The following is a 57,239-nucleotide window of genomic DNA, read 5'->3' on the forward strand; positions in this document are numbered from 1 at the left end:
ATCGGCGGAGCGCCGTAGAACTGCACCATCACCGGGTGCCGGGCATAGGTGACAGCTCGGTCGCGGTGCCCGATCCAGTGCATCGCGAAGGCCGCACCGATCACGATGAGCGCCGTAGCTGCGCAGACCCAGACAGAGACCGCGAACACGTGCAGAGCCGCGAACTGCACCGGCAACGTGGCGGCCGCGGTGGCCACGATGCCGGTCCCCATCACCGCGGCGAACCAGTTGGGGGTGATGTGCTCGAAGGGCTGGCGGCGCACCACGCGGGTAGGAGCTGTCATGGTCATGTCTTCAGCCTGCGGGGTGCCGTGCCGGCTCGGTAGGCACCGGTTCAACACTCAGTCATAACCCAGGGCTATGGCTGCGTCTTCGCAGCCACGGTGAGCAACTCCGCGGCCGGTCCACTCGGCGCGCGGCCGGACGGCCAGATCGCCCGCAGTTCACGATGCAGGGTCAGTCCTGGAATCGGTACGCGGACCAGGGTCCCGGCAGCCAGCTCGGGAGCGACGGCCAGTGAGCTCAGCACGGCTCCGCCGATTCCTGCCCCGACCGCGGACTTGATCGCCGTCGTCGAGGAGACCTCGAGGAGCGGCGAGGCCGGATGCCCGAGACCCGCTGCCGCCAAGGCGCTTTCGTAGGCCGAGCGCGTCCCCGACCCGGCCTCCCGCGTCACCAGTGCAGTGCCGACGATCTCGGTGGCCGACGGCGTAGTGGCGGCCCACGAGTGGTCCGGCGCCACCACCAGCACCAGTTCGTCGGTGGCAACGGTACGGTGATCCAGAGCTGCAGGGACACTGGGGCTTTCGATGAAACCGAGGTCGGCGGTTCCCGCGAGCACCTTCTCGGCGACCACCGTCGAGTTACCCGAACTCAGCGTCGGAACGATGTGCGGGACAAGCGTGTGCAGCGTGACCAGCCAGCGCGGCAGAAGATACTCTGCGACAGTCTGACTCGCGGCAATCTGCACATGGCCGATGCGTTCGGCGTGCAACGTGGCGATGGCCGTCGCCAAGTCCTCGGCGGACCGAACGACCGGCGCAGCCCAACTGGCGACGAGCTCACCGAGTTCGGTCAGTACCGTTCCGCGCGCGCCCCGTGTCAGCAATGGCGCGCCGACGCGGCGTTCGAGGGCACGGATGCGCGCACTGGCCGCCGGCTGCGACATGCCGTGGGCTCTGCCCGCTCGCCCGATGCTGCCGAGCTCGGCCACCGACAGCAGCAGATCGATGCTGGTGAGATCGGCAACGTGAGGGGGAAGTGGCACGAGGCGAGCCTACGGCGGGGCGAGTCAGTACTCGCTGAACAGGTCCAACTCGCCGTCGGGCTCGGTGATGTCCGCGGACTCGATCGCATCTTCCGTGTCTTCGGGATCGTCAGGCTCACTGCGCTCGTGCAGCACCGATCCCACCAGGGCGGTGACGTCGATGGCGGCGGGGTCGGGGATGGGGTGTCCCTCGACGAAGGCGAGTCGCTCGGCCGAAAGGTAGGCCAGGCGCACGGCCTGGACCACGAGTACGCGTCGTAGACCCTCGGAGACCTCGCCGCGTTCGCGGGTGACCGCAGCCAATCGCGAAATCGTCTCGGCACGACGGGCGATGCGGATGTCGGGGTGCCCGCGCTCGCGGCGGGTCTGCAAAGAGATCAACGATCGACGCAGCGAGGCCGGGAGTGCGATGGGCTCCGAGACCGGTGGGATCTTCTCGTTCAGGATCGCCTTGTGCCGCGACTTGTCGATGGCCTCGAGGTACGCCGTGTACTCGTGAGCGTTCAGATCACGCTCGGCTGCGCGGAATCGTTCTGCACCGTCGGACTTCTTGAGATCCTCGTACTGCCACAGCGGCCAGATCTCGATTTCCGCGACCTCGAAGACGTCGAGCACCCGCATCGCGACGGCGTCGGTGCGCTGGTTGGTCAGGTGACGCTGCACCCGAACGCTGAGCTTTTCCTTGGTCTGCCCCACGTAGATCGGCTCGCCGTCGTAATCGTAGAACGCATACACGCCCCACTTGGCCGCCGACCACACCCGGCCCTGATCGTCCCTCTCGCTCAGCACTTCTCGCAGGGCCGCGCGAAAGGACTGCACATCGTCCGCGGGAAGAGTGCTCTTGCGCGGCGCAACGGCAGACGACCGCAGCGAGGACTTACCGTGACTGGACATGCGCCGCAGCTGTATTCGATGCATGCATCGTCCCGCTGACCAGTGGCATCAGGTAGTGCTCCGCGAGCCACGTGACCACGGGAACGCACACCGCATCACCGAAACCGAAGAGCGCCTGGTTGTTTCGCAGACCGTCGAGTGTGTACTCGCCGGCACCCATCAGGCGGGCGTATTCGAGCGGTGTCATCCAACGCACCTGCAACCGGCCGTTGCCCATCTTCACCACCGCCTGCTTCGACGAACCGCCGCGGGCGGTACGAAGGCAGCCGGAGATGTCGTCGGGCCGAGCCTCCCAGACCGCGACGCCGTTGCGGGTGCGACGGTAGGCGGTGCGGTAGCTGACCTTGCGGGACTTCTTCAGAATCTCTATGCGCTGCAACTGAATCGGCGACAACGACTGCACGAACGCCGCGGTACGGGCTGTGTCCCACCACCGCTCGTCTCGGTAGTCCATGCGCTCGACCACATCGCCGAGGCCACTGGTCAACGGAATCGGCGGACTCGGCAACGGAGCGCGGTGCGTCAGCAACGTCGAATCGCCGTACACCGCCTGCAACCAATCCGGCCGCAGCTCACTGTTGGGATCGCGGGCATCCTCGGGGGGATTCTGCGCGCCGATCAGGAACAGGCGTGGCCGCGACTGCGGAACGAAGCGTCGAGCATCGATGGTGAGGACATCGACCGAGTAGCCGAGTTCGTTGAGTTCTCGCACCGCTGCGGCCAGATCGTCGCCGCCGTGACTGGTGGCCAGCCCGACGACGTTCTCGAGCGCCACCACCTTCGGCCGAGCGGCACCGAGCTCGCTCAACACCCGCGTGAAATGCCGGAACGTCGAGGAGTTCTTGCCCGCCAGACCGGCGCGGCCCCCGGCCAACGACAGGTCGGTGCATGGAAACGACGCCCACGCCAACGACAAACCGTCGGGCAGGTCCTCTCCCCGGGTGTGGGCAACATCGCCGAGTTGAAAATGGCCTGCATCGTCACCGAAGTGCTGGCGATACATGTGGTGCTTGTCGCGCTCGATGTCGTTGGCCCACGAGACCTCGAAACCGGCCTGCTCCAAGCCCATTCGCACCAAGCCGATACCGGCGAAGAACTCCGCGACAGTGTGGATCCGGCCGAGCGCAGGTGCCGAGGAATCACTCGGCACCACAGTCAACTTCGGCATGCACTCAGGCTAGTACAGCGCACCGACACGGTTGTGCCTACCGCCGGCTCACGCGGTGGTCGCCAGCGCCGCGGCCAAGCCGAATGCCACCGCCAGCAGGCTCACATGCGCGGCCGCTCGCCCCACCGAGTGCTCCACCGTGGATCGGTGTGCGGCGACGGTCGGCAACCACGTCCCACGGATTCGATGAGCCAACGCGACCAGGATCACCGTGGCGAGAACCTTGGCGAGAACGATTCGGCCGTAACCGGTCTCGACCACGGCGCCGAGGCTGTCGAGCTTCAGAACCGCGTCCAGCACCCCGGTGGTGGCCACCCCGACGACGCACCAGAACGCGACCCGCGAATAGACCGGCAACAGAGTCGCCCACGCGGATTTGCTCCGTAGACTCAGCGCCATCGCACTCAGTAGGCCGAGCCACACCGACGCGCACAGCACATGCACGGCAACGGCGAAGGATCCGAACGCGAACTGCGACATGTGACCGGTGATCGGCCGCGCCACCAGGGCGAGTGACGCCAGCACGATCACCGGAGTCGGAGACCAGCTCGCCCCCGACCGATACCCGGCCACCCCGACGGCGCACAGAGTGAGCGCCAGGATCACCGTCGCCGAACCCAGACGGCCCACCGAGATCGAGGTGGCGAATGTGGTGAAAGCGATCGGCGACAACGTCAGTGGCGTACGCCCGGCCGAATCGGCTGCCGCAGCGGCCAGCAGAACGAACTCGGCCACCGCCCACAGCCCCGACAGATAGCCGATCGCGCGCCACATCACCAGCGGGTCGACGGCGGGGCGTCGGGACTCGGAACTGGCGTCCAGGACAGCGAGAACTCCGAACCCCAACACCACCGAGCCCGACGCCACCGCGATCACCCGTAGCCACGACGACCCACCGGGAAAGGTGGGGTACGCCAGCGCGAATGCCGCCGCGACCCCCAGCAACGCCGCAGCTGCGGCGGCGAGCACCAACCGAACGCTTCTCTCGCCCACCGCAGCCACGTCGGTACTACTTCTGGGTCTTCGGCTTGCGCAGGGCGAACCCCAACGCGCCCGCGAAGGCCAGAACCGCGACCACGATCAACACGATGTGTCCGTAGCCGCCGAGAAATCCGCCAGCCGACTCCTCCGAGGTGCCCGACGCGTCGGCCGGTGCCCCGGGAGTACCGGAACCTTCCTGCGTCAGCGTGAACGTCGCCGTGCCGCTCACGGGATGACCGTCGGCCGAGGTGATGCGGTACGCGAGGGTGTACTCGCCGATCGGTCCCAATTCACCGACGTCGACGACGACGCTCTGGCCCTCGATGCGTGCGTCGCCCTTCGACCAGATGTTGCCGTCGGGCCCGACGACGTTGAGCGTGGCGAACTGCGACTGCGGCACCTCGTTGAACGACACCGACGCCGTCGCCGGAGACGAGTCGAGGGAGGAGCCGTCGGCCGGGCTGTACCCGGTGACCTGCGAATGCGCCGATGCGATCGGTGCGGCGATCAACAGCACCAGCAGTGCTGCGGCCGAGACGAGCAGTGCCTTCGTGGAAACTACGAGCGATCTCACGAGCGCCGCGCCCTGATCGTCGCGCCGATGCCCAGACCTGCGCCGACGGCTCCGAGTACCAGTCCGACGCCGGCGAGCCAGCGAGCGGTGTTGTCGGAGGACGACGACTCCGCCGATGCCTCGGCTGTTGCGGTGGTCTCGGTGTGGGCGCTGCCGTGCGCATCACCGCCGGCCGCGGCCAGAGTCAGGGTGGGAGCGGGCAATTCGGGCTCGCTACCGTCCTCGGTCATCGGCTCGTTCCAGTTCACGACCTCACCGTCGGTGTAGGTCTGAGTGGCCGGGAACGAGACGGTCTCCTGCTCGGGCAGCGGTCCCGCGGAGAGCAGGAACTGCTGGAACTGGCCCGGGCCGACCTCGGAACCGGGGTTCGCCGTCCACGTCACCGACACGGCCAGATCGGCCGAGTCCTTCTCGACGGTGGACGTCCAGCCCGGGATGGGCTGCGTACGAGCAGAATTCAAGCCAGGCAGGGTCACCTTGACCGAACTGGTCGAGGCAGTATCGGACTCGGTGGGAACGCGGAACGTCAGCACCGAGTAGCCGCCCTGCGCGGCGTCGGGTGCCGAGACGACGACGTGTGCGGACGCTGCGCCTGCGCCGATCAGCAACGCGCCGACGGTGGCTCCTGAGACGAACAGGGCACGGGAAAGAGAGCTCTTCATGGATCGGGTCATTTCTGTGCAGAGATGTGCGGGAAAAGGGATGTCGGTCAGTAGATCGACACCGGGGGCCCGCGACGAGAGATGACCCAGTCGAGCGCAGTGCCGTCCACCGACGGAACCGCAACGGACATGGAGACGCGACCGACGGCGGAACCGTCGGGCAGGGGAGTGAGGAGGGCGAGAACCGCTCGGACGATGGAGGTGATCGGGCCGTAGAGGCGCTCGGCCGCGGCGATCGTGAATCCGGCGACGACCGAGGCGACCGCGTGGAAGGCGATCATGGCTGTGCTGGGAAGCAGGGAGTGTGCGTGCATCTGAGCTGCGCTGCCGAGGCTCAGCGCCATGTGGGCGACGAGTTGGCCGGTCAGCAGAGCCGGGAGCAGCAGAACGGTCGAACGCCTGGGCAGGGCTGTCATGGCACCGATACCGATGCCGACGACGATCAGCAGGGCCAGGGCAGAACCGTCGGGCCAGTCGCCGCCGGCCATGCCGTGTGCGGCCACCGCGAGCGCCGCGGTGACGATACCGACAGCTCCGCCGCGAAGCGGGGCGGCTGAGCTGTCGGTCATCGGTTCGTTCAGGGGTCAGCGCACGCCGAGACGGGCGAGCAGATCGGCCTCGATGCCGTCGAGCTCTGCGGAGATAGCGGCGTGTGCGGTCTTGCGGCGAGCGGGCGGCATCTGCTCGGATGCGCGGACAGCGGTGGTCAGATCGTCGAGACGCTCGCTGATCGCGGCACCGAAGCTCTTGGTCTCGGGATCGGAGTGGCGCGCACCGATGGTGCCGAGCGACTTCTCGGCACCGGCGATCCGTGCGCTGAGCTTGCCGCCGTGGCCGGTGTACTCGCTGAGCTGATCGGGTGCAACACCGAGCTGCTGCGCCTTGCGGCTGTCGAGCTGCGCACGAACGACGGTCGCACCGCGGTAGAGGATGGGGGCCAACACCGGGATCAGCAGCCGGGCAATACCGAGATACTTGCGGATCTGAGCCACGCTCAGTGTTCCCTGCATCGCAGCTTTCTGCTGAGCCTTGAGGGTAGAGACCTGCGCCTTCTCGACGTTCTTCTGCGACTTGGCCTCCACCGCGCTGAGCTTGCGCTGTGCCTTCGCGATCGCCTTCAACTGCTTGCGCTCGTTCTTCGCGCCCAGCTTCGCTTCGAGTGTTGCCTTGTGCTTGAGAGCTTTGGCCTCTGCCTTGCGAGTGGCACGACCCTTACGCTTGCGAAACAAACCCATCGACAAGGCTCCTGACATGTGCTGCTGGGCGGGAAAAGTGCGTTCCACACACCTTATCGGGCGGTGGTGTTCGCAGGCTGACGGGCGGTGATCTGCACCGGCTGTCGGAGGGCTGACCTAATGTCTTGAAGTGTGAACGGTCGACGAGCTCCTGCACCCGTGCTGCTCGATGCCGGATCGTTGACGCGGTGCAGGCACCGGCTCTATCTCGACACCGCGTACGGATCGTTGCTGCGCGGTGAACCCGAGAACCCAGGGGTGCGGCAGCGTCGAGAAGCAGCTCAGGCCCACCGGGAGAACATCCGCGCGCAGCTGGCCGTGGACGATCCGATGCTGTGGACCGAGATCGACGAGCCCACCGCCCGAGACGCTGCCGACGCCACCGTCGCCGCCTGTCGGGACGGAGTGGAACGCATCTGGAACGCGATACTGCCCCTCGAACGCGACACCGGTAGACGCGGGCGCAGCGAACTGCTCGTCCGCGACGCGTCCGGCGGCTACATCCCGGTGATCGTGGTCAACCACAAGGTCACCGACCCCGGCCGCGGCGCGCGCACCACCCCGCTCGATCGATGGTCTCCGGCGATCGACGAGACCCGCAAGGTGCGCAGCCAACTCCGCGACCAGCTCCGGCTCGCTCACCTGTATCGCATGCTGGCGCACGAGGGCCTGGCCACGGCCACGCCCGTCGGCGGCGCGGTGGGCTACAAGGGCGAATGCATGCTGGTGCACGATCTCACCTCGGTCCTCGACGAATACGACACCCGCTTCGCAGACCGGCTCTCGGTGGCACAGGGCACCGCGTTCACTGTTCCCTCCCAGGTCAGTGAGTGCCGATCCTGTTCGTGGTGGTTCGACTGCAAGCCGCAACTCGAGGCCGTTCGTGACGTTTCGCTGGTGGCCTCCGGTTCCCGCGCAGATGTGCTGCGCAGCGCGGGCGTGCGCACCATCGACGAGTTGGCGCAGTGGACCGGCCCGGCACCGGAGGAGTGGCCTTTCGGAAACTTCGACGACGCCGTGTCCGCGGCACTGGCCTGGCGAGCCGACGTGCCGTTGCTGCGGCGCTCGGAGACCGTGACGGTGCACCGCGCCGACGTCGAGGTGGACGTGGACATGGAGAGCTATCAGGAACACGGCGCGTACCTGTGGGGCACGCTGCTCACCGAAGCGGGTGGCCCGCCGCCGACCTATCGCGGCTTCGTCACCTGGGATCCGCTGCCGACCGTGGACGAGGGCCGCTCGTTCGCGGTGTTCTGGACGTGGCTGATGGACACCAGAGCCGACGCGGCCGCGCGCGGCAAAACCTTTGCCGCGTACTGCTATTCACGGCAGGCGGAGGACAAGTGGTTGCTCGATTCGGCCCGCCGCTTCGCCGACGTTCCCGGGGTGCCCACCGAGGCGCAGATCCACGAGTTCATCGACAGTGAGCAGTGGGTCGATATCTACCAGGCCGTGAGCGATCAGTTCATCTGCCCGAACGGCAAGGGACTGAAGAAGATTGCGCCGGTCGCAGGATTCGCGTGGCGTGACGACGAGGCCGGCGGCGAGGCGTCGATGGGCTGGTATCGGGAAGCCGTCGGATACGACGACGAGCCCGACCACACGCAGCGCGAGCGACTGCTCGTCTACAACGAGGACGACGTTCTGGCCACGAAAGTGTTGCGCGAGTGGATGTCCGACCGTGCGGAGAAGGAGATCCCGACGGTGGCGGACCTGCGCGCTCGCGCGTGACCCCGCGTCGATCGGCGGGGCCACGCGGAGTGGGCAGTGGTCAGCGCGGAGCCATACGGATCGCACCGTCCATGCGGATGGTCTCACCGTTGAGGTAGTCGTGCTCGGCGATCATCTGGACCAGCTGCGCGTACTCGGTGGGCTGAGCCAGGCGCGACGGGAACGGCACCGACGCCTCGAGGCCCTGACGGTATTCCTCGGTGACGCCTGCCAGCATCGGGGTGTCGACGATGCCGGGCGCGATGGTGTTGACGCGGATGCCGACCTGCGCGAGGTCGCGGGCAGCGGTGATGGTCATCGCGTGCACGCCGCCCTTGGAGGCGGTGTAGGCGATCTGGCCGATCTGGCCCTCGAAGGCGGCGACCGACGCGGTGTTGATGACGACGCCGCGCTGGCCCGCATCGTCGACGGTCGACTGCGACTGCATCCGGTTCGCGGCCAGCCGCATCACGTTGAACGTGCCCAGCAGGTTGATGGTGATGACCGTGCGGAACAGCTCGAGATCGTGCGGTCCCTTCTTGGACAGGATGCGGCCCGCCCAGCCCACGCCTGCGCAGTTGACGACGATGCGCAGCGGCACACCGGATGCGACGATCGTGTCCAGGGCGGCCTCGACCTCGGCCTCGCTGGTGACGTCGGCGGGCAGCAGAGTCACCCCGGCCGGGACGCTGTCTCCGGCGCGCTCGATGGACTGCGGCAGGTCGAGCCCGAACACGGTGACGCCTGCGGCGGCCAGACGAGCGGCCGTTGCGGCACCGAGGCCCGACGCTCCACCGGTGACAAGTGCTGCTGTTCCTGAAATCTCCACGTCGTACGATCCCCTTCGCTCACGGTGGCGGGCCGCGGCACAGGCAGCGACCTCGTAGTCGCTTGCACCATAACCGGCGGGACACCTCACCCACCTTCAGGCACCCTGCATGGGACCTACTTGATCCCGCTGCGCGCGAATCCGGCGATGAAGTACTTCTGGAAGAACAGGAACAGCAGTGCCATCGGCACGACGTTGATCAGCGCGAACGCCATCGTGGCACCGTAGTCGCTGTTCGCCTGGCCCTGCAGGTACAGCAGACCGATGGGCAAGGTGAACAACTCGTTCTCCCGCAGCGCGATCAGTGGCCACGCGAAATCGTTCCACGATTGCAGCAGGCTCATGAAGGTGAGGACAGCGATCAGCGGTCCCGACAGGGGCAGCACGACGCGCCGGAAGATCTGCCAATGCCCGGCACCGTCGAGACGCGCCGCCTCGAGCAGCTCACGCGGAATGCCGAGCATGAACTGGCGTGCGAGGAACAGCCCGAACGCCGACGCCGAACTCGGCAGGATCACCGCCCAGTACGTGCCGTACAGGCCGAGACCGACGACGATGCGGAACAGCGCCACCATGATCACCTGCACGGGCAGCACCAACGTGGCCAGCGCGATGAAGAACAATGGCGTCGAGAACCGAAACCTCAAGTGCGCGAACGCATATCCAGCGAGCAGGCTCGTGACCACGGTGATGATCGTGACCACGACGGCGATGGCGATCGAGTTGCCGAGCCACGTCGCGACCGGGAACGAGTCGAACACGCGAGTGACGTTCTCCCACGTCACCTGGCGCGGCCACAGGCGCAGTTCGCCGCCGCCCAGCAACTCGCCGCGAGTCGAGAACGCCACGGCGAGCATCCAATACAGCGGAGCGACGGTGATCAGGCCGATGACGGCGATGACCACCGTGCGCAGTACCAGTGCCCGGCGAGCGGACGCTTTCCTCGGCCCACTCATTCGACCAGATCCTTCGTTCGGCTCGCGCGCCACTGTGCGGCGGCGAAGACGAGGGCGAACAGGAACAGCACCATGCCGATCGACGCGGCGTAACCCTGATCGCGGGTGACGAACCCCGTCTCGTAGGCGTAGGTGACCAACACCGATGTCGCCCCGCCCGGTCCGCCGCCGGTGAGAACGAAGACCAGATCGAACACCTGTAACGAGTAGATGACGTTGAGCACCAGCAGGAAGAACGACGTCGGACCGAGCAGCGGCACCGTCACGTTCCGGAAGCGTTGGAACGCGTTGGCACCGTCCAACCGGGCCGCCTCGTACAGATCGGGACCGAGACCTTGAAGACCGGCCAGGTAGATCAGCATGTTCAGCCCGGTGCGCCACCACACGGTGGCGATGACGATCGATGCGAACGCCGGCCCTGGAGACGATTGCCAGTCGATGGCGGGCAGACCGAGGAATCCGATCAGATTGTTGAGCACACCCGAGTTCTGGTCGAACACCAGAATGCCGATCAGGCCGGTCGCCACACCGGAGACGGCCATCGGCAGGATCACCAGCGAGCGCCACAGCGGCCGGGCGGGCAGCGCGGAATTGAGCAGTACGGCCGCGATCAGACCGAACAGCATCGACAGCGGAGTCACCAACGCGGTGAACAGCAGAGTATTGATCAGTGCTCGCCAGAACAGCGGATCCTCCACCAGGCGTGTGTAATTCGCTGCGCCGACGAACTCGCCTGCACCGAATCCGTCCGTCTGCTGCAGGCTGACGACGAACGCGGCGACGAGGGGAACGAGCACGAACACGGCCAACAGTGCGTAGCTGGGGGCGAGAAACCCGGCGGCTGCGAACGCCTCCTTCCTGGCCCCGGCGCGCTTGGTCTCGGCTTCGGGCCCTGGCCCGGTTTTCTGCCCGGCCCCGGTGATCGGTTCGGCCGTCATGCGCCGGTGACCTCGGCTATTCCGCTCTGCAGCGCGGAGACGGTGGCGGCGGCGTCCTGCGACCCCGCGAAGGCGAGATCGAGCTGCTCCTTCAGAACCGGAATGATCGCGGACATCGACGGCGATGCCACCTGCGCTGCATCCTGCGGCTGCACGGTGGTCGCCTGTGCCGCGAAGATCGGAGCCAGTTCCGAGCGAACATCGAACTCGAGGTCGGAGTTGAGCAGGTCGTTGCGCGTCGGCAGCAGTGAGGCGGCCCGGCAGAAGTTCCGCATCTGCTCCTGCTGGGTGACGAACTCCAGGAACGACGCCGCCAGCTCCGGCTGAGAGGTCTGCGACGTCGCCACGAGTGCATTGCCGCCGAAGTCGCCGCCGCCCCGGCGATCTCGCGGCGCGTAGGTGGCCGTCCAATCGAAACTGGCCGTGGCATCGGCGTCGGGCAATTGGAACGCACCCGACCAGACCATGGCCACCGACTGCGAGAACCAGGCCTCGCTGGCGTAACTCGACGACGCGATGGTGTTGTTGGCCGGCACGTAGCTCTTCGAGAAGAAGGACGACGAGAATTCGACGGCCCGTCGAGCCTCGTCGGAGTCGATCAGTGGCGTCTTCTGGTCCTCGGCCAGGAAGGATCCGCCGGCCTGGAACAGCAGGCTGAGCCAGCGGGTGACACCGTTGCCCTGCCAGTTGTAGGCCCACGGGTACTGGTCCGCCGGCAGCGAGGAACGCAGTCGGTCACCGATCGACGCCAACTCGTCCCACGTCCAGGCGTCGTCCAGAGTGGTCGGAACCGAGTCGATACCGGCCTGCGACAACAGGTTTCGGTTCACCAGAATTGCCGAGGTATCGGTGTGGTGCGGCAGGCCGTAGGGAATTCCGCCGTTCTGCACCGCAGCCCACGCCGTCGGCGTGAACTGATCACGTGTGTCCGACGCCAACAGCGGCGAGAGATCCAGCAGTTGGCCGCGGCCTGCATACGCGCCGAACGTGTAGTACGGCACGCGGAAGATGTCGGGCGGATTGCCCGCCTGGAGCTGGGCGTCGATGTTGGTGAACATCTGCTCGTACGGCACCGCGTTGAGGGTGATCGTCGACCCGGGATTGGCCGCCTCGAACGCGTCGATCGAGGCTCGGAAGCCGGCCAACTCTGCGTCGGTTCCCCACGTGGTGAACGTCAGCGTGCCCTCGGCCTGTTGCGACGGGCTGGACTTGACGAAACCGCACCCCGCCAGCAGCAACGGCACTGCGGCGGCACCGGATCCGATCAGGAAGGATCGACGATCGAGAGGCATTTCTGGGCTCCATTCATCGGCTGCCGGTGCGGCAGACCAACTGGTCCGCCGCAGGGTAACCACGACGGTCTGCGCCCAAACCCGGCCGTCAGCTTCGGTTGCGCCCGGTGTGGTCGTACTCGACTCGGTGTGCACCGTCGCCCAGGTCGTCGAGCAGAATCGTCGCCGCCACGGGGCGGCCAGGAGGTAGGAGCCGGACCGTCACCGCGCCTGCTTCGGCGGCATCGAGTGCGCTCGACGCGGCGGCCACGATGCGTTCTCGGGCGTCGTCGTCGAGAGCGTTCGGAGATCGGTCGTCGAGCAGCATCACCTCAACCCCGCGGGCCCGCGCAGACCTGGCCGCGCGAGCGAGGTCGGGCCGAACCAGACCCCGGGCGCGCAGGGTGTCGCGAAGTTCGGCTTCGAGCAGCCGACACGCGAGGATCTCCTCGTCGGTGGGATCGGGACCGTCGGCGATGCGCTGCAGCAGCGGACGGGCCAACGCGTCGAGACTGGCCAGCCGAGCGTCGCGTTCCTCGAGAACTGCCGCCGCGGCAGCCTGGGACGCGATGCGCACCGTCGACTGCCTGCGCAGCTCGAAAATTGCCGCGGCCAGCGGACGGATGGTGAACGCGAAGAACGTCGCCATCAACAGCGGCGCGATGTTGATGGCGCTGAACGAAAGTCCGTACAGAAATCCCTGACCCGTCACCACCGCCCAACCGATGGCCACGGACATGGTCAGTGTCAACCCGACCCACGCGGCCAGCGTCCGACCGCGGACGCACATGAAGGTGTAGATCACCAGTGGCATGCCCAGCGGCCACGTCTGCAGGCTCCCGTTCAGCGGTACCGGCACCACTGCGAAGACCAGGGCGGCTGCCACCGGGCCCGATAGGGTCATCAGTACGGTCGACCGCAGGCTCGGTGGGTCACCCGGCGCGCTGAGCAACAGGATGACCGCGGCCGAGAGCGCCAGCACCGCCGCGTATTCGGGCCACACCGCGGACACCCCGGTCAGGGTCGTCGATGCACACACCAGGCACGCGAGGATGAAGAATCCGGCAACCGCATATGCAGCTGCCGACTTCATCGACAGCAGATCGCGAACGTCCTCGCCGTTCATCGCTTCCAGCCCAATCGCACGATGGTGCCTGCGGCGGAGGACACGATGTCGGCAGATCCGCCGTCGAGCTGACGCATCCGGCCCTCGATGCTGACGGCGACGCCGAGTCGGTGGGGCGGCACCGAGCGTCGATCGAAGCCGATGCCGTCGTCCATCACGGTGATCTCCACCGTCGACGGAGCCAGCCGGGCTGTGACCGACCGTTTCGATGCCTGTGCGTGAATCAGACTGTTGCGCAACGCTTCGGCCAGTGCGGCAGCGATGGCTCGTACTGTCTCGACCGGGTACTGCTCCGTCCGCTCCAGCAAGTCGTCTTTCACGGTGAATTCGATCGACTCGTCGACCGTCGTTGCGGCAGAACGGAGCTGAGCCAAAAGCTCATCGGCCGAGAATGTTTCGAGGACGATGCCCGTGGTCAGGTCATCCAGATGTATCAGAGCCGAGCGGGCCTGACGCGCCAGGCTGGGCGTGCGGCCGTGGCGAGTCACGGCGAGCAGTGAGGACATGACCTCGTCGTGGATCAGCGCGTCCAACCGTTCGCGCTCGACCTCGCGCGCGGTGGCCGCAGCCGCCCGGGCTGCGTCGTCGTGTGTCGTCGAGATCGTGGCGTCGAGAATGCGTCCGGTACGTACCGCGGCCAGTGTTGCGGCGACGAACACCGTGCAGAACATCATTGCGAAGCAGATCTCCGCGATGATGTTGCTGCGGGGGAACGGTTCTCGCACAGCTTGATTGGAGAGCTGTACGAGAGCGACGCTGACGGTCATGTGAACGAACGCCGGGACGGGGTGCCACACCGTCGCAGCAGCAAGTGCCGCCACGCCGGGAAATGCCGCGAGAAACGTTCCCCCCTGATCGAACGTCACGCCGTCCCAGGCAGTCCACCACAGCGCGGCCATGACCGGGAACGCCAGCGCGGCGATGGATCCGGCCGTACGAATCACTCCGATGCTGGGGTGAAATGTGGAGGCCGCGAAGGCGAAACCGGTGCCGAACACGACGGCCACTGTCGTCGGGGTCCACCACCCGGGAACGACGTTTCCGGTGCGTGCGATATCGGGAATCAACAGCAGCAGGTACGCCCCGTAACCGACACCGACGAATCGGCCGGTGATTCGGATCAGCCGATCGGTCGAGTGGTGCGCCGCATCGGTCGTGCTCACCTGCTGGTCGTCGTCCATGCACCCCTCCCGGGAAAGGAGTGTAAACCAAGGTCAGGCGCGTTCGATGGTGGTCTGCTTCTCCGATTCACGTGCGGCCCGGGTGCGGGAGCGTCGAACGAACACGGCGACGACGACGGCGGACATCACGACAACCGCTGCGGCAGCGATGTACGGGGCTGCGGTGCCCGGCATCAGGCCCTCGAAGAACAGGACGGCACCGAAGACGAAGAACAGGATGGCCGCGCCGTACTGAATGATGCGTTCCGGCAAGTGCTTTCCGAGCACTGCGCCGACCACGATGGCGAGTGCATCTGCCGCGACCATGCCGACCGTCGAGCCGATCCACACGCCGACCCAGTCGTTGTCGGCCGCGAGAGTGACGGTGGCCAGCATCGTCTTGTCGCCCAGCTCGGCGAGGAAGAACGCCGAGGCGATCGCGAGGAACGCAGATTTGGTGACCCGGGAGGCTTTCGCGCCCTCGTCGTCGGACAGGGAATCGCCGCGCAGCGTCCAGAGTCCGAAGATGACGAACGCGACGCCGCCGACGATGGAGATCAGCTCGGTGGGAATCGACACCCCGAGGAAGTGGCCGACCGCGACCGAGACCAGGTGCACGACGGTGGTGGCGACGGTGATGCCGCCGATGACGACGTACCACTTGTAGCGCAGGGCGAATGTCATGGCCATGAGCTGGGATTTGTCACCCAGCTCGGCGACGAAAATGACAGCGAAACTCAACAGTAATGCGGACAGCACAGAAGACTCCTCGGTCGTCGAACGGACCGAAGGTCTCGCCCACCGGAAGAACCGGTTCAGGTGCCGGGTCGCAGTTTTACGACCAGTATGTCGACACGTTGATTGGGGGCTACTCCCCTTCGCTGCAGACGACTTTAAGTGCCGTTTCGCGAATTGTCCAATGCGCCAATAAGTTTGGGCACCCGAAAAATCGTGTGCGGGGAGCGGTCAGGAGGCGAGGAGCATTGCCAAAACTGCGGTGTCGGGATCGGTGATCGGATCGAGGCCGACCCGGCTGACCATCGAGGTCACGGTGCCGTCGGATTCGGCCTCCACCCACGCCGCCCGGTGATCGAGGCCGAGATGCGGAAGACCGGGGAGCAGAACGCAGCCGGACGCCGCGCCCGCACACTCCGGGAGTGTCGGTGTCGTCTCCGACGGTGGATGCAGCATCAGCAATGCGGCGGGTTGCTGCGCGGCGAACCGTCCGGGAGCCAACGCGAAATCTCCGATCACCGGACCCTCGGCGACGACCAAGCCGACCGTCCCCGGCGCGGGGTCGTCGGGCAACTCCTCCCGCACCCCGAACACCGTCGACGTCGCCAACAGGCCCGGCATCGAGGCCACCCGCACGGCGAGGGCCAGAAATTGTGCCCATTCCTTGGTGGTGTCCGGCCAGCGGCCGGAGATCACGAATCCGCGCAGCAGACCGGCGGCGTGAAAAGGCGAGACACCGATGAGATCTCGATCGTCCATTGCGCATTCCTCCCAGACAGGTACAGGGCTCGAAGCCGGGTACACGACGTTGGGTAGGAAGAGAATGACGTGAAAACGGCTGGCACACAAGATGGGGAGAGTGCCAGCCGAGACGTAGCCGCCCCCTGCTCTGCCGGGCATTCGCGATGCTCGACCACGGTATCGCCTCTATTCGGGCGATCCCTGCGGCAGCGAAGACATGACTCGTTCGACGAGACAGGGCCACCGCAATGGATGCGGTGGCCCTGTCTCGCAGTTGTTCGACTGTCGGCGATCTCCTCGGTTACGGGAAGATCAGACCCGGGGTCTTCGACGTCGCGGCCTCGAAACGAGCCTGGACGTCGGCCCAGTTGACGACGTTCCAGAACGCCTTCACGTAATCGGCCTTGACGTTCTTGTACTGCAGGTAGAAGGCGTGCTCCCACATGTCGACCTGGAGCAGCGGGATGATGCCGAGCGGCACGTTGGCCTGCTGATCGTAGAGCTGAAAGGTGAGCAGCTTCTTGCCGAGCGAGTCGTAGCCCAGAACTGCCCAGCCGGAGCCCTGCAGGCCGTTGGCGGCAGCGGTGAACTGTGCGCGGAACTTGTCGAACGAACCGAACTGGTCGTCGATCGCGGCAGCAAGCTCACCCTCGGGCTTGTCGCCACCGTTGGGCGAGAGGTTCTTCCACCAGATGGAGTGGTTGACGTGGCCACCGAGGTGGAACGCGAGGTTCTTCTCCAGCAGGAAAATGGCTGCATGATCGTCGTTGTCACGCGCTGCGGCGAGCTTTTCGACCGCGGTGTTGGCGCCTGCGACATAGGTGGCGTGGTGCTTGGAATGGTGAAGCTCGTTGATCTCGCCCGAGATGTGCGGCTCGAGGGCGGAGTAATCGAAATCAAGGTCGGGCAAGGTGTACTCGGACACGTGGTTCCCTTCTCTAACGACGCCGTACCCATCGTGTGATGCGGGCACGTTCGTCCTACTGCGGATCATTCGTAGGGTTCAACCCAATCTCATTCCTACCCCCAGTGCAACAGTTGTAACCGAGATGCTTTTCTCGGAATAATTTCGCGTGAACGAGACAGTCGAATTGTTCGGCTGTGAATCCGCTCCGAATATCACGAAACAGTTGCGCATCGGCTGCGGATTGGTCCAATACATGAACGGAACCTAAACTCCAGGGTGTGGATGGGGACCGACCGAGCCGGAACACGGTCGACGAGTCCGTCGCCGTACAGCCGGTGATCGCGCCCCGAGTGCAGATGGACGGTGCCGACCTCCTTCGCGTCATCGCCGTCCTCGCGGTGCTCTACTCGCACATCTCGTTCTATCTGCTCGACGACGTCGGCGGCGGCTGGTGGATGATCGACGTCGTCGACACCGTCCTGATCCAGGACGCCGGCCTCAACATGCACCTGTCCTTCGTCGGCGTCAGCATCTTCATGCTGCTCACCGGCCTGCTGATCACCCGATCCGCCATGCGGCAATCGCGTCGGGACTTCATGGTCGCTCGTCTCGCCCGCCTCGTCCCGGCCCTCTGGTTCGCCATCGCGATGGCCGTCATCCTCGTCAAGCTCGGACTCAACGGAATGTTCAGCGGCCAACCCGGCATCACCAACGGGGAGGCATTTCTCAGCTTCTTCCTCGGTGGCTTCTTCCTCCGACCCGAGGTCGCCGTCCTCGGTGTCACCTGGACCCTCGTCGTGCAGATCGTGTTCTACCTCTACTGCATCTCCATGCGCGGAACGCTGCGCACCAGGCCCATCGTGGTGCCACTGGTCGGCGCAGCACTGTGCGCGCTGGTGATCGTCTACAACCTCTACCTCCCGCAGCCCTACACGATCCCGTTCCTGACCAAGGTCGCGGGCGTACTCCCGACCCTGTTCCTCGGCCAGATCATCTACCTCGGATGGGCACGACTGATCACCTGGCGATGGGTCGTCCTCGGCGTCATCGTCCAGATCGAAGTGATCCGACTGGCCATCGAAGTCCACACCTTCTGGATGGGCGGCACCTACCTCTGGACCCTGCTGGTCGTCACCGGCACCGTCCTCGTCCTCGCCCGATACGACGGACCCATCACCCGCTGGCCCGTCGTCAAGTGGATCGGCACCCGCAGCTACGCGATCTACCTGATCCACACCCTCGTGCTCTACCGCATCTACGCAACCGTCGAACCGCACCTGGGCCCCACCGCCGCCGTCCTGGCATTCCTGGCCGGCACCGCCGCACTCGCCGAAATCATCTACCGCTGGATCGAACTGCCAGCCGCACGACACATCAGCGCGCACTACTCACGCCTACGCACCCGATCCGCCGCCTGACCGAGCCCCCCATGGGCACTCAATGTGACATTCAGTGGACTTTTGGGCAGTCGATGTCACGTTGAGTGGACTCGGGCGGGTCGGTTTCTGGTCGGTCAGAGCTGCGGAAGAACCTCGGATGCGACGAGTTCGAGGTGATCGAGATCGGTGAGGTCCATGGTCTGCAGGTATACGCGGGTCGCGCCGATGGCTCCGAAGCTGCCGATTTTGTCGACGAGTTCGGCTGGGCTTCCTGCGGCACCGTTCTCGCGTAGTTCGGACACCTCGCGGCCGATGGCGGCGGCGCGTCGTGCGATTTCTTCTTCGGTGCGGCCGCAGCAGAGGACGAGGGCGTTGGAGTAGACGAGGGAGTCGGGGTCGCGGTCGGCGGCTGTGCAGGCTGCGCGGACGCGACCGAACTGGGTCTCGGTGTCGGCCAGCGAGGCGAAGGGGATGTTGAATTCGTCGGCGTATTTCGCGGCGAGTGCCGGGGTGCGCTTCTTGCCTCCGCCGCCGATGACGATGGGCGGGTGCGGTGTCTGCACCGGCTTGGGCAGCGCGGGGGAGTCGGTGACGGGATAGTGCGTGCCGGCGTGCGAGAAGGTCTCGCCGACGGGTGTGTTCCAGAGTCCGGTGACGACGGCAAGTTGCTCTTCGAGTCGGTCGAAGCGTTCGCCGAGCGGCGGGAACGGAATGCCGTAGGCCTTGTGTTCGTCCTCGAACCAGCCCGCACCGAGCCCGAGGTCGACGCGACCACCGCTCATCGCGTCGACCTGGGCGACGCTGATGGCCAGGGGCCCCGGGTAGCGGAAGGTCGCGGAGGTGACGAGGGTGCCGAGCCGAATGGTCGAGGTCTCGCGGGCGAGCCCGGCCAGGGTGATCCAGGCATCGGTGGGGCCGGGGCCGCCGTCGCCGCTCATCGCGAGGTAGTGGTCGGACCGGAAGAATGCGCCGTAGCCGAACTCCTCGGCAGCTTTCGCGACGCGGAGCAGTTCGTCGTACGTGGCGCCTTGTTGCGGTTCGGTGAAGACGCGCAGCTCTGTGGAAGTCATGTTCGCCAGCCTAAACAGCGGATTATCGGAAGCGCAGACGACGGCTGTGTCAAATCACCATCGATCCACAGGCGGAGTTGGTATTCGGTACACCGCGAGACCGACTCGGAGCTTTGACCTGTGGATAGAAACCGGCACAGGCCCCGATTCTGTGGATCGATCTGTGGATACTGTGGATAACTCATGTGACTCGAGTGACGCAGGTCATAGCGAGACGGCGCTTCGGTCGAAAGGACACGGGTGGCAGGCCCGCGCGGACGCGTGACAAGATCGAGGTGTGTCGCATCCCGAGCAGTCTCCCGCCGTCACCGTCGATCGTCTTCCGGTGCCGTTCCCGACGGCGGCCATCCTGCTCGACGTGCGCGAGGACGACGAGTGGCAAGCCGGACACGCACCCGACGCCGTTCACATCCCGATGGGCGACATCCCATCGCGCGCCGGTGAGATCGACAACCAGTCCGAGGTGTACGTCGTCTGCAAAGCCGGTGGTCGCTCGGCGCGCGTCGTCGAATACCTCAACCGCGTGGGATACGACGCGATCAACGTAGACGGTGGGATGCTCGCCTGGCAGGCCGCTGGTCGACCGATCCAGCGCGACGACGACCACGAAGCGAGAATCATCTAGATGTCGGCACCGCAGGGACGCGCTCAGGCGTTCCAGGTCTGTGCCCGCTGCAGCACTCGTTGGGCTGTCGGCGCACGGCCGGGTACGTGGTGCCCCCGCTGCCACGGAGTACTGCTCTCGCCGGTGTCCACCAGGGCACCCGCGCACGGTGCCCGAAACTTCCGATGGGTAGCCCGACCGGCGATCTCGTCGAGTAGAGCCGAGCCCCGCAGCCGATCCGTATCGCCGACCCCGACGCCGCACTACACCTCGACACCTACCTGGGGCTTGCGCGACGTACCCCGCGACCCCGAGGCCGATCGCAGCATCGGTCGCGTCGAGCGATACGCAGCCAACGCTCAGAACCTGGTCCTCGTCACCGCGATGTTGCTGGCGCTCGCCGCGTTCGCCGAAGTGTTCAGGTACGGGATCCTGCTGCACAACCGAGTGCGACTGATTTCGCCGATCACCCTGGCCGTGTCCGACGCCTTGGTGTACTTCGCTCAGGTCGGTGCACTCCTCATCGGTCTGGCGGCGCTGATCACCTCGTCCTGCTGGCTGATCGACCGGCGCAGACGTACCTTCGCTGCTGCCGGCTCCACCGATCCGCGCTCGGTGCGCACGATGTTGCTGATGTCGATGCTGCCGTTCGTCCGCATCGTGATGCCAGGGGTCTACCTCACCGAGGTGGTCCGCCTCAGAGGCGCTGCCGATGCCGACGTGCACCGCGAACTGACACTGGTTCGCATCTGGTGGGCGCTCTGGGCAGCGAGCAATGCGCTGGTGATCGTCCAGCTGTTGTGGAACCTGCGTGATTCCCTTCAGGCCCGCGCCGACGGAGTTCTGTTGTCGGCGTTCGTGGCACTGGTGGCCGCGGTCTCGGCCGTATCGACCCTGGCCGTGATGCGCCGACTGGAAGGCCGCACGCTGCGCGGCTCCGCCGTGTCACGACCGACCCGCTGGGTGATCGCCAGCGGCACCGAGCAGAAGCCGAAGCAGCCCGAACAGCAGCAGCCCGAACAGAAGCAGCCCGAAGAAAAACAGCCCGAAGACAAGGAACCCGAGTACGAATCCGAGGCGGTGACGGCGTCGTGAGTCCCGATCGTCGTGGGCCACTGGTCGTCGCGCATCGAGGTGCGTCCGCGGCCAAGAAGGAACACACTCTCGCCGCCTACGACCTCGCGCTGCGCGAGGGAGCGGACGGCGTCGAATGCGACGTGCGGCTCACCAAGGACGGGCACATCGTGTGCGTGCACGATCGCCGGGTCGATCGAACCTCGAACGGCACCGGCATCGTCAGCGAGATGGATTTCGCCGAACTCGCCCGACTCAACTACGGCGACGCCGACGAACCCGCCGAACTTCTGACCTTGCACGACCTCATCTCGCTCGTCCTGGACTGGACCAGCAAGCCGGTCAAACTCTTCATCGAAACCAAGCACCCCGTGCGGTACGGCTCGCTGATCGAGAGCAAGGTTCTCGCCGAGCTGCACACGTTCGGGATCGGGGCACCCGCGTCGGCCGACCACTCGCGCGCGGTCATCATGTCGTTCGCGCCATCGGCCGTCTGGCGCGTACGGCGGTCGGCTCCGATGCTTCCGACGGTGCTCCTCGGCGACAGCTCGCACTACCTCGGTGGGGGAGCGGCGACGACCGTCGGGGCCACCGCAGTCGGTCCGTCGATAGGTGCGCTACGTGAGCACCCGGCCATCATCGACCGCGCAGCAGCGTCCGGCCGGGCCAGTTACGTGTGGACCGTCGACGAGAAAGAGGACGTGGAGCTGTGCCGCGAGCTCGGTGTCGGCTGGATTGCCACCAACCATCCCGGTCGAACGCGAGCCTGGCTCGAATCGAAGAACGTGTAGGTTTTCGGGCGTGGGTAAGAGCAAAAGAAACAGTGGACCGAAGCAGGACAGCAACCGCGCAGCGAAGCTGGCGCAGCGGGAAGCGGAACGGGCGAGCATCGAATCGGCGTCGACGCGCCCGTTCGAAGGCCTCGCTGCCGAATGCGACCTCGTAGCGCTGCGTGAGTTCGTCCCGTCGGCGACGGCAACCGCGCCGATCACCGTGGACGGTCGCACCATCACGATGGCAACGGTACTGCCCGGAGCCGTCGCGGCACTGGTGCGCGAAGACGGGGGCACCGTCGAGGGATTCGTCGGCCTACAGGTGCAGACGCAGTCGAAAGACGTTGCAGCAGATATCAGTAGCGCATTGGGCTGGGTGTCCACCGCGTCCGCGGGTGAGTCGCTCGAAGCCGCGAAGATCACCGACGCCACCCCCGCATTGACCGAGGTGCTCGACGCGTCCGCGCTGCTCGAGATCACCGTCCATCAGGACTTCAACTGGTGGATCCCCGAAAGTGCCACTCCCGCAGCCGATGTGGCTGCCACCGTGGAGCGCGCGAACCAGGCGATCATGCCCTCGGCGCGGATCGAAGCCGACGGCGTCGTCGCGGCGTGGTGGGTGGATGCCGGCGACAAGGCGCACATCCGGTGGGTTCGTCCGGAGAGTGAGGACGACGTGATGCTCGCTCTCGCGCGGCTGCACGCTGCGGGTGATCTCAACTTGGGTGAGGGCTCGCGCTACGCCGGTTCGTTCCGCACACATGGACTGCTGGTGCCGGTGTTCGACCTCGATCCCGAGATGCACCCCACCGAATGGGCAGCGCCCACAAAGGAATTCGGAGACAAGCTGGGCGAAGCTCTCGCTGTCGACGCTCCGCTCACGGCAGCGCAGCTTCGCTCACGTGACGGCTTGCGCGGTCGTCAGGTCACGTTGCGCTGACGGCTCCCGGCCGGATGTACGGCCGAGAAGAATTGCTCGAGAAAGCACATCGGGTGGCCGCCCGAACAAGAATCCTTGTTCGGGCGGCCACCCGTATGAGCGCGCTACTTGCCCAGACGTGCGGCGGGATCTACAGCGATCCGCCGGCGACGGTGGGTGCGCCCGAGTCGGCCGTCACGCTGGTGTTCATCTCACGGGCGACGAACTGCTCGAGATCGAACAGGTTGTGGCCCGCGCGATCGGCGATGTTGAGCAGCGTCTTCATGCTGGCAACTTCCTCGACCTGCTCCTTGAGGAACCACTGCATGAACTGCTCGCCGAGGTAGTCGCCCTCTTCGCGTGCGGTGCTTGCCAGAGCGATGATCTGCTCGGTGACGGTCTCCTCCTGCGCAAGCGCCAGGGCGATGGCCTCACGGGGATCGGTGAAGACGGACTTCGACGCGTCGACGCCGGTCAGCTCGACCGTGATGTCGCGATCGAGGAAGTACTGCACGATCATCATCGCGTGGTTGCGCTCTTCGACCGACTGCGCGTAGAAGTGCTTGGCCAGCTGCGGCAGATCGACATTCGCGAAGTACACAGCGGTGGCGATGTACTGCTGCGAGGCGTTGAACTCGTTGCGAATCTGGTCGCGGAGAAGTGCATGGAACTTGGTGTGGCTGGTTTCTTTGATGTCTACGCTCATGACGAGGACGATATGCCTGGTCAGAGGCGTTGTCATCCAAGTCGAACCTTATTGAGGCGAACGTAGCCTAATACAGTGAATCCTAAATGTCCGCTCTGAGCAGGGCGCAAACTACGCTCTTCCGGCTTCTTTCGGGGCATTGGTGGCGCGGATCACCGTCGAGCCGATCTCGCGTGCGACGTACTGCTCGATGTCGAACAGGTTGGTTCCGGCCCGGCGAACGATGTTGAGCAGACTCTGCATCGCCGCCACCTCCTCGACCTGCTCGGTGAGGAACCAGTGGATGAACTGCTCGCCGATGTAGTCGCCGTCGGCCCGGGCAGCGCGCGCGAGCGCGGTGATCTGCTCGGTCACCGTCGACTCCTGAGCCAGTGCCAGTTCCACCGGTTCGACGACCGACCGGAATGCCGTCACCACGTCGTCGATGCCCGACGCGTCGACCTCGAGCCGATTGTCGATGAGGAAACGGATCATCATCATCGCGTGCCGACGCTCCTCGGCGGATTGAGCGTAGAAACGCGTGGCCAGCTGCGGTAGATCGTTGCGGTCGAACCACACCGCAATGGCGACGTACTGCTGCGAAGCGGTGAACTCGTGCCGGACCTGGGCGCGCAGAAGGTCGTGGAACGACGTACCGGGGGCGGCGGGCTGGGCAGACGGCGATGTCATGGTCCTCAACCTACAACCCAGGGTCGTTCCGCAGGCTTCGCTCCCGCCCACCGCTCACGCCTGCCGATCAGGGGCCGCCGGTCAGCAGTTCCGGCGGGATCTCGCGATCCTGTGCGATGGCGTCGAAGAATGCCGGAGCGCGAGTGTCGTCCCACAGCAGAACGTTTCCGACGTCGGAGTCCTGGAATCCGCCGACCGGCACCGTCGTGGTCACCGGGCCGCTGCGCATCGCCCAGGCCAGCGCGGCGAGGTTCCAGATGTGATCTCCCTCGTCGACGCTCAACGACGATACGGTGTCGGACACCAGCGGCCACAACCGCAGTGGGTTGAGGAAAGTCGAAGCGCTCGTTGCCTTTTCCAGAAGGGCCGACATGAACGCGCGTTGATTGTTCATGCGGTCGATGTCGGCCAGTGCCGTCGCGCGCGAGCGCACGAATCCGAGCGCCTCGGCTCCGGTGAGATCCTGACAACCGGCGGCAATGTTGATGCCCGCCAACGGATCGTCGATTGCATTCTGCACGCACACGTTCACTCCACCGACCGCGTCGACGATCCCGGCGAAGCCACCGAATCCGATCTCGGCGTAATGATCGATGTGCACACCGGTTGCACCCTCGACCGTCTGTACCAGCAGTGGCGGCCCACCGAATGCGAAGGCCGCGTTGAGCTTGTCCTGGCCGTTGCCCGGAATCGACACGTACGAATCGCGCGGCAGGCTGACCATCGTCGGCGCGCCGCTGCCCTCGGGGATGTGAATCAGAATGATCGTGTCGGTGCGGCTCGGGCCCACCTCGCCGCCGGTCGCGAGCGCGGCTTCCTGCTCCGGCGTCAGGCCGGCCCGCGAATCCGACCCGACGAGAAGCCAGTTGGTGCCGGGGGTGTCGCCGATGCGCCCGGGATACGAGGTGAGGGCGTCCACGCGCGTCAACGAGCTGTCGACGTAGTAGACGACACCTCCGATACCCAGCACGAGAACCAGCAACACGATCAGGAAGCGTCGTCCCCAGCGTCGGCGCCTGCGCGGCTTCGCCGCTTTCGGTGGCCGAGAATCACGTTGCGGCCGAACAGGTTCGGGGCGACGTAGCGCCCGCTGCGCAGGCGGTTGCCTGCGCTCCTCGGTGAACGGCTCCGGCTGCTGACGCGGCGCGTATCCGGTGCGACCCGGTGGATCGTCCTGCGAACGTGAGTACTGACGCGTCGAATTCGCCGCATCCGCTCGAGCCGGATTCGACTGTGCTGGATACGACTGTGCCGAACGAGGTTCGGGTGCCTGCGACCAGGCCTGCTGAGGGCTGTCGCGTGGAACCGGTGTCGGCCGAGGTGGCCCGTCCGGCCCGGGAATGGGGCGGCCGTCGCGTCGGATGAACTCGGTACCCTCCGGCGGCGGCTGGCCCGGTCGATACCCACGTGGGGGCGGCTGTCGGCCGGGCGGCGGGCGGTTGGGCCGTGGCTGGGGCGGCTGTTGCCCGGGTGGCTGCTGACGGGGTCGCGGTGGACCCGGAGGCTGCTGCGGGGGTGGACCTTGCCGGGGCGCGGGATCGGGACGACCGTGCCGGCCGGGCGTGGATCTGTCCGCCGGCGGCGTGCGGTTCGGTGGCGGCGTTCGACCGGGAGGCGGCGTGCGCCGGTCCGGCGCGCCGTGCCGTCCGTAGCGATCGTCGTCGTTCACGAATCGACTGTAACCGTCGTCGCGGGAACAGCGGTCTTACTCGAGGTTCGATTCACGGGAGCCACGACAGATGTTCGCGCAGGAGGGCGTAGCCGACGAAGGCGACGATGTCGATCAGAGCGTGCGCGATCAGCAGGGGCCACAGTCTGCCGGTGCGCTGCCAGTAGCGGCCGAACACCAGGCCCATGAGGAAGTTCCCGACACCACCGCCCACACCTTGATAGAAGTGATAGCTGCCGCGCAGCAGCGACGAGCACAGCAGGGACGCGTTCTCGCTCAGACCGAGTCTGCGCAGGCGAGAGATCAGGTACGCCACGACGATGATCTCCTCGGCACCGGAGTTGGCCAGCGCGTACAGAATCAGTGCGGGCACGCGCCACCAGTGGTCGTCGAGGGCGCTGGGAACGACATTCAGGTTGAACCCGAGGGCGTTGCCCACCAGATACAGCGCCAGGCCGGGCAGCCCGATCAGTGCGGCCAGTCCGACGCCGTGACCGAGGTCGATCTTCAGCCGCGGACGGGCCAGCCCGATCGCTCGTGGTGCGAGATCGGCTCGCCACAGCAGGTACAACCCCAGGGCACCCCAGGCGCACAGACGCAGGATGCTCAGCAGCTGGAACAGCAGATCGATCAGGCTGAAACTCGACCGCGACGAGTTCAGCGCCACGGTCTGATCGGACAGGGCAGCGGTCTGCAGCGCGTCCTCGACGAGCGAGAGGATGCTGCTCATGCCGCTCAGGCCGAACGTCACCAGCAGGACGATCGCGATCTCGACCTTGATGGTGGTGCGTTCGCGGGCATCGGGCGGGGGAGCCGTGCTCGCGGGCGGCGGTGGCGTCAACCAGCTCTTGAAGTCGATCACCGCACGAGTCTGCCCTGTTTCGTGCGGTGAGGTGTCAGCCGCGGGCGCGCAGTCCGTTCAGGAACGGGCAACCGGCGAGAACGCGAAGCGCTCGACTGAGGGAGAGGACGTCCTGGACGGGCTCGGTGAATCCCAGCCGGACGTCGTTGTCGCCGCATTCGCCCTCGATCCGCAGTCGAATGCCGTAGCGATCGATGCCCAGCGGCCGGATTCGACCCTGCCGCAGCGACGGCGGGAGGCGTCGGGCCAATTGGGCCAGCAGGTCCGGGTGGTCGGCATCGAGGTGCTCGAGCCAGCTGGTCTCCATCTCCCAGAAGGGATCGGGTTCGGCGGCCAGCAGTGTGTCGACGTCGACCGGCTCCGCTCCGGTGCTGTCGGCGACCACGGCGGAGGTGACGATCAGACGCATCAGCGAGGTGGTGTGGCCGACGTCGAGCAGGGCCGGATGCGGATGCTCGGCGGCCACCGCTCCGGCCATGGGTCGCATCAGCGATTCCGGAACCGGACGTAGATCGCCCCGAAGCCACACCAACGACCGCACCGGCTCACGCAGGGCGAGCGGCGCGTGATCGGTCAGTTCGAGGACGGCGGGCGTTCCGGCACGGGAGGACTGCCCGGTGACCGCACTGTCGAGGGAGTCGGTGGGGACGGCGAGGATCATCTCCCCGTTGGGACGAAGGTGGTGCAGGGTCGTGATCACCGGGCCGCTGCCGTCGATGGCCAGGGCTGCGCCCTCGGCGCGCATGCAGGCACTGCGCACGCGTTCGGCGGTGGTCGGTCCGGTGGTGGTTGCGCCGAGCATGGGCTCCTCCGATGCGATCGGTCAGGCGAATAGGTGAGGCAAACCTAAGTTAGCGCGGTGTGGCGAGGATCGCAAGACCCAGGCCACGGGAGTGGAGCCTGCGGAACGACCCAGGCCCCGGGAGTGGAGCCTGCGGAACGACCCAGGCCACGGGAGTGGAGTCTGTGGAACGACCCAGGGCCGGGTCTACCGTTGAGGCGTGCCGATTCCGCTGACCCTCGGTGTGCCACACCGACCCGACCCGAACGCGCTCGTCCACGGACTGCTGCAGCCGATCTGTGCCGACGCCCACTCGCTCGCCGCTGCCCCGCGTGGATCCGAGTACGGCCCGCCCGTCGTGCGGGCTTCGACCCTGCTCGAACTGTCCGAATCGGACGACCTCGGGCGCATCGCGGTGCACCTCGACATCGACCCCGACGAGCTCCGGGCCGGTAGGACCGGCGGCTACGAGGCCGTACGGTTCCACGTCGACGCCCCGGTCGAGCACCTCGCCGATGCGCTCACGCTGCGGTTGCCCTCGCCGTTGGTCGTCTTCCCGATGTTCGACGCGATCGACGTGGCCGAGACCGCGGAGGCCGTCGTCCTCGCCCACCGGACTCCTGGCATCGACGTCGGCGACACCCCACGGCGCATCGCCGACGTCCTCGCGGTGGTCTCGCACGCCGATGTGGGCCTCGTCGCCCGCGCCGACTCCGGCGACGATGTGCTCGCGATCCTTGCTGCGACGGTGGCGTCGCTGCGCGGGGACGACATCGCCTCGGCCCTCGCCGCTCCGAACGTCGCCGCACTGCGGGCACTCATCCCCGAGGCGGCCGAGGCGGTGCGCGAGGTGCTGCTCGGAATCGAGATCGCCGACGCTGCTGCCGCCCGCGCCCGGCTCGTCGACGTCGGTTTGATCGCTTCACGGACGTCGACAAAGTAACCTCGAGGCGTGCCTCGCATCGCTTACTTCGGCCCATCGGGAACGTTCACGGAGATGGCGCTTGCTCAGTTCGAGAGGCTCGGAACGTTCGGCGCAGTCGGCCTGGACGGGGCGGTCGAGCGGATATCGGCGTCGAACCCGCCGTCAGCGCTCGAGGCCGTGCGATCGGGTGCGGCCGACGCGGCCGTGGTCCCCATCGAAAGCTCCATCGAGGGAGCGGTTCCACCGACGCTCGACGCGTTGTCGGAGGGCCGCCGGTTGCAGATCGTCGCCGAGACCGAGATCGAGGTGGCCTTCACCATTCTCGGCGGTCCCGGTGTCACCCTCGATTCGGCCCGCACGGTCAGCGCCTACCCGATCGCACTCAATCAGGTGCGCCAGTGGCTGCAGGCTGCCATGCCCGACGCCGTGGTGCAGTCCGCGTCGTCCAATGCCGGTGCAGCGGAAGACGTTGCGGCCGGAATGGTCGATGCCGCGGTGTCGACGCGGCTCGCCGGTGAGCGTCTGAAGTTGCCGCAGTTGGCCGACGGGATCATCGACGTGGAGGGCGCAAGGACTCGCTTCGTGCTGGTGACCGCGCCGCAATCGGTGCCTGCGCGCACCGGTGCCGACCGCACCTCGGTGGTGCTCGAGCCGCCGAACGATCCGGGTACACTGCCGGCAGCGTTGGCCGAGTTCGGAATTCGCAACATCGACCTCACGTTCATCGAATCGCGGCCCACGCGTTCACGATTCGGAACGTACAGGTTCTTCGTCGACTGCGCGGGTCACATCGACGACCCGCTCGTCGCGGAGATGCTGGCCGCATTTCACCGCAAGATGCCCCTGCGCTTCCTCGGATCCTGGCCCACCACAACGGGAACGGGTGGATCGGTACCGCCGCCGATCGACGAACACGTGCAGTGGGTAGCAGACGTTCGTGCCGGACGCGGTGATCTGTGATGGGCAAACTGATTCTGGTCCGGCACGGTCAGACGACGGCCAACGTCGCGAAGGTACTGGACACCTCACCGCCGGGAGCCGAACTCACCGAGCTGGGGCACCAGCAGGCCGAGGCCTACGCGCAGACCTGGATCGGACGCCCACCCGCGGTGCTGGTGTCCTCGGTTGCGTTGCGCGCCAAGCAGACTGCCGGCTACATCGAGCGAGCTACCGGGGTTCCCCTGCTGGTGACCGAGGGAATCCAGGAGACCTTTGCCGGAGATCTCGAGGACCGCGACGACCCGGATGCGCACCGGGAGTTCACCGAGATCTTCAGTCGCTGGCACGCCGGAGATCTGGCGGCGACCGTGCCCGGAGGCGACAGCGGACATTCGGTTCTGGAGCGCTACGTCCCGGTGCTCGACGGCCTCCGCGCGCAGTACCTGGGTGACGACACCGCAGGCGACGTCGTCGTCGTCAGCCACGGTGCCGCAATCCGACTGGTCGCGGCGGTGCTGGCCGGCGTCGAGGGCACGTTCGCGGCCGACAACCATCTCGACAACACTCACACCGTCGAGCTGCTCCCGCTGCCGGACGGCGAGTGGTCCTGCGTCCGGTGGGGCACGTTCCTGCCACCGTTCGAGGGCAAGGGCAGCGACGAGGCCGACAACCCGATCAGTTAGCGAGAAGGCCCTGCGCCGATGAGATCAGCTCGGCCAGGGCAGCGGTAACTCGGCGATCCGTTGCGCCGGTCAGTGAACTCCACGACGTGCCGTCGGCGGCGAGGGTGGAGGTGGCGAGGATGCGTCCGGCTCGGGTGTCGAACAGGGCGACCGGTCTGCCGGCCACATGGCGGGTGCCGTTGCTGCGGGCCACGGCCGTGATCTCGGTTCTGCCTGCGCACGTGGCCATCGCCGACGCCAGAGCCGCGGCGCGGTCGGGCGCTATCCCGATTCCGCGTAGCCGAGACGCGGTTGCTCCGACGTCGCTCGGTGCCGCATCGAGTGCCTCGGCCAGCAGATCGGTGGGCGCGTTGATGCTGCCCGGGTCGAACGACGCAGCCGAGCCGATCGACGACGCGAGGTCTCGGGCCGGATCACCGTCGACGGCGCGGATGGTGACCACGTCGTCTCGCCGCACCGCCGACACCGTCATCCGACCGTCGGATGCAACGCAGATCCGAGTGGCCGGAACGGGCTCGGCACTCTCGACGTCGAACACACGGACCGAGACATACCAGCGAGGTTGTTCGAGAACTCGCATCCACTGCCGAAGATCCTCGTGGACGCGGCCGCCGGCCGACAGTCCGGCCGAGTCGAGGGAGCAGCGGCCACGCTCCAATGCGGAATCCCACGCAGCTGCGTCGTCGAAACGTGGGAACACGTTCAGGACGACGGGTAGCTCGACGATCGACAGTTCGTCGACCAAGAAGTCCATCTCGTCCGCACCGAGTGAGGCGATCGGCAATGTGTGGCCCACCGGCACGGTTCCCAAGTCGATCAACGGCCGTTCCCGTTGATGTCCGGCACGGTCGGATCCGCGCCGATGACGGACGGGGCGACGGTGCGGCCGTCCGCGAAGTGCTCGAACTGCTTGAGGTAGTCCGGGGTTTGGTGTTCGTCGTCCTCGGCCTGCCCGCGCGTGCCGGATGCCGGGGCGCCGGCCGCGCCCGTTCCGCGCTGAGCGAGGCCGCTATCGGCCGGGGATGGTGCGCCGAACGCCGTCGGGCCGCTCTGACCTGGACCGGCCGGCATCGAACCACCACCTCCTGGCCCCAACGTCGAACCAGGGAGTCCGCCGCCACCGCCGAGCCCACCTGCTCCGCCTGCGCCGCCGCCGTACGACACCGGACGCGTGGACGCCGGACCGACGGCAGGAGATGCCGAAACGCCGGGCGCGAATCCACCACCGGACCCGACGCCGCCGGACAGTGCACTCGACCCGATGTTGGACGCGGCGGTGGCCACGGTCGAGACGCCGGTACTGGCGATGGAGGTAGCAGCACTACCGATCTGACCTGCCGCCGCGGCAACACCGGGATTCTGGGTTGCGGCCATCAAACCGCCGATCGCGGCCTGAACCGGCGATGTCATCAGCGCGCCGTCGGCGAATCTGCCGAGGCCGGTGCCGGAATCGGAGACGATGGCCGGCGGCCGGTCGAACGTGGTCTGGACGATGCGGTGCGAGGAGACCAGCTCGAAGCCCTCCATCACCATCGCGGCGCGGATGTCGAGCAGTCGATCGGCCACCTCGGCCGCCTCGTAGCTGCCGTTCATCACGCCACCCGTCGAGGCGGCGGTGACCTTGGCGGCCTGCACGGCTCCGATTTCGACGAGCGAGGGCATGGTCGCCAACGCGACACCGTACGAGGTGCCTGCCGCCGGGGCCTCGACCGAGAGCGCCGCGGCCTTGACTGCCGTGGCGGCAGTCCAGGTCGCGAAGCGGCCGAGCGCAGCCTGAGCGAGCAGTGCCGACTCGCCTTCCCAGCCTGCGGTCAGTGCCGCGGTGACGGCGGCGATACTCGCCGATGCCTCGGTGAACGCCGCAGCGACCGAACCCCACGCACCGCCGGCGACATGCAACGGCACCGGTCCAGGACCGAGCAATCGCGTCGAGTTTCCCGTCGCCGTGCGTGGCAGCCACACCACACCTGTCACTCCGAGCGTCATCTGATGGCCCCCATGATGTTCGAGCGTTGTCTGCTGCGGTCGAGTTCGGTGCGTCAGATACCGGGTAGGCCGGGCAGGCCCCCGGCGGTGTCGTCGTCGGTGGCCACGTAGTCCGCGGCCTGTTTCCGCAGTTCCTCGGCTGCCCGGAGCAACTCCGAAATACCTTGTGCTGCAGCGGGTCCGAAGGTATCGGCCGCGGTGCCGAAGAATCGTTCGGTCAGCAACGAAACCTCGTCGGTGCCCGGTGGTAGCGGCCGCACGGGGATTGCCGTCGCAGTGACAGCTGCCTGCAAGCGAGCGGCGACGGCATCGAGTTCAGAGGCGGCGAGCTGCAGTGCCACCGGATCCACCTTGATGACGGTCATGAGCCACGCTCCTTGATCGAAGAACTTTGCGCTGTCGGTAGGTAGGACGCCGCCGTGTTCGGTTCGGTTCCCTCGACGCGAGAAAAATTCAGACGAACTTCCGGGCCACCGAGCCCACAGTCCATGCGCCGCCGCGACGGCTGACCGCCGTGCGCGTGAGCGGGGAGACGTCGATGCGCCAGAACGAGGACACCGGGGCCGCCAACACCAGCACCACCACGGCTCGAACGACGGCAGGAGAGGTCACCGCCAGCGTGCGGCCAGGCGTCGATCCGACACCACTCAGCCACATCTCGACGCGAGAGAACAGCGCGACGAGGGACTCACCACCGGGCGGAACGAACGCCGGATCGCCCAACCAGGCCATCGCGTCGGCGTCGGGCAGATCGGTCATCTCGAGACCGGACCACCGGCCGTAATCGATGTCGGCCAACGCGGGTTCGACCGAGATGTCCAAGCCGAAGATGCGCGCCGTGGAGACCGAGCGGGTTTCCGGGCCGGACAGGACGCGGTCGGCTCGGGGAATGTCGGTCACCGCGGCAAGGTCCCGCAGACCCGCGTCGTCGAGTGGTTCGTCGCCGGGAAACCGGCCGGTGCGCATCGCGTCGGTTCTGGCGTGGCTCACCAGGATCAGTCGGGTCACGGGCGCACTCACTGGGTCATTGTGGCGCAGGCACCGTGTGGTTGTGGCTCAGGCACCGTGCCATTGGGGCATCGAGCTGCGGTGGATCGGGACAGCGATTGACACAGCATCGCGTTCGGTGCCACAGTTCGCAGGTTAGACGCGATGTACGCAGGTAATCCGGTGAAAATCCGGAGCGGTTGCGCCACTGTGATCGACGTCGGGCATATGTCCGAATTCGAGAGTCAGAAAACTCGTTCATCGCATGGCCGTCCCCGTTTTCGAGCGGGGACTACGGGACGCATATCCCAGAAGGACACACCATGGCAATCATTCACGCACCCAGTAATACGACGGAGTCGGCTGCCCTTGCCGTCATCGTCGCCGCAACGATTCTGCTCGCTTTCGTCGTGCTCTACCTCGTCGGTTTCGATCAGGGCGCGATCTCCCGCAGTGGCATGTACATGCACGAACTGATGCACGACGGCCGCCACCTGCTGGGCCTGCCATGCCACTGACCGACACACACGGCCCGACACTGCAGGGCACCTTCGTCCAACTCCTGGTGCGAGGTCTGCTCGCCGGACTCCTCGCAGGTCTGCTCGCGGGAGCCGTCGCCTACGTCGTCGGTGAGCCACACATCGACTCGGCCATCGCCATCGAAGAAGCAGCCGGTGCCGACGACCATCACACCGGAGCCGATCCCACCGAGGCCGCCCCTGCCGCACATTCACACGGGGACGAGGACCCGCTCGTCAGTCGCGACGGACAACGCGTCGGACTGTTCCTCGCCACCGGACTCGCAGGCCTGGCCCTGGGCGCGATCTTCGCCTCGGCACTGCACTACGGGCGACGCTTCAGCTCCCTGCCGGGATCGGTACTGGCCCTGGTCGGGGCCGGTGCCGGATGGGTGGCCATCGAAGCGGTGCCGTTCTTCAAGTACCCGGCCAACCCGCCCGCGGTCGGCGATCCGGAGACCATCACCCAGCGCACCTGGCTGTGGCTGGCGACCGTGATTCTCGGTCTGCTGGCCGTCGCGATCGGGATCTACATCGCCAAGGCAGTCGCATCGCAGCATTCGGTGGCGATCCGCGTCGGCGCACCGCTGCTCGCGTTCCTGGTGATCGTCGGCATCGGGTACGCACTGTTGCCCGGTGTGAACGAGGTCGGCTCGGACTTCCCCGCCACCCTGCTCTGGGAATTCCGACTGTCGTCCCTGGCCACCCAGGCGACCCTGTGGCTGACTCTGGGACTGGCATTCGCGTTCCTCACCGACCGCGCAGTACGCCCGATCCGCCGCGAGGCAGTCACGGCGTAGCCCGGTTCTGCGTCAATGGACCATTGCACCGCTCAGACGTGTGCAATGGTCCATTCACGCGTCCGGGGGTGAGCGGTGCGAGGGTGAACCGGTCGAGGGTGAGCGAGCGGTCCGGGGGAGGGGAGTGAGTGTGCTCAGCCGAATCCGAGTTGATGCAGTCGCTCGTCGTTGATGCCGAAGTGATGTCCGATTTCGTGGGCGACGGTGATTGCAATTTCCCGTCGGGCCTCGTTTTCGTCGTCGACCATCTCGAGGATCGGTTTGCGGTAGATGGTGATGACGTCCGGTAGGTGGCCGCTGTACTCGTAGCGTTCGGTCAGCGCGATGCCCTCGTACAGTCCGAGGATGTCCTCGGTGGGGTGTTCCTCCTCGACGAGAACCACCACGTTGTTCATGAAGTCGGTGAGTTCGCGCGGCAGGGTGTCGAGTGCGTCGGACACGGCTTCCTCGAAGTCGACACGCGTCATGTGGGTGGGAATGTCACCCTCCGGTGGTGATCGGGGCGGCACCGGGCAGTGGTGTCGGCAATGCGCGGCCGTCGGGAGCGGAGGGCGGCGGGACGGGAGCTGCACCGTTGATGAGGATGTCGCCCTTGGCGGTACCGACGATGGTCGCGAAGCCGCCGGAATCGAGTTCCTTGCCCACCGAGCACGTCACCTGCCTGCTACCGGCGAGCCAACTTGCGACATCGATGGTGTCCCAGAACAGGGTGAGCGTCTTGTCTCGCAGTGCGGTGTCCGAGCCGAGGTAGCCGTTGACGGCGTCGGTGCACGTGGCTTCCAGGTATGCGTCCTGGTCGGCCTCGGACGGGTGTCCGCCGGGGAACTGCTGCGTCAGGTTGATCACCGACGCCACCTCGTACGCGTGCGGTGCCGAGCAGTCCACCGGATCGGCAGGCACGTTCTGGTTGATGCCGACGCAGGTGCCGGTCGGCCAGACCTTCGATTGGTCCTGGTCGAGAATCGAGCCGGTCATCTCCATCAGCGCACCGGTGTTCGACGGCATCTGCACTCCGCAGCGCAATGTCCGCTCACCCTTGGCCCACCCGGCCTGGCTGGGGAACATCAGCCCGACGCCGAAGCGTCCGTTGGGATCGAACTTGGCTCCGACGTAGTCGTCGACGGCGGCCTCGCAGTGTTCGTCGCGCAGTTCGCTGAACCGGATGGAACCGGGATACGGCGACCCCGGACCGAACTCGACGCCGGGGTAGACGCTCATGTCGATGTCGCGAGCCACCTCGAAGCGATGGGGATCGGCGCAGGAAACTTCGGCGAGATCCTGTCGGTCCGTCTCCGGATCGTCGGTGGGCGTCCACTGCAGGCATGCGCCCGGATCGGCGGCACCGAAGGACGACGCCGAAACGGGGCCATCGGTCGCAGGCCCACCGGCCGTCGCATGGGTGGTGATCTTCTCGGGCGTCGAGAACCCGTCGGAGAGAAAAACCGTCGCGCCCGCGGCCAGCACCGCACCGACCGCAACCATGGCCAGCCCGCGTCGAGCTGTGGTTGCAGACAGTGTTCGCCGAGACTTCTCGCTCGGCGGAGAGTCTGTTTCGTATCCGGACATCACCCTCCATCATGCCCGAGTATGTTCGGTCCTCATGAGCGACCCAACAGGTGACGACGACCTCAGCGAGCTCGCCGGCCGACTGTTCACGATGGCCCGCACCGGTGACGCGGCCGCTCTGGCGAGTTACGTCGACGCAGGCGTTCCGGTGAATCTGCACAACGAATCAGGTGACACGCTGGTCATGCTCGCCGCGTACCACGGGCACACCGATGCGGTGCGTGCGCTGGTCGAGCGCGGTGCCGATGTGAACAAGCCCAACGACAAAGGGCAGACCCCACTCGCGGGCGCGGTCTTCAAAGGTGAGGACGACGTGGTGCGCGTGCTCGTCGACGGCGGAGCCGATCCACACGGCGGTCACCCGTCGGCAATCGATGCCGCCACGATGTTCGGACGCGAGGACTACCTGGGGTTGCTCGGCAAGTAAGGTTCGTTCTCGTGATCGACCTGAAATTCCTTCGCGAGAATCCCGATGCAGTGCGCGCCTCGCAGCGCACCCGAGGCGAGGACCCCGCTCTCGTCGACGCGCTTCTCGATGCCGACGCCTCCCGCCGCGCTGCCGTGCTGGCGGGCGATCAGCTGCGCGCCGAGCAGAAAGCGTTGGGAAAGCAGGTAGGCAAGGCTTCCGCCGAGGACCGTCCCGCGCTGCTCGCCGGAGCGTCGGAGCTCGCTGCCAGAGTGAAGGCGGCCCAGGTCGCCGAGACCGAGGCCGACGCAGCCCTCGACACGGCCCATCGCGCGATCTCGAACATCGTCCAGGACGGCACGCCCGCAGGCGGCGAGGACGACTTCGTGCTGCTCGAGACCGTCAGGCAGATCCCGGAGTTCGAGTTCGAGCCCAAGGATCACCTCGAGCTCGGCGAGTCGCTGAACCTCATCGACATGGAACGCGGAGCCAAGGTCTCGGGTTCGCGCTTCTATTTCATGACCGGCTACGGCGCGCTGCTGCAGCAGGGATTGCTGCAGCTCGCCGCGCAGAAAGCGGTCAAGAACGGCTTCACCATGATGATCCCGCCGGTGCTGGTGCGGCCGGAGATCATGTCGGGAACCGGATTCCTCGGCGCACACGCAGACGAGATCTACCGCCTCGAAGCCGACGACCTCTACCTCGTCGGCACCTCCGAAGTAGCCCTCGCGGGCTACCACTCGGGCGAGATCATCGACCTCGCCGACGGCCCGAAACGGTACGCGGGATGGTCGTCGTGCTTCCGCCGCGAAGCGGGCAGCTACGGCAAGGACACCCGCGGCATCATCCGAGTGCACCAGTTCGACAAGATCGAGATGTTCTCCTACATCAAGCCCGAGGACGCAGCCGCCGAACACCAGAAGTTGCTGGAATACGAGAAGGAAATGCTCGCCGCCGTCGAGGTGCCCTACCGCGTCATCGACACCGCAGGCGGAGACCTCGGCTCTTCGGCAGCTCGTAAGTTCGACTGCGAGGCCTGGATTCCCACCCAGCAGGCCTACCGCGAACTGACCTCGACCTCGAACTGCACGACGTTCCAGGCCCGACGCCTCGGCGTGCGCTACCGCGACGAGAACGGCAAGCCCCAGACCGCGGCGACGCTCAACGGCACCCTCGCCACCACCCGCTGGATCGTCGCGATCCTCGAAAACCACCAGCAGGCCGACGGCACCGTCCGCGTCCCCGACGCTCTGGTGCCCTTCGTCGGAACGGATGTTCTGCGCTAGTTGGGTCGTTCCGCAGGCTCCACTCCTGCGCTAGTTGGGTCGTTCCGCAGGCTCCACTCCTGCGCTAGTTGGGTCGTTCCGCAGGCTCCACTCCTGCGCTAGTCCGGTCGGCTCAGGCGATATCGCCGATGCAGTAGCCCTCGCCGCCGATGGCCAGTACGAACGTGCGGTTCTGGTACACCCCGGACGCGTCGACGATGTCTGCGTTGACCTGGGTGTAGATGCCGTTCTGCCCGGTGACGAACACGCTGTCGGGGTCGAACGAGGTGATGCCGGGCAGGATGTCGGGATTGTCCACCAGTGGCGGGGCAGTGGGAACGCCGGTCCCGAGCGCATCCCAGGTCCGACGGCCGTCGCACACGATCGGGTACGTCTCTTCCACATCGCCGAGGTTGACCGGAGTCCCGGCGAGACGTCCCAGGTAGCGATCGACGGTGTAGACCGCGTCTGCCGCGTCGAACACGGGGGCGGTGCCGGTGGGGTAGACAGTGGGGCACGCGTAGCCGGACGCGATCTCACTGCGCTTCACTCTGACCGTTGCGGTGGGCCCGGTCCAGGTGACCGCGTACTGGCCGTCGACGCCGGGGGCGGCAACGGCAGCGAGGATCGCTGCGGGGTCGACGTACATCGTCGGAATGTCGGTGGGCGGAACCGTCCAGCACCGCACCGTGACGACGCCGATTCCGCCGCCGGTGAGGTCGCCCACGAACGGACGCAGCGCCATCGCGGCGTCGGGGTTTCCGGGAACCTCGCCGACGGGTGGGCCTGGCGGGATCGGTGGGGGCGTCGCGGTGGTCGCGGAGGCTGTGGTCGGAGTTGTCGTCGACGCCGCTGTCTCGGTGGTGGTGCTCGAGGCTCCGGACTGTTCGGACGGCAGTCCGACTGCGGAATCACAGGCTCCCACCAGCGCGAGCGTTGCGATCAGCGGCAGCGCGGTCCGGACGACCATGGTCCGCCGTGGTGGTGCCGCACTGTTCTTCACGTCGTCTCTCCCCCGTTGCTTTCGACCGGACCTGTCATCTCCCGGACCTTTTCTCCGACATCGTCCACCGACTACGCTAACGGACTGTGGAACCCGTCTATCGATCAGTCATCGGCATCGCTCGTGCAGTGTTCGCGTTCGAGGGCCTGAAATTCGACGTCGAGGGCGAGGAACACATCCCTGCCACCGGCGGAGCCGTCATCGCCGTCAACCACACCGGATACATGGACTTCACATACGCCGGGCTACCGCCACGACGGGTGAAGCGCTACATCCGATTCATGGCGAAGAAGGAAGTCTTCGACAACAAGATCTCCGGCCCGATCATGCGTGCACTGCGGCACATCCCCGTCGATCGAGGGGCCGGTGCGGAGTCGTACAAGTCGGCGGTCCAGAGCCTGCGCAACGGTGAACTCGTGGGCGTGTACCCGGAGGCGACCATCAGCCGCAGCTTCGAGATCAAGGAATTCAAGTCCGGCGCGGCGCGCATGGCCATCGAGGCAGGCGTGCCGATCATCCCGACGGTCATCTGGGGCGCACAGCGCGTGTGGACCAAGGGATACCCGAAACGGTTGGGCCGCACAAACACTCCTATCTCGATCGCCGTCGGTGAACCGCTACCGCCCGTTGGTCCGCCGAACGAACTGACCGAGAAGCTGCGCACGGTGATGCAGAAGATGCTGCTCGAACTTCAGGAGAACTATCACCACGAGGCAGGGGCCTACTGGGTGCCTGCGCGATTGGGCGGCAGCGCACCGACCCTCGAAGAGGCAGACAAGCTCGATGCCCAGGACCTCGCCGCGCGTGCGGCCAAGCGGGCCGAGTAGAGCCACGCGATGAACCTCCGTGGTGAACGGGTCGTGTTGCGGCCCGTCACCACCGAGGATGTGCCGGAGCTACGCCGAATACTGCACACCCCCGAGGTGTACGCGCGATGGGGCGACGAGGACGCCGACGAGAATTGGCCGTTCGACAACCCCGACGAGAAGCGTCTGGTCGTCGAATTGGACGGCGCACCAGTGGGATTGATCCAGTACGGCGAGGAGACCGATCCGATGTACCGGCACGCGTCGATCGATATCTTCCTCGACCCGGCAGTGCACGGCCGCGGCGTCGGAAAGGACGCCGTGGGCACGCTGGTGCGGTACCTGACCGCCGAACTGGGGCATCATCGTGTGGTGATCGACCCCGCTGCCGACAACGCGGCAGCGATAGCCTGTTACAGCGCAGTCGGATTCGAGCCGGTCGGGATCATGCGTCGATACGAGAAGGGCCCGAGCGGCTGGCACGACAGCCTGTTGATGGATTTGATCGTCGAGTAGCTATCGGTGGTTCGCCGGAGTGGAGCCCGCGGAACGACCCGTGGGGCCAGGAAGTGTCAGTCGGAACCGCGCGCCGGTAGGCCCTGCGGCACAGACGAGTTCGCCGCCATGAGCGCGCGCCAGCGTGCGCGCTATGGACAACCCGAGCCCGACGCCGCCGGAAGAACGGTCACGCGCAGCATTCAGCCGCACGAGCCGCTCGAAGATCCGCTCACGATCGGCTTCGGCGACACCGGGACCGTCGTCGTCGACGGTGACGAACGCCTGTGAATCGGTTCCTGTCGTCACTCGGACGCTACCGTCCGGCGGCGTGAAGCGAGCGGCGTTGTCGAGTACGTTCGACAGAACTTGCTCGATGCGGCCGACGTCCACCCTGACCGGCACCGGTTGCGAGGCGTCGACCTCGAACCGGACCTGCGGGGACAGCAGTGCAGCACGCTCGACGGTGCGTCGAACCACGTCGGCGAGATCCGCGTCGGACAACTCCAGCTCCGAAGTGTTCTCTGCACGAACGGAATCGAGCATGTCGCCCACCAGACGCGAGGCCCTGGCGGACTCGCCGACCAGCAAGTCGCTCCACCTGCCGACCCGATCGGGGCGGTGCTCCGCGTCGCGCTGCAACGACTGGGCCAGCGCCGAGATCCCGGCCACCGGTGTGCGCAGTTCGTGTGCCGCGTCGGCCAGGAATCGGCGCATGTCCTCCTCTGCCCGACGCGCCGACTGGGCTGCCGCAGCTTCCTTGCGCTCGGCATCCTCGAGGGCGTCGAGCATCTCGTCGACGGCCGATGCGGTGCGGCCCAGGTCGGTCTTCGGCTTGGACGGCAGTAGTCGTCGCCCTCTGTCGCCGTTGGTGATTCGGCGTGCGACCGACGTCATCGAGTCCAGGGGGGACAAGGCGCGCCTGACCGCGTAGATCAATGCGGCGGCGGCCAGTAGCAGAGTGACTGCACCGGCACCCACCATGAGAATGCGCAATTGTCGGCGCACATCTGCGATCGCGGTGGTGTCGCCGAGCAGTGACAGCGTCGATCCATCGGGCAGGGGCTCGGTGATTTCCAACGAATCCGACGGCGGGGCAGGAGGATCGGGTGGACCGGCAGGGCTGGGAGCCTTCGACTGGCCGGCGGGCGGAGCCGGGGTCGCGGGCCTGATATCCGGGCCGGGCGGTCCGCTGCCGGGTGCGCCGTACACCGTGCCGTCGGCGGCGGTGACGCGAACCCGGATGGCGTCGCCCTGCAACGCCTGCACCAGATCACCGGGCCCGACGCCGCTGTCCACCAGCTCGACCGCACGGGATGCCCTGTCGGTCAACCGGGCCTCCAGATCACGCCGAAGCTGTTGACCGAGAACGACATCCACCGACGACCCGACGATCACCAGCAATATTGCGAACAGCACGACGACGGTGGCGACCACGCGGGTACGCAACGAGGGCGTGGGTGTGCGGTTCACTGCGGGGCCCGCAGAGCGTAACCGAGGCCGCGGACAGTGTGGATCAACCGTGGCCCATGGGCTTCCATCTTGCGACGCAACGCACTGACATGCACCTCCACCAGATTGCCGTCATACGCGCCGTAGCCCCAGACCGATTCGAGGATGGACGTTTTCGAGACCGTGCGACCGCGTTGCGCGACGAGGAAGGTCGCCAACCGGAGTTCGGTGGCCGTCAGGTCGAGGACGTGACCGGCGCGCGTGACGACCCCCGCGGATTCGTCCACCAATAGATCGCCCACTTGGATTGCGTCCGAGGATCTGCCGCGTCTACGCAGCACCGATCTCGCTCGCGCGACCACCTCGTCGAGCTGAAACGGCTTGACCACGTAGTCGTCTGCGCCGTCGCTCAATCCGCGCAGGCGGTCCTCCAACTGATCCTTCGCGGTGACCATGATGATTCCTGCATCGCTGCTCTGGCGGACGACGTCGATCAACGCGAACCCGTCCCGCGCACCGGGCAGCATGACGTCGAGAATCACGACATCGGGGCGAAAGCCTGCCATCGTGGTGTCGAAGTCGTCACCGTCGGGCAAGGACGCAGCGGTGAATCCCGCGTCCTCGAACGCGGCGACCAGCGCCTCTCGGATAGGTAGCGAGTCCTCCACCACCATCACCCGGGGAGCGGAACTGTATGTCATGCCTCGATTGTCACCCACCAGCTGAAGTGATCCTGAAGATGCGGCCGGCTTCAGGGTGACTTCAGCTAGCGGCGGCAGGGTCGATGACAGACCGAAACGAACGACAGAGACTCGAACAAGGAGTGAACGTGAACGATCAGACTCAACCGATCCCCGCCGCATCGAACCCGGAGCCAGTCCCCGGGAACGCGGTTCGAGAGACCCAACCGAAGCGGCGGAAGGGACGGGTGCCGATGGTGGCGACGGCCGCAGCGGGACTCGCAGTAGGAGCGCTGGTGGCGTCGGCAGTCTTCGCTGCCACCGGTCCGGACGTCTCACCCGGAGTCTCCACGGTGGCGTCGTCGTCGACCCTCGGACAGCGGACCGACGGCGGTGGCGGGTCGGATGTACCTGCGGTGCCGGCAACCCCGGACTCCGGTGACGGATCGACGGTGCCCGCCGTTCCGACACCGCCAGGATCTGCGGACGGCGCAACTCCTCCGGCACCGGCGGACGGGGCAACTCCTCCGGTACCGGCGGACGGTGCCACTCCTCCGGCACCGGGGGACGGGGCAACTCCGCCTGCACCGCCCGCCGGGGGTCCGGGCAAGGGTGGGCCGGGTGGACCAGCTGAGGGTGGCCCGGGCAAGGGTGGACCTGCTCCTCTGTGCGCCCCGGCTGACGGTGCGACGCCGCCTGCCCCGGCTGACGGTGCGACGCCGCCCGCTCCGCCCACACCGGGTGCTGAGGGTGACGGTGTGACGCCGCCTGCTCCGGCCGATGGCGCGACTCCTCCCGCTCCGCCGGCAGCTCCCTCGGGTTCCTGAACCAACCTCTTCCAGCCCCGCACCGTGTTCTCGGTGCGGGGCTGGATTGTTTCTGCGGTTCGTGTGGGCAGGCGCAGGCGATGTGGGGGCCTGCGCGGGCGTGAGATGGTCGGGGTTGTCGGTACGGGTCGACGGTGGCGGGTGGCACGAACCACGGGTGGTTGTCGACGCCGATGAACACTTCCCAGTCGGAGTGGTGGAGGAGTCGGTGGTGGAATGCGCACAGGAGGACGAGGTTGTTCATGTCGGTGGGTCCGCCGTCGCCCCAGTGCCGGATGTGGTGTCCTTCGGTCCAGGCGGCGGGTTTTCCGCAGCCGGGGAAAGCGCAACCGTGATCGCGGGCGATGAGGGCTTTGCGTTGTTTGGCGGTGACGGTGCGTGCGGTGCGGGCGAGGTTGATCGGTGAGCCGTGCTCGTCCATGACGATCGCAGTGAGGACGCAATCGCAGGCGAGTTGGAGGGAGGTGTTGCGGGAGAGTGGTCCCATCCAGGGGAGCCACCCGACGGTGGTGCCGTCGCCGAACAGGTCCCTGTATGCGCCGCGATCCGTTGCACGCCGGTCACTGCCACTGCCACTGCCACTGCCACTGCCGTTTTCCGGCTCGGTTGGTGCGTCGTCGATGATGGGGCTACCGGTGTTGATGTCGACCGGATCGCCTGCTTCTGTGTCGGATTCGGCTGCAGCGCGCGTGGTTTCGTCGTCGGCGATGTCGTCTGCGTCGGCACTGTCGCGAAGGTCGGCGAGATCGCGCAGGCTGATGTGCAGGTTCAGGTGCGGGCGTTCACCGCCTTCGATGGGTCGATCACTGGAGGCGAGGTACTGGTCGAGGATGTGTCCGAAGGCGTCGGCTCGTCGCTTGGCGGGGCTGCGGTCGTCTCCGGTTTTGGGTGTCTCGTCGCCGTCGGCAGCGGGGCGGGGTTCGGTCAGCGGTGAGAGTGCGGTGAGCAGCTTTTCTCCGGTGATCGCATCGAAGTCTCCCTTGAGTACCAGCCGGCCGTTGAGGGTCTTGGAGGCGAAGAATTCGTTGCGGTCGGTGTCCTCGGGAGGTGGCTTTTTGCCGCCGAATCTGTCGTTGAGGTTGGTGATGGCTTCGCGGATCCGGCCGGTGCGTGCGTCGGGCCCGGTCGCGGCGGCGATCATCGCTTTCCGCGCTATGTCCTGGCCTTTCTGCGGGAGGTTCTTCGGTGGGGTTTCGGCGAAGGTGAGGATCAACGCGGCGTGATCGACGGACATGACTCCTGCGTTCACGGCGTCGGCGATGTCGGGGAAGTTCTTCAGTCCGCGGGCGAGGGCGACGATCTTGGTGGCCTTGGACGGTGAGAGCAGGGTGGTGGAGGTGAGCCAGCCGGCGGGGCCGGGGAAGCCGAGTTTTTCGCGGGAGACGCGGGTGTCGATTTCGGCGACGAGGGCGATGCGTCGGGCTTCGAGCAGCTGAATTTGGTGGGAGACCGTGGCGGCGTCGGCGAGGAGTTCTGCCTCGCTCAGTTGCCAGATCGCTGTGGTCATGCCATGAAGTGTATCGAACGCGCGTTCGAATGACAATCATTGTTGAATCGAAAACTGTTGTCCTGCTTAACTATTCGTGGATCCGAACTTGTCGGTATCCCATGGTAGGGGATCGATGAACGCAGATGCACCGAATCTCGGTGGCCGAGCAGTCCAGGGGGGGGGGTGATGCTCAAAGCGAATTACTGATCAGCTTCTTGCGCAACACGTTCCAGTTCATCTCGATAGGCGGCCCACCATGCTGCATCACCGTCGACCATGTTTTCGTTCCCCAGTCGCAGCCCGACGGAATCGTCGATCAGTTCGCGCACGATGTCTGCATGCCCGGCATGTCGATTCGTTTCGATGCACACATGCACCAGAACGCGGTGCAACGTGACTTCCTGCTTCTCGGCGGGCCAGTGCAGTACGCGTCCGACGGTATCGAGGTCGTTCGATTCGATGGTCTTGTCGGCGTGAAGCCAGGCCTCGCGATACAGGTCGACGATGAACTCGGAGGATTCGTCGGCGGCTGCCCACATATCGGAGTTCGCTTGCGCGACAGCTGATTTCTCCAGCTCGGTGAATCTGGCCGGGAATTCTCGGCCGAAGGTCAGGCCGAAGTAGCCGTACTCGACGATCGCCAGGTGCTTGATCAGACCCAGGAGATTCGTCCCCGTCGGCGTCATCGGCCGTCGTTTCTGGTACTCGGTGAGACCGTCGAGCTTCCACAGCATGTTCTCGCGTGCGATCCGTAGGTACTGGTGCAGCTCGTCTTTCATGCTGGTCAGCTCGCCCATGCTCGTCAGCTCACCGACGCGTGCCAGACCAGAGCGGCAGCCAGCGCGCCGAGTCCGTTCAACGACCAGTGCAGGGCGATAGGGGCGATCAAACTTCCGCTACGGCTGCGCAGCCAGGTGAACACCACACCCGCCGCCGCAGTGGCCACCACGGCCAGCGCGATACCGACTATCTGCCCGAACAGCCCGCCGCCGAGAAATCCGCTCAGACCCACGTTGCCCGCCGTCAACCCGAGCGACGACGCGATGTGCCACAGACCGAACAGCAGAGATCCTGCAGCGAACACGCCGCGAGCTCCGTAGATGCGCCCGAGCGTGCCGTGCAGAACCCCGCGGAATGCGAGTTCCTCCGGGATGACGGTCTGCAGCGGAATGACGATCATCGACGCGACGATGGCGGCGGATACGGTTGCGTATCGGTCGGCCATGAAGAACGGCCGAGTCAGCGGCAGCAACGCACCGATCGCGACGACGGTGAGGACGACCCCGACGGCTCCGAGTGCGTACAGAGATCCGGTCTTCCACTGCTTGGGAGACAGTCCCAGTTCGGCCCACCCCAGACCGCGACGGTTCGCCAGGACGACCAGCAGAACAGCGGCGATCGGAACCGTCGCGATGCTGGCCCACACCGTGGTGAAGTGCGCGATGAGGTTGGTGCCCACGAGTACGAGGACGACGATGGCGACGTCGAGGTAAGCGTGGAAGGCGCGTCGTGGTGCCACGCTCCCGGCCGTGTTCACAGCAAGCATTGGAGCGAGTGTACTGGCGTCAGCTGAGAGCGCCCGGTGAATCGAGGCTCCGGTCGAGGCCTTTGCGGTCGTAGATGCGGGTGAACACCACGCCGAACACGAGCCCGATGAGCAGTCCGAGGGACGTCATCCCCACCGAGTGCAGCAGGCCTGCGTCGAGTGAGGCGTTGAAGTACAGGATCGAGCGGGTGCCGAGGAAGATCTGATGCATCGGCTCGAACTGCGCGAGCCAGGTGAAGAGCCGCGGGCTGGCTTCGAGGGGAATGGTGCCACCCGAGGACGGCAACGCCAGGATGATGAACACGATCAGATTGATCAGCAGTCCTGCCGTGCCGAATGCGGACATCACCGCCAATGCCGTGATGCCGACCGCGGTGATCGCGAACGCGCCGTACATCCACAGGGTCCAGGCGTGGGTGATCGGCATACCGAGCAGATGGCTGATCAGCAGATACAGGGCAGACACCAGCATGGCCAGTACGACCATGACGAGCCACTTCACGAGCAGCGTCTGGAAGCGGTTGATCAGGGTCGGTCCCCGATGGATGTACTTGGGACCGATCTCTGTGGGCGTGAATCCGAGCAGGCCGTCGACGAGTGCGCTGACGATGGTCGCACCCGTGAACCCCGCCAGGACGAGCAAGAGCGCGTAGTAGAAGGCGGACAGGCCACCGCCGGTGCCGTCGGGCAGAGGATCGTACTGGGCAACGATCACATCGATCGGCTGCGCGAGGGTGAGAGCACTTGCACCGGCGAGCTGAGTCTCGCCGAGCTGTTGGCGTACCTGTTCGGTGATCTGCTGTCCCACAGTTTCATTGACCGACTCGAACGCCGGTGTTGCGACACCGGTCACGAGTGACATTCCGAAACTGCCCGCGCGTGGATTGGTGTAGACCGTGATGATCGGCTTCTCGACGTCCCCGGGAATCACGCTCGCCTGAGCGAGGATTCCCATTCGCTTGGTGAAATCGCTGGGAATGACGATGGAACCGTAGGCCTCGGCCGTCGACAGCAGCGATTGTGCCTGCGCCGGGCCGACTTCCATGAAATCGACCTTGTCCGGATCGACGTTCTGTAGCAGACCCTCGACGATGTCGTTGCCTATGTTGCGTTGCTCGCCCGCGAGGGTGTCGCCCTCGTCCTGGTTGACGATTGCGATGGGTAGGTCGTGCAGATTGCCCCTGGGGTCGAGCACGCCGCCCAGATACAGCGCGGCGAGAAACGACATCAGGGCCGAGACCACCAGGATGGGCGCGAGCCAGAAACGCGGCGAACGAAGGACGTCGGCCATCGACCGAGGGGTTCTGTCGGAGGTCACCGCATCAGTGTCGCAAGTTCGGCTCCCGTGTGCGCGGTAGTTCGACCCTTGCTACGAGACCGGGATGGAGCCTGCGGGACGACCGCAGGCCCCGCCCGCGCACTCGGGGCGCAGCCGCTGGACCGTCAGGCGTCGGCCCGACGCGGCAGCTTCCACTCCGGGCGCACCCAGTGGCAGGTGTAACCCTCGGGGTACTTCTGCAGGTAGTCCTGGTGCTCGGGCTCGGCTTCCCAGAAATCTCCGGCCGCGGTCACCTCGGTGACGACCTTGCCTGGCCACAGTCCCGACGCGTCGACGTCGGCAATGGTGTCCTCGGCGACGCGCTTCTGCTCGTCGGTGAGGTAGAAGATGGCCGAGCGGTAGCTGGCACCGATGTCGTTGCCCTGACGGTTCTTGGTGGTGGGGTCGTGGATCTGGAAGAAGAACTCGAGCAGATCGCGGTACGTCGTCTGGGTGGGGTCGTAGACGACCTCCAGTCCCTCGGCGTGGTTGCCGTGGTTGCGGTAGGTCGCGTTGGGGACCTCGCCGCCGGTGTAGCCGACGCGGGTGGAGATCACGCCCGGGAGCTTGCGGACGAGCTCTTCGGCTCCCCAGAAGCATCCTCCGGCGAGAATGGCGGTTTCGGTGGCTGCAGACATCGTTGCTCTCCTAGCTCTTTATCGATCGATACGTGGGGTTCAACGAACGAGGCGTCCTCATAATTCCGAATCGTGGGTGCGTTCTCCGACCTCGAGGACCAGTTTGCCGGTGTTGGCTCCGTCGAACAGCAGGTTCAGTGTCGATCCGAAGGCGGGGACGCCGCCGATCTCGATCTGCTCCCGCGCCGTCATCTTGCCGCTGGTGAGCAGTTCGGACAGTGCGTCGATGCCCTCCTGGTAGCGATCGAGGTAGTCGAAGATGATGAAGCCCGTCATCGACGCCCGATTGATCAACAGGGACAGGTAGTGCGCCGGGCCGGGTTGCGGATCGGTGGCGTTGTAGCCGGAGATGGCTCCGCACAACACCACTCGCGCTCCCTTGCGCAGCCGTGAGAGGGCCGCGTCGAGGATCTCACCGCCGACGTTGTCGAAATACACGTCGATGCCCTCGGGTGCAGCTGCCTTCAGGCCCTTGTACACCGATTCGTTCTTGTAGTCGATCGCTGCGTCGAAACCCAGTTCCTCGGTGAGCCACGCGCACTTCTCGGGACCACCCGCAATGCCGATCACAGTGGCTCCCTTGGCTTTTGCGATCTGGCCCGCGATGCTGCCCACGGCGCCCGCGGCTCCGGAGATCACCACGGTGTCGCCCTCGGTGAGCTTGCCGACGTCCATCAGGCCGAAGTACGCCGTCAGTCCTGGGAAGCCGAGCGCTCCGAGCCACGTGGGTGCCGGTGCGATGGATTCGTCGACCTTCTGCACCCCCGTGCCGTCCGACAGTGCGTGCTCGGTGACGCCGAACGAGCCCGAAACGATCTCTCCGACAGCATAATCGGGGTGGTGGGATTCCAGCACCCGTCCCACGGCGTGCGCCCGCATCACCTCGCCGATCCCGACGGGCGGTACGTACGAGCGCGCATCGTTGAGCCATCCCCGCATCGCCGGGTCGAGAGAGACGTAGTCGACGGTGACGACGAACTCGCCGTCGCCCGGCGTGGGAATCGGTTCCTCGGTGAGGTTCCACGTCGACTCGTCGGGACGTCCCACCGGGCGCTGAGCCAATCGGATCTGACGGTTCACAGATGTCATCTACCGTTCCTTCCACGTCGAAGACAGGTCACCTCGACACTAGGGCAGAATGACGTCACGATGACCAACGCGCCGAACACCACCCGCCTCGCCCCCCGTCTCGTCGCCAGCGACGTCGACGGCACTCTGCTCGACCAGCACGAGCGTGTCACCGAACGCACCAGGCGTGCCGTGTCGGCCGTCGTCGCCGACGGTGTGCCGTTCGTGCTGTCCACCGGCCGCCCGCCGCGGTGGATCCACCCTGTCGTCGATCAGTTGGGATACGCGCCGATGTCGGTGTGCGCCAACGGAGCGGTCATCTACGACGCCGCCAACGATCGCGTGCTCAGCGCCGAGACGCTCTCGGTGCAGACACTGCAGTGGTTGGCCGACGTCGCCTATCGCGCACTGCCGGGCTGCGGGCTGGCCGCGGAGCGGGTGGGCCGGACGGCACACGACTCGGCCACCCCGCAGTTCGTCAGCTCCCCGGGCTACGAGCACGCCTGGCTGAACCCGGACAACGTCGAGATGACCGAGGACGACGTGGTCGACGTTCCGGCCGTGAAGCTGCTGATTCGCCTTTCCGGCTCCACCAGCGGACACATGGCAGACATCCTGTCCCCGCTGATCTCCGGTCGCGCCGACCTGACGTTCTCCACCGACAACGGACTGATCGAGCTCTCGGCACCGGGAATCACCAAGGCGTCGGGTCTGGCCAAGGTCGCCGAGACCCTGTCGGTGGACGTTAAGGACATCGTGGCCTTCGGCGACATGCCCAACGACGTCCCGATGTTGACGATGGTGGGACTGGGTGTCGCGATGGGTAACGCGCATCCGGCTGCCGTCGCGGCGGCGAACGAGGTGACCGTCACCAACGCAGAGGACGGAGTGGCGCACGTCCTCGAACGCTGGTGGTGACGCGTCGCCACGCTGGGCACGAAGGTGTAGTACCGGAACGCGAAAGGGCCGAGTCACCACGGTGACTCGGCCCTTTCGCTGGTGAATCTCAGCCTGCGGGTGCGGGCTCCGGTGCGGGAGCGGGCACAGGGGCCGGTTCCACCGGTGCTGCAACGGGGTTCTGCATCTCCGCGTTGTAGGTGTCGTTGTACGTCTTGATCACCGTGGTCACGATTCCGGTGAGCTCGTTGAAGATCAGCGAGCCGTTCTCGAAGTCGGTCCGGAGGCCCTCCGGCACCCGGAACTCGTCGGTGAGCGGCAGACCGAGCACGCCGTCGACGCCACCCTGCTGCACGTACTGCTGGAAGATCTTGCCGATGACGGCCACGGCCTGGCCTGCCATGTTGGTGATGATCTCACCGTTGGCGAACTGCGCCTTCTCGCGGCCACCGCTGACCTGCACCAGACCGCTCACCGGTACGCCCAGCGCACCGGTTTCGCCGCCCGAGGACAACCACTTCTGAGCGACGGGACTGGTCGACGCCAGACGCTGCAACTCGGCGACCAGGGCCGGGATGTTCTCGCCCAGAGTGGAACTGACGTCGGTGCCCGGACGGGACGGTGCCGCGTCGGTCACTGCGGTATCGGGAGCTGTGTCGGTCACGTCGGGCGAGACCGGAGTGGCATCTCCGCCGCCGCCGAGGTTCGCCGCAGCGATGTCGCGGATCTCTCCGAGCCGCGCGTATCCGGCGTCACCCGGGCATTCGGTGTTGCCGACGTCGCGGTGACCGAAGATTACCGGCAGGTCGATGCTCTTGCCCTTGCCGACGAACGTGAAATTCGTTCCCTCCGAGGTCATCGTGGTGGTGCCCTTGGGGTCGAGACCGGCCTTGCCGAGTCGCCATCCGAGGAACTTGCCGACCGAATCGATGGTCTCCTGCGAGGGATCCTCGTTGGAGTAGTCGCCCATCATGGCCACACCGACGGTGTTCTCGTTGAACCCGCCCGCGTGGGCACCCTGAACCGGCTTGTCCAGACCGCCCGCGCGGCCCTCGAAGATCTGACCGTACTTGTCGACGATGGCGTTGTACCCGATGTCGCACCAGCCGAGCGTCTGCGCGTGGTACGCGTAGATGGCTCGGACGATTTCGGCCGATTCGGACTTGGAGTAGTCGTTGCTGCCTGCGGTGTGATGCACGGTGGCACCACCGATGAAGTCGTCGATCGTCGGTGTGGCGCAACGGATCGACTCGTCGGCACCCCACTGAGCGCGGGTGATCACGTTCGGGCCTGCGTCACCGGCGACGGGAGTGGCGAGGTCGCTCAGTGCCGAGTCGGCGGGCGACGTGCCGGGGGTGATGAGTACCGCGCTGATGTCGTTCACGGCCGCGGCCAGCTGTTCGGCCGAGCTGTCGGACTCGGGTGCCGGGGCCGCGGGATCGGCCGGAGCCGGATCCTGTTGGCGCAGTGGCTTGCTCGATGACGCCGGGGTGTAGCCCAAGGGCTGTTCCGCGGCAGCGGGAACCTCGGCCGGAGCGCCGGGAGCAGGCAGTTCGACGACCGGAACCTCGGGAACCGGTGCAGTTGCGAAGCTTTCGGGAGCTGCACTGCTCGTCATCGGCGTCAGCAATACCTGCACGGCCTTGGTCAGTCCGACGAAGATCGGTTCGGTGCCCTGCTTTTCCGCAGCGGGAACGGCGTCGCTCGCAGTGGTATCGACCGGCGCGGTTTGCAGCCACGGGCCCCAGGAGCCGTCCTCCAGTTGCCGGCGGATCTGAGCGGAAGCACCGTCGAGCTGCTCGGAGGTCAGGGCCACCATGCTGAACGGGGTGTCCTGCGTGATCTCCTTGACCGCGGCACCGAGTGGCGGACCGGTCGGATCGGCGGCTTCGGGGTTCACCGGTGCAGAGGCGTCTACCCGAGGAATCGGGGCCTGTGCGGTCGCGTTGCCCGGGGCCGGGGTGGTGAGACCCGGGATGTCGGGGATCTCGATCGGCGGGATCACGATGGAATCCGGCAGCGGCAGGTACTTCAGATCGGAGAGCCGCAGATCGGGCAACGGCAGTCCGGTGAGCTCCTGCAGCGGAATCACGATGTCCGGTGCAGCGCTCAGCGCGGTCTCGACGATCTTGGTCGGCACAGTGACGGGGGTTGTCTCGTTGGCCGGTCGAACTCCGGTTGTCGTGCTGTCGGTGAGGCCTGCGACCGCGAAGGGGGTCGCGACGGCCAGTAGTGCGACAGCACCGAGAACGATCGACGGCTTCGTTCGACGGTTCGGCAAGGCGGTACTCCCTGGTTGTTGGTAGGTACGCGTCGTAGGATCTCTGATTGCTGAACAACATGAATCACATCAGCAACATGAGTCCCATCAGACACAAGGCTAAACCTTAGCTTGACAGTTAGCTATCCCCGGGAAGTTCCGGTGGCGCGGCGCGTCGGGCGCGTCACCTACGCTTTCGAGCTGTGACTGTGCACTTCATCGGAGCCGGACCGGGCGCTGCCGACCTGCTCACGCTGCGGGCCGTCGAGTTCCTGCGATCGAGCCCGGTCTGCGTCTACGCCGGTACCTACATCGACGACGCGATCCTCGACCACTGCTCGGCAGGCACCCGCCTGGTCGACACCGCGAAGCTCGATCTCGACGCCATCACCGGTGAGCTGGTCGCCGCCCACGAACGCGGCGAGGACGTCGCTCGCCTGTGCTCGGGGGATCCGTCCCTCTATTCCGCCCTGGCCGAACAGTCCGCTCGACTCGACGCGGCAGGCGTGCCCTGGGACGTCACCCCCGGCGTTCCGGCCTACGCGGCCGCAGCCGCCGCACTGGGCGTCGAGCTGACGGTTCCCGAAGTGACGCAGTCGGTGGTGCTCACTCGCGCGCAGGCCCGCTCGACGGCGATGCCCGATACCGAGGCGCTGAAGAACTTCGCCGCCACCCGCGCGACCCTGGCGCTGCACCTCGCGATCACCCGCACGCGCATCCTGACCGAGGAACTGACGGAGTTCTACGGTCCGGAGTGCCCGGCCACCGTCGTCTTCCACGTCAGCAAGCCGGACGAGCTGATCCTGCGCGGCACTCTGGCCGATATCGCCGACCAGGTCGAGGCCGCCGACCTGCGGCAGGCGGCGGTGATTCTGGTGGGGCCTGCCCTGGCTCGACGCGTCGTCACCGAATCTCACCTGTACGACGCGTGCCGGGACCGATCGTGAGGATTCACCTGATCGGCATCGGCGGTGGCCACCCCGATCAGATCACCGTCCAGGCGATCCAGAAGCTGCGGGCGGTGGATGTGTTCGTCGTGGCCGACAAGGGCGCATCGGTCGGCGATCTCGGGGCGGCCAGGCAGGAAATACTGGAGCGTCACCACGGCGGCAGCTACCGGGTGATCGAGGTACCCGATCCGCCGCGGGACCGATCACCCCGGCGATACGAGACCGCGGTCCTCGATTGGCACGACGCCCGCGCCCGCGCCTACGCCGATGTGCTCGACGGCCTCGACCGAGGCACCGTCGTGGGGTTTCTCGTCTGGGGCGACCCCGCGCTCTACGACAGCACCATCCGCGTCGTCGAGCGGCTGGCCGCGTTGCGCGGCGACATCGAGTTCGATGTCACACCCGGTGTCTCCAGCGTGTCGATGCTGGCGGCGAGTCATCGCCTCGTTCTCAACCGCATCGGCGGACCGATCGTCATCACCACCGGCAGAAACTTGGCGGGCGACGTCGCCGCCGGCCTCGACAACCTCGTGGTCATGCTCGACGGCAACCTGGCCTGCAGCGCGCTGACCGGCGCAGGATGGGGCATCCACTGGGGTGCCAATCTGGGAACGGTGGACGAGAAGCTGGTGGCAGGTCCGCTCGACGACGTGCTCGGTGAGATCCGCAGCGCCCGCGAGCAGGTCAAGTCCCAGCACGGCTGGGTCATGGACACCTACCTGCTCCGACGTTCCGTTCGATGACACCGGGCCCGCCGATGGGCACCTGGCGGGGCAGAGCGGTCACGATCGTCGGATACCCTGGTTGCCCGTGACTGCTGTAAGCCCCGAGACCACCTCTTCCGACGCCTCCGTGACCGGCCGATACGACCTCATCGTCGTCGGATCCGGGTTCTTCGGACTGACCGTGGCGGAGCGGGCGGCATCCCAGTTGGGTAAGCGTGTCCTCGTGCTGGATCGGCGGCATCACCTGGGCGGCAACGCGTACTCCGAGGCCGAGCCCGAGACGGGCATCGAGATTCACAAGTACGGTGCCCATCTGTTCCACACTTCGAACAAGCGGGTCTGGGAGTACGTCAACAAGTTCACCGACTTCACCGGCTACCAGCACCGTGTCTTCGCTCTGCACAAGGGCCAGTCGTATCAGTTCCCGATGGGCCTCGGCCTGATCTCGCAGTTCTTCGGCAAGTACTTCTCGCCCGCCGAGGCGCGCGCCCTCATCGAAGAGCAGTCCAGCGAGTTCGACTCCAAGGACGCGCAGAACTTCGAGGAGAAGGCGATCTCGCTGATCGGACGCCCGCTCTACGAGGCTTTCATCAAGGACTACACCGCCAAGCAGTGGCAGACCGATCCGAAGAATCTTCCCGCGGGCAACATCACCCGATTGCCGGTGCGGTACACGTTCGACAATCGCTACTTCAACGACACCTACGAGGGCCTGCCGGTCGACGGCTACACAGCGTGGCTCGAGAAGATGGCCGCCGACGAGAAGATCGAGGTCCGGTTGAACACGGACTGGTTCGACGTCAAAGCCGAGCTCGTGGCCGAGAGCCCCGACGCTCCCATCGTCTACACCGGCCCACTGGACCGCTACTTCGACTACGCCGAGGGCGAACTCGGCTGGCGCACAATCGATTTCGAGACCGAAGTACTCCCGACGGGTGACTTCCAGGGCACCCCGGTGATGAACTACAACGACGGCGACGTGCCGTTCATTCGGATCCACGAGTTCCGGCACTTCCACCCCGAGCGCCAGTACCCGACCGACAAGACGGTCATCATGCGTGAGTTCTCCCGCTTCGCCAAGAGCGGCGACGAGCCGTACTACCCGATCAACACCCCCGACGACCGGCAGAAGCTCGAGGCCTACCGCGATCGCGCCAAGGCCGAAGCAGCGTCCAGCAAAGTGCTGTTCGGTGGACGCCTCGGCACGTACCAGTACCTGGACATGCACATGGCCATCGCGAGCGCACTGAACATGTACGAGAACACCCTGGTTCCGCACTTCGAGACCGGTGCTCCTCTGGCAGGCGACAAGTGACCGCCAAGCACCTGCTCGAGGACGGCATCACCGATGCCGCGCCGGTTCTGGGTAAGTCGTTGTTGCAGCGCGTACTGCTTCCGCGTTCCGGTGAACCGCTCGACGTGCGCACGCTGTACCTCGAAGAAGCGCTCACCAATGCCAAACGGGCACACTCGCTCTCGCGAACCTCGGTCACCATCGGTTCCGAGTCCGAGGTGTCGTTCTGCACCTACTTCAACGCATTCCCGGCGAGCTACTGGCGGCGCTACAGCGTCCTGAAGTCGGTGGTGCTCCGCGTCGAGGTCTCCGGCCACTGCCGAATCGACGTCTACCGGTCCAAGGCAGACGCGTCGCGCATCCACGTCGAGGGCCGCGAGGCGGTCGACGGAGATGCGGCCCAGGAATTTCTGATCGACCTCGGTCCGTTCGAGGACGGCGGTTGGATCTGGTTCGACATCACCTCCGACTCCGAGGTGGTGCTCGAGAGTGCGGGCTGGTATGCCCCGATCGAGGCTCCGGGGGAAGCGACCGTCGCCGTCGGCATCCCCACCTTCAATCGCCCGACCGACGCCGTCAAAGCCCTTGTCGCACTTGGGTCGGACCCCCTGGTGCTGGACGTGATCCAGGCCGTGATCATGCCCGATCAGGGCACCCGCAAGGCGAAGGACGAGCCCGGATTCGACGAGGCCGCCGCGGCCCTCGGCGGCAGGCTCGCCATCCACGATCAGGCCAACCTCGGCGGGTCCGGCGGATACAGCCGCATCATGTACGAGGCGCTGAACAACACCGCCTGCCAACACATCCTGTTCATGGACGACGACATCGAGATCGAGCCCGACTCGATTCTGCGGGCGCTGGCCATGTCTCGGTTCGCCAAGGTCCCCACACTCGTCGGCGGCCAGATGCTCAACCTGCAGGCGCGCAGTCACCTGCACGTCATGGGCGAAGTGATCGATCGCAGCAACTTCATGTGGACCGGCGCACAGAACGTGGAGTACGACCACGACTTCTCCGAGGATCCACTGCGCACCAGCAAACTGCTGCACCGCCGCATCGACGTCGACTACAACGGCTGGTGGATGTGCATGATTCCGCGGGTCGTCGCCGAGGAACTCGGGCAGCCGCTGCCGCTGTTCATCAAGTGGGACGACGCCGAATACGGCTTGCGCGCACGGGAAGCCGGCTATCCGACGGTGACGCTGCCGGGTGCGGCGATCTGGCACATGGCGTGGAGCGACAAGGACGACGCCATCGACTGGCAGGCGTACTTCCATCTGCGCAACCGCCTGGTGGTCGCATCGCTGCACATGCCGGGCGACGGCAAGGGGCTGGTGCTCGACACGATCAAGGCCACGGTCAAGCATCTGTTGTGCCTCGAGTACTCGACCGTCGCGATCCAGAACCTCGCGATCCGCGACTTCCTCGCCGGCCCCGAGCACATCCTCGAGATCCTGCCCACCGCGCTGCCGACCGTGCACGCACTGCGCAAGGAGTTTCCCGACGCGGTCGTCGTCGGCAGCTCCACCGAACTGCCGCTCGCGTCCGGTGAGGAGGTGGGAGCCGTCGGGCTGCCGACCAACCCACTGGCCAAGATCGGCCGCTTGGCAAAAGGGCTGCTGCACAACGCAAAGCCTGCGCACACCCAGCATCACGACCGCCCGCAGCTCAACGTCCCGACTCTCGACGCGCGCTGGTTCCTGCTGTCCCAGGTCGACGGTGTCACCGTCACCACCGCCGACGGCCGGGGCGTCGTGTACCGCAAGCGGGATCGTCAGCAGGCTGCGGCGCTGCTCAAGGAAGCCCTGACGCTGCGCAAGCAGTTGGCAGCCGAATTCCCCGCCCTCAAGGCCCGGTACCGCGATGCCGTGCCGCACCTGACCAGTAAGGAAACGTGGGAACGTGTCTTTCGTCACCAGGCGTAAGGGACAGACCGAGGCTCCGACGGAAGTCAGGATCCTCGAGAAGGTGCAGAGCACCGTCGGCAGTGCCCCCGGCGCGATCACCGTCGCCCGCGGCATGTCGCACTTCGGCGAACACGCCCTCGGCTGGGTCG

General features: G+C 66.3%; 60 protein-coding genes and 1 pseudogene (2 of these 61 cut by a window edge). 21 read left to right on the top strand and 40 right to left on the bottom strand.

Annotated features, from left to right (window positions below; all coding sequences use genetic code 11):
* The 9 genes from CH306_RS09375 to CH306_RS09415 all read right to left on the bottom strand — a co-directional run.
* Positions 1-290, bottom strand: the beginning of a protein-coding gene (locus tag CH306_RS09375; RefSeq protein ID WP_094646348.1) for a TDT family transporter. It extends 814 nt beyond the left edge of the window; only the first 290 of its 1,104 coding nucleotides appear in the window; it begins with the start codon at positions 288-290; the stop codon falls past the left edge of the window.
* 68 nt (positions 291-358) lie between these two features.
* A complete protein-coding gene (locus CH306_RS09380; protein ID WP_094646349.1) occupies positions 359-1,267 on the bottom strand; it encodes a LysR family transcriptional regulator in 909 nt (302 codons plus the stop codon).
* 24 nt (positions 1,268-1,291) lie between these two features.
* Positions 1,292-2,161, bottom strand: coding sequence for a GIY-YIG nuclease family protein (locus CH306_RS09385; RefSeq protein ID WP_143545372.1), 870 nt, complete (start codon positions 2,159-2,161; stop codon positions 1,292-1,294).
* A complete protein-coding gene (locus tag CH306_RS09390) occupies positions 2,145-3,329 on the bottom strand; it encodes a DNA cytosine methyltransferase (protein ID WP_256981109.1) in 1,185 nt (394 codons plus the stop codon). The genes CH306_RS09385 and CH306_RS09390 overlap by 17 nt, the downstream gene beginning before the upstream one ends.
* A 48-nt stretch (positions 3,330-3,377) precedes the next feature.
* Positions 3,378-4,331: a copper resistance D family protein gene (locus tag CH306_RS09395; RefSeq protein WP_094646350.1), complete on the bottom strand. Its 954-nt coding sequence runs from the start codon at positions 4,329-4,331 to the stop codon at positions 3,378-3,380.
* A 7-nt stretch (positions 4,332-4,338) separates the two neighbouring features.
* Entirely contained in the window at positions 4,339-4,884 is a 546-nt protein-coding gene (mprA, locus tag CH306_RS09400; protein ID WP_094646351.1) for an MprA protease, GlyGly-CTERM protein-sorting domain-containing form, read from the bottom strand.
* Positions 4,881-5,546 (bottom strand): YcnI family copper-binding membrane protein, encoded by a 666-nt coding sequence (locus CH306_RS09405; protein ID WP_094646465.1) that lies wholly within the window; start codon positions 5,544-5,546, stop codon positions 4,881-4,883. Before CH306_RS09405 ends, mprA begins: the two co-directional genes overlap by 4 nt.
* Positions 5,547-5,593: 47 nt before the next feature.
* Positions 5,594-6,115 (bottom strand): hypothetical protein, encoded by a 522-nt coding sequence (locus CH306_RS09410; protein ID WP_094646352.1) that lies wholly within the window; start codon positions 6,113-6,115, stop codon positions 5,594-5,596.
* Positions 6,116-6,130: 15 nt separating this feature from the next.
* Complete coding sequence (locus tag CH306_RS09415) at positions 6,131-6,781, bottom strand: DUF6474 family protein (RefSeq protein WP_094646466.1); 651 nt, start codon at positions 6,779-6,781, stop codon at positions 6,131-6,133.
* Positions 6,782-6,943: 162 nt separating this feature from the next.
* Between CH306_RS09415 and CH306_RS09420 the strand changes: the two genes are divergently transcribed.
* Positions 6,944-8,512 (top strand): TM0106 family RecB-like putative nuclease, encoded by a 1,569-nt coding sequence (locus CH306_RS09420; RefSeq protein ID WP_094646467.1) that lies wholly within the window; start codon positions 6,944-6,946, stop codon positions 8,510-8,512.
* A 40-nt stretch (positions 8,513-8,552) separates the two neighbouring features.
* Here CH306_RS09420 and CH306_RS09425 read toward each other — a convergent pair whose 3' ends face one another.
* The 9 genes from CH306_RS09425 to CH306_RS09465 all read right to left on the bottom strand — a co-directional run bounded on the left by CH306_RS09425 (position 8,553) and on the right by CH306_RS09465 (position 17,172).
* Positions 8,553-9,320, bottom strand: a complete 768-nt coding sequence (locus CH306_RS09425) for an SDR family NAD(P)-dependent oxidoreductase (RefSeq protein WP_032397116.1) — start codon at positions 9,318-9,320, stop codon at positions 8,553-8,555.
* Positions 9,321-9,436: 116 nt separating this feature from the next.
* Positions 9,437-10,276 (bottom strand): carbohydrate ABC transporter permease, encoded by an 840-nt coding sequence (locus CH306_RS09430; protein WP_094646353.1) that lies wholly within the window; start codon positions 10,274-10,276, stop codon positions 9,437-9,439.
* A complete protein-coding gene (locus CH306_RS09435) occupies positions 10,273-11,214 on the bottom strand; it encodes a carbohydrate ABC transporter permease (RefSeq protein WP_094646354.1) in 942 nt (313 codons plus the stop codon). The genes CH306_RS09430 and CH306_RS09435 overlap by 4 nt, the downstream gene beginning before the upstream one ends.
* A complete protein-coding gene (locus CH306_RS09440; protein ID WP_094646355.1) occupies positions 11,211-12,506 on the bottom strand; it encodes an ABC transporter substrate-binding protein in 1,296 nt (431 codons plus the stop codon). The genes CH306_RS09435 and CH306_RS09440 overlap by 4 nt, the downstream gene beginning before the upstream one ends.
* 88 nt (positions 12,507-12,594) lie before the next feature.
* Positions 12,595-13,611 carry a hypothetical protein gene (locus tag CH306_RS09445; protein ID WP_094646356.1) on the bottom strand — a complete coding sequence of 339 codons (1,017 nt, stop codon included), beginning with the start codon at positions 13,609-13,611 and terminating at the stop codon, positions 12,595-12,597.
* Positions 13,608-14,792 (bottom strand): ATP-binding protein, encoded by a 1,185-nt coding sequence (locus tag CH306_RS09450; protein WP_094646357.1) that lies wholly within the window; start codon positions 14,790-14,792, stop codon positions 13,608-13,610. Before CH306_RS09450 ends, CH306_RS09445 begins: the two co-directional genes overlap by 4 nt.
* A gap of 33 nt (positions 14,793-14,825) precedes the next feature.
* Positions 14,826-15,530: a TMEM165/GDT1 family protein gene (locus CH306_RS09455; protein WP_032397121.1), complete on the bottom strand. Its 705-nt coding sequence runs from the start codon at positions 15,528-15,530 to the stop codon at positions 14,826-14,828.
* Positions 15,531-15,737: 207 nt separating this feature from the next.
* Positions 15,738-16,265, bottom strand: a complete 528-nt coding sequence (locus CH306_RS09460) for a peptidase (protein WP_094646358.1) — start codon at positions 16,263-16,265, stop codon at positions 15,738-15,740.
* Between the two features lie 283 nt (positions 16,266-16,548).
* Entirely contained in the window at positions 16,549-17,172 is a 624-nt protein-coding gene (locus CH306_RS09465) for a superoxide dismutase (RefSeq protein WP_045197953.1), read from the bottom strand.
* 260 nt (positions 17,173-17,432) lie between these two features.
* Between CH306_RS09465 and CH306_RS09470 the strand changes: the two genes are divergently transcribed.
* Positions 17,433-18,572, top strand: coding sequence for an acyltransferase family protein (locus CH306_RS09470; RefSeq protein ID WP_254923918.1), 1,140 nt, complete (start codon positions 17,433-17,435; stop codon positions 18,570-18,572).
* A gap of 95 nt (positions 18,573-18,667) precedes the next feature.
* Here CH306_RS09470 and CH306_RS09475 read toward each other — a convergent pair whose 3' ends face one another.
* Positions 18,668-19,603 carry an LLM class F420-dependent oxidoreductase gene (locus CH306_RS09475; RefSeq protein ID WP_032396472.1) on the bottom strand — a complete coding sequence of 312 codons (936 nt, stop codon included), beginning with the start codon at positions 19,601-19,603 and terminating at the stop codon, positions 18,668-18,670.
* A gap of 277 nt (positions 19,604-19,880) precedes the next feature.
* Here CH306_RS09475 and CH306_RS09480 point away from each other — a divergent pair, with 277 nt between their 5' ends.
* The 4 genes from CH306_RS09480 to CH306_RS09495 are packed head-to-tail and all read left to right on the top strand — an operon-like array spanning position 19,881 to position 22,994.
* Entirely contained in the window at positions 19,881-20,228 is a 348-nt protein-coding gene (locus tag CH306_RS09480) for a rhodanese-like domain-containing protein (protein ID WP_032396471.1), read from the top strand.
* A complete protein-coding gene (locus tag CH306_RS09485) occupies positions 20,229-21,302 on the top strand; it encodes a DUF4328 domain-containing protein (protein WP_094646359.1) in 1,074 nt (357 codons plus the stop codon).
* Positions 21,299-22,072: a glycerophosphodiester phosphodiesterase gene (locus CH306_RS09490; RefSeq protein WP_032396470.1), complete on the top strand. Its 774-nt coding sequence runs from the start codon at positions 21,299-21,301 to the stop codon at positions 22,070-22,072. The genes CH306_RS09485 and CH306_RS09490 overlap by 4 nt, the downstream gene beginning before the upstream one ends.
* 10 nt (positions 22,073-22,082) lie before the next feature.
* Positions 22,083-22,994: a DUF5926 family protein gene (locus CH306_RS09495; RefSeq protein ID WP_094646360.1), complete on the top strand. Its 912-nt coding sequence runs from the start codon at positions 22,083-22,085 to the stop codon at positions 22,992-22,994.
* A gap of 130 nt (positions 22,995-23,124) precedes the next feature.
* Here the strand turns inward: CH306_RS09495 and CH306_RS09500 are convergent, their stop codons facing one another.
* The 5 genes from CH306_RS09500 to CH306_RS09520 all read right to left on the bottom strand — a co-directional run bounded on the left by CH306_RS09500 (position 23,125) and on the right by CH306_RS09520 (position 27,681).
* Positions 23,125-23,679 (bottom strand): ferritin, encoded by a 555-nt coding sequence (locus CH306_RS09500; RefSeq protein WP_032396487.1) that lies wholly within the window; start codon positions 23,677-23,679, stop codon positions 23,125-23,127.
* Positions 23,680-23,790: 111 nt separating this feature from the next.
* Positions 23,791-24,348 carry a ferritin gene (locus CH306_RS09505; protein WP_094646361.1) on the bottom strand — a complete coding sequence of 186 codons (558 nt, stop codon included), beginning with the start codon at positions 24,346-24,348 and terminating at the stop codon, positions 23,791-23,793.
* A 67-nt stretch (positions 24,349-24,415) separates the two neighbouring features.
* On the bottom strand, positions 24,416-25,711 hold the full coding sequence (locus tag CH306_RS09510; protein ID WP_373453969.1) for an LCP family glycopolymer transferase: 1,296 nt from the start codon (positions 25,709-25,711) through the stop codon (positions 24,416-24,418).
* Positions 25,712-26,069: 358 nt separating this feature from the next.
* Complete coding sequence (locus CH306_RS09515) at positions 26,070-26,879, bottom strand: CPBP family intramembrane glutamic endopeptidase (RefSeq protein ID WP_032396467.1); 810 nt, start codon at positions 26,877-26,879, stop codon at positions 26,070-26,072.
* Between the two features lie 34 nt (positions 26,880-26,913).
* Complete coding sequence (locus CH306_RS09520) at positions 26,914-27,681, bottom strand: DUF2470 domain-containing protein (protein ID WP_032396466.1); 768 nt, start codon at positions 27,679-27,681, stop codon at positions 26,914-26,916.
* Between the two features lie 199 nt (positions 27,682-27,880).
* On the opposite strand from CH306_RS09520, the gene CH306_RS09525 reads away from it, so the two are divergent.
* Genes CH306_RS09525 through CH306_RS09535 form a run of 3 tightly spaced genes read left to right on the top strand, consistent with a single transcriptional unit; the run spans position 27,881 to position 30,207 of the window.
* Positions 27,881-28,603, top strand: coding sequence for a hypothetical protein (locus tag CH306_RS09525; protein WP_094646362.1), 723 nt, complete (start codon positions 27,881-27,883; stop codon positions 28,601-28,603).
* Positions 28,604-28,612: 9 nt separating this feature from the next.
* Complete coding sequence (pheA, locus tag CH306_RS09530) at positions 28,613-29,545, top strand: prephenate dehydratase (RefSeq protein WP_045197959.1); 933 nt, start codon at positions 28,613-28,615, stop codon at positions 29,543-29,545.
* Positions 29,542-30,207, top strand: coding sequence for a histidine phosphatase family protein (locus CH306_RS09535; RefSeq protein ID WP_094646363.1), 666 nt, complete (start codon positions 29,542-29,544; stop codon positions 30,205-30,207). The genes pheA and CH306_RS09535 overlap by 4 nt, the downstream gene beginning before the upstream one ends.
* On the opposite strand, the gene CH306_RS09540 is transcribed toward CH306_RS09535, so the two are convergent.
* From CH306_RS09540 to CH306_RS09555, 4 genes are all read right to left on the bottom strand, one after another.
* Entirely contained in the window at positions 30,200-31,027 is an 828-nt protein-coding gene (locus tag CH306_RS09540; RefSeq protein WP_094646364.1) for an ESX secretion-associated protein EspG, read from the bottom strand. The genes CH306_RS09535 and CH306_RS09540 overlap by 8 nt on opposite strands.
* Entirely contained in the window at positions 31,024-32,193 is a 1,170-nt protein-coding gene (locus CH306_RS09545; RefSeq protein ID WP_256981110.1) for a PPE family protein, read from the bottom strand. Before CH306_RS09545 ends, CH306_RS09540 begins: the two co-directional genes overlap by 4 nt.
* Positions 32,194-32,246: 53 nt before the next feature.
* A complete protein-coding gene (locus tag CH306_RS09550) occupies positions 32,247-32,558 on the bottom strand; it encodes a PE family protein (protein WP_094629298.1) in 312 nt (103 codons plus the stop codon).
* An 88-nt stretch (positions 32,559-32,646) separates the two neighbouring features.
* On the bottom strand, positions 32,647-33,213 hold the full coding sequence (locus tag CH306_RS09555) for a histidine phosphatase family protein (protein ID WP_094646365.1): 567 nt from the start codon (positions 33,211-33,213) through the stop codon (positions 32,647-32,649).
* A 290-nt stretch (positions 33,214-33,503) separates the two neighbouring features.
* Here CH306_RS09555 and CH306_RS09560 point away from each other — a divergent pair, with 290 nt between their 5' ends.
* Positions 33,504-33,698: a CbtB domain-containing protein gene (locus tag CH306_RS09560; RefSeq protein ID WP_032396459.1), complete on the top strand. Its 195-nt coding sequence runs from the start codon at positions 33,504-33,506 to the stop codon at positions 33,696-33,698.
* Positions 33,689-34,498 (top strand): CbtA family protein, encoded by an 810-nt coding sequence (locus CH306_RS09565; protein ID WP_094646366.1) that lies wholly within the window; start codon positions 33,689-33,691, stop codon positions 34,496-34,498. Before CH306_RS09560 ends, CH306_RS09565 begins: the two co-directional genes overlap by 10 nt.
* Before the next feature lie 134 nt (positions 34,499-34,632).
* On the opposite strand, the gene CH306_RS09570 is transcribed toward CH306_RS09565, so the two are convergent.
* Positions 34,633-34,965, bottom strand: coding sequence for a metallopeptidase family protein (locus tag CH306_RS09570; RefSeq protein ID WP_094646367.1), 333 nt, complete (start codon positions 34,963-34,965; stop codon positions 34,633-34,635).
* A 13-nt stretch (positions 34,966-34,978) separates the two neighbouring features.
* Positions 34,979-36,064, bottom strand: coding sequence for a septum formation family protein (locus CH306_RS09575; protein WP_032396457.1), 1,086 nt, complete (start codon positions 36,062-36,064; stop codon positions 34,979-34,981).
* 34 nt (positions 36,065-36,098) lie between these two features.
* Here CH306_RS09575 and CH306_RS09580 point away from each other — a divergent pair, with 34 nt between their 5' ends.
* Positions 36,099-36,491: an ankyrin repeat domain-containing protein gene (locus CH306_RS09580; RefSeq protein ID WP_032396456.1), complete on the top strand. Its 393-nt coding sequence runs from the start codon at positions 36,099-36,101 to the stop codon at positions 36,489-36,491.
* Positions 36,492-36,502: 11 nt separating this feature from the next.
* On the top strand, positions 36,503-37,756 hold the full coding sequence (gene serS / locus CH306_RS09585) for a serine--tRNA ligase (protein ID WP_094646368.1): 1,254 nt from the start codon (positions 36,503-36,505) through the stop codon (positions 37,754-37,756).
* Positions 37,757-37,868: 112 nt separating this feature from the next.
* Here the strand turns inward: serS and CH306_RS09590 are convergent, their stop codons facing one another.
* A complete protein-coding gene (locus CH306_RS09590; protein ID WP_256981111.1) occupies positions 37,869-38,738 on the bottom strand; it encodes a hypothetical protein in 870 nt (289 codons plus the stop codon).
* 86 nt (positions 38,739-38,824) lie between these two features.
* Between CH306_RS09590 and CH306_RS09595 the strand changes: the two genes are divergently transcribed.
* Both CH306_RS09595 and CH306_RS09600 read left to right on the top strand, forming a co-directional pair.
* Positions 38,825-39,565 carry a lysophospholipid acyltransferase family protein gene (locus CH306_RS09595; protein WP_094631858.1) on the top strand — a complete coding sequence of 247 codons (741 nt, stop codon included), beginning with the start codon at positions 38,825-38,827 and terminating at the stop codon, positions 39,563-39,565.
* A gap of 9 nt (positions 39,566-39,574) precedes the next feature.
* Positions 39,575-40,060 (top strand): GNAT family N-acetyltransferase, encoded by a 486-nt coding sequence (locus CH306_RS09600; protein ID WP_032396452.1) that lies wholly within the window; start codon positions 39,575-39,577, stop codon positions 40,058-40,060.
* Here the strand turns inward: CH306_RS09600 and CH306_RS09605 are convergent, their stop codons facing one another.
* The 8 genes and pseudogenes from CH306_RS09605 to CH306_RS09640 form a co-directional block, all read right to left on the bottom strand.
* A complete protein-coding gene (locus CH306_RS09605) occupies positions 40,061-41,512 on the bottom strand; it encodes a sensor histidine kinase (protein WP_094646369.1) in 1,452 nt (483 codons plus the stop codon).
* Positions 41,509-42,354: a response regulator transcription factor gene (locus tag CH306_RS09610; protein WP_179272831.1), complete on the bottom strand. Its 846-nt coding sequence runs from the start codon at positions 42,352-42,354 to the stop codon at positions 41,509-41,511. The genes CH306_RS09605 and CH306_RS09610 overlap by 4 nt, the downstream gene beginning before the upstream one ends.
* A gap of 720 nt (positions 42,355-43,074) precedes the next feature.
* Positions 43,075-44,505, bottom strand: a pseudogene (locus CH306_RS09615) (DUF222 domain-containing protein); the annotation flags it as partial.
* Positions 44,506-44,687: 182 nt separating this feature from the next.
* On the bottom strand, positions 44,688-45,284 hold the full coding sequence (locus tag CH306_RS09620) for a DinB family protein (protein WP_256981113.1): 597 nt from the start codon (positions 45,282-45,284) through the stop codon (positions 44,688-44,690).
* 5 nt (positions 45,285-45,289) lie between these two features.
* Positions 45,290-46,033, bottom strand: a complete 744-nt coding sequence (locus tag CH306_RS09625; RefSeq protein WP_032396447.1) for a CPBP family intramembrane glutamic endopeptidase — start codon at positions 46,031-46,033, stop codon at positions 45,290-45,292.
* Positions 46,034-46,052: 19 nt separating this feature from the next.
* Complete coding sequence (locus CH306_RS09630; protein WP_094646370.1) at positions 46,053-47,324, bottom strand: YhgE/Pip domain-containing protein; 1,272 nt, start codon at positions 47,322-47,324, stop codon at positions 46,053-46,055.
* A 152-nt stretch (positions 47,325-47,476) separates the two neighbouring features.
* On the bottom strand, positions 47,477-47,989 hold the full coding sequence (gene msrA, locus CH306_RS09635; protein ID WP_032396445.1) for a peptide-methionine (S)-S-oxide reductase MsrA: 513 nt from the start codon (positions 47,987-47,989) through the stop codon (positions 47,477-47,479).
* Positions 47,990-48,046: 57 nt separating this feature from the next.
* A complete protein-coding gene (locus tag CH306_RS09640; RefSeq protein ID WP_094646371.1) occupies positions 48,047-49,078 on the bottom strand; it encodes an NADP-dependent oxidoreductase in 1,032 nt (343 codons plus the stop codon).
* A 60-nt stretch (positions 49,079-49,138) separates the two neighbouring features.
* Here CH306_RS09640 and CH306_RS09645 point away from each other — a divergent pair, with 60 nt between their 5' ends.
* Positions 49,139-49,975, top strand: a complete 837-nt coding sequence (locus tag CH306_RS09645) for a Cof-type HAD-IIB family hydrolase (RefSeq protein WP_045197985.1) — start codon at positions 49,139-49,141, stop codon at positions 49,973-49,975.
* Between the two features lie 88 nt (positions 49,976-50,063).
* On the opposite strand, the gene CH306_RS09650 is transcribed toward CH306_RS09645, so the two are convergent.
* The gene (locus tag CH306_RS09650; protein WP_045197986.1) at positions 50,064-52,235 is read right to left on the bottom strand and encodes an N-acetylmuramoyl-L-alanine amidase; all 2,172 of its coding nucleotides are present in this window, start codon (positions 52,233-52,235) and stop codon (positions 50,064-50,066) included.
* Positions 52,236-52,417: 182 nt separating this feature from the next.
* On the opposite strand from CH306_RS09650, the gene cobM reads away from it, so the two are divergent.
* The 5 genes from cobM to CH306_RS09675 all read left to right on the top strand — a co-directional run.
* Positions 52,418-53,161, top strand: coding sequence for a precorrin-4 C(11)-methyltransferase (gene cobM, locus CH306_RS09655; protein WP_094646372.1), 744 nt, complete (start codon positions 52,418-52,420; stop codon positions 53,159-53,161).
* Complete coding sequence (cobF, locus tag CH306_RS09660; protein WP_218828387.1) at positions 53,155-53,907, top strand: precorrin-6A synthase (deacetylating); 753 nt, start codon at positions 53,155-53,157, stop codon at positions 53,905-53,907. The genes cobM and cobF overlap by 7 nt, the downstream gene beginning before the upstream one ends.
* Positions 53,908-53,974: 67 nt before the next feature.
* A complete protein-coding gene (gene glf / locus CH306_RS09665) occupies positions 53,975-55,204 on the top strand; it encodes a UDP-galactopyranose mutase (protein WP_179272795.1) in 1,230 nt (409 codons plus the stop codon).
* Entirely contained in the window at positions 55,201-57,108 is a 1,908-nt protein-coding gene (locus CH306_RS09670; RefSeq protein WP_094646375.1) for a glycosyltransferase, read from the top strand. Before glf ends, CH306_RS09670 begins: the two co-directional genes overlap by 4 nt.
* A protein-coding gene (locus CH306_RS09675) for a phosphatase PAP2 family protein (RefSeq protein ID WP_094631872.1) crosses the window boundary here: on the top strand, positions 57,086-57,239 show its 5' end (the start). 383 nt of this gene lie beyond the right edge of the window; only the first 154 of its 537 coding nucleotides appear in the window; it begins with the start codon at positions 57,086-57,088; its stop codon lies off the right edge, out of view. Before CH306_RS09670 ends, CH306_RS09675 begins: the two co-directional genes overlap by 23 nt.

The sequence above is a fragment of the Rhodococcus sp. 15-725-2-2b genome (assembly GCF_002259075.1).
Taxonomy (GTDB): Bacteria; Actinomycetota; Actinomycetes; order Mycobacteriales; family Mycobacteriaceae; genus Rhodococcoides.

Excerpts from the sequence above, each read along its gene's own strand:
- CH306_RS09385 (WP_143545372.1), bottom strand. The coding sequence starts at position 2,161 with ATGTCCAGTCACGGTAAGTCCTCGCTGCGGTCGTCTGCCGTTGCGCCG.
- CH306_RS09390 (WP_256981109.1), bottom strand. The coding sequence starts at position 3,329 with ATGCCGAAGTTGACTGTGGTGCCGAGTGATTCCTCGGCACCTGCGCTC.
- CH306_RS09405 (WP_094646465.1), bottom strand. The coding sequence starts at position 5,546 with ATGAAGAGCTCTCTTTCCCGTGCCCTGTTCGTCTCAGGAGCCACCGTC.
- CH306_RS09410 (WP_094646352.1), bottom strand. The coding sequence starts at position 6,115 with ATGACCGACAGCTCAGCCGCCCCGCTTCGCGGCGGAGCTGTCGGTATC.
- CH306_RS09415 (WP_094646466.1), bottom strand. The coding sequence starts at position 6,781 with ATGGGTTTGTTTCGCAAGCGTAAGGGTCGTGCCACTCGCAAGGCAGAG.
- CH306_RS09430 (WP_094646353.1), bottom strand. The coding sequence starts at position 10,276 with ATGAGTGGGCCGAGGAAAGCGTCCGCTCGCCGGGCACTGGTACTGCGC.
- CH306_RS09435 (WP_094646354.1), bottom strand. The coding sequence starts at position 11,214 with ATGACGGCCGAACCGATCACCGGGGCCGGGCAGAAAACCGGGCCAGGG.
- CH306_RS09440 (WP_094646355.1), bottom strand. The coding sequence starts at position 12,506 with ATGCCTCTCGATCGTCGATCCTTCCTGATCGGATCCGGTGCCGCCGCA.
- CH306_RS09445 (WP_094646356.1), bottom strand. The coding sequence starts at position 13,611 with ATGAACGGCGAGGACGTTCGCGATCTGCTGTCGATGAAGTCGGCAGCT.
- CH306_RS09450 (WP_094646357.1), bottom strand. The coding sequence starts at position 14,792 with ATGGACGACGACCAGCAGGTGAGCACGACCGATGCGGCGCACCACTCG.
- CH306_RS09460 (WP_094646358.1), bottom strand. The coding sequence starts at position 16,265 with ATGGACGATCGAGATCTCATCGGTGTCTCGCCTTTTCACGCCGCCGGT.
- CH306_RS09475 (WP_032396472.1), bottom strand. The coding sequence starts at position 19,603 with ATGACTTCCACAGAGCTGCGCGTCTTCACCGAACCGCAACAAGGCGCC.
- CH306_RS09485 (WP_094646359.1), top strand. The coding sequence starts at position 20,229 with ATGTCGGCACCGCAGGGACGCGCTCAGGCGTTCCAGGTCTGTGCCCGC.
- CH306_RS09500 (WP_032396487.1), bottom strand. The coding sequence starts at position 23,679 with ATGAGCGTAGACATCAAAGAAACCAGCCACACCAAGTTCCATGCACTT.
- CH306_RS09505 (WP_094646361.1), bottom strand. The coding sequence starts at position 24,348 with ATGACATCGCCGTCTGCCCAGCCCGCCGCCCCCGGTACGTCGTTCCAC.
- CH306_RS09520 (WP_032396466.1), bottom strand. The coding sequence starts at position 27,681 with ATGCTCGGCGCAACCACCACCGGACCGACCACCGCCGAACGCGTGCGC.
- CH306_RS09545 (WP_256981110.1), bottom strand. The coding sequence starts at position 32,193 with ATGACGCTCGGAGTGACAGGTGTGGTGTGGCTGCCACGCACGGCGACG.
- CH306_RS09550 (WP_094629298.1), bottom strand. The coding sequence starts at position 32,558 with ATGACCGTCATCAAGGTGGATCCGGTGGCACTGCAGCTCGCCGCCTCT.
- CH306_RS09560 (WP_032396459.1), top strand. The coding sequence starts at position 33,504 with ATGGCAATCATTCACGCACCCAGTAATACGACGGAGTCGGCTGCCCTT.
- CH306_RS09565 (WP_094646366.1), top strand. The coding sequence starts at position 33,689 with ATGCCACTGACCGACACACACGGCCCGACACTGCAGGGCACCTTCGTC.
- CH306_RS09570 (WP_094646367.1), bottom strand. The coding sequence starts at position 34,965 with ATGACGCGTGTCGACTTCGAGGAAGCCGTGTCCGACGCACTCGACACC.
- CH306_RS09575 (WP_032396457.1), bottom strand. The coding sequence starts at position 36,064 with ATGTCCGGATACGAAACAGACTCTCCGCCGAGCGAGAAGTCTCGGCGA.
- CH306_RS09580 (WP_032396456.1), top strand. The coding sequence starts at position 36,099 with ATGAGCGACCCAACAGGTGACGACGACCTCAGCGAGCTCGCCGGCCGA.
- CH306_RS09600 (WP_032396452.1), top strand. The coding sequence starts at position 39,575 with ATGAACCTCCGTGGTGAACGGGTCGTGTTGCGGCCCGTCACCACCGAG.
- CH306_RS09610 (WP_179272831.1), bottom strand. The coding sequence starts at position 42,354 with ATGCGGCGGGGATCGGTTGAGTCTGATCGTTCACGTTCACTCCTTGTT.
- CH306_RS09620 (WP_256981113.1), bottom strand. The coding sequence starts at position 45,284 with ATGGGCGAGCTGACCAGCATGAAAGACGAGCTGCACCAGTACCTACGG.
- CH306_RS09625 (WP_032396447.1), bottom strand. The coding sequence starts at position 46,033 with ATGCTTGCTGTGAACACGGCCGGGAGCGTGGCACCACGACGCGCCTTC.
- CH306_RS09630 (WP_094646370.1), bottom strand. The coding sequence starts at position 47,324 with ATGGCCGACGTCCTTCGTTCGCCGCGTTTCTGGCTCGCGCCCATCCTG.
- msrA (WP_032396445.1), bottom strand. The coding sequence starts at position 47,989 with ATGTCTGCAGCCACCGAAACCGCCATTCTCGCCGGAGGATGCTTCTGG.
- CH306_RS09640 (WP_094646371.1), bottom strand. The coding sequence starts at position 49,078 with ATGACATCTGTGAACCGTCAGATCCGATTGGCTCAGCGCCCGGTGGGA.
- CH306_RS09645 (WP_045197985.1), top strand. The coding sequence starts at position 49,139 with ATGACCAACGCGCCGAACACCACCCGCCTCGCCCCCCGTCTCGTCGCC.